The organism is Brevibacillus halotolerans (assembly GCF_026891775.1).
Taxonomy (GTDB): Bacteria; Bacillota; Bacilli; order Brevibacillales; family Brevibacillaceae; genus Brevibacillus_B; species Brevibacillus_B halotolerans.
This window is the reverse complement of record NZ_JAPTNK010000019.1, coordinates 1-57671: the sequence shown is the minus strand read 5'-3', so window position 1 is coordinate 57671 and position 57671 is coordinate 1. Positions and strand designations below refer to the sequence as shown.

General features: G+C 41.8%; 49 protein-coding genes, 3 tRNA genes and 1 riboswitch (1 of these 53 running past the window's edge). Of the genes, 14 read left to right on the top strand and 38 right to left on the bottom strand.

Going from position 1 to position 57671, the window contains the following annotated elements; genetic code table 11:
• The 3 genes from O0550_RS19855 to lepB all read right to left on the bottom strand — a co-directional run.
• Positions 1–74 carry the 5' portion of a PaaI family thioesterase gene (locus O0550_RS19855; protein ID WP_022585972.1) on the bottom strand. It extends 409 nt beyond the left edge of the window, so 74 of the gene's 483 nt are visible here — the first part of the coding sequence; it begins with the start codon at positions 72–74; its stop codon lies beyond the left edge, outside the window.
• A gap of 225 nt (positions 75–299) precedes the next feature.
• Entirely contained in the window at positions 300–1253 is a 954-nt protein-coding gene (locus tag O0550_RS19850; RefSeq protein WP_003342449.1) for a DMT family transporter, read from the bottom strand.
• Positions 1254–1557: 304 nt separating this feature from the next.
• Complete coding sequence (lepB, locus tag O0550_RS19845) at positions 1558–2076, bottom strand: signal peptidase I (protein ID WP_003342447.1); 519 nt, start codon at positions 2074–2076, stop codon at positions 1558–1560.
• Positions 2077–2303: 227 nt separating this feature from the next.
• Between lepB and ilvD the strand changes: the two genes are divergently transcribed.
• The 3 genes from ilvD to O0550_RS19830 all read left to right on the top strand — a co-directional run bounded on the left by ilvD (position 2304) and on the right by O0550_RS19830 (position 5594).
• Positions 2304–3977 carry a dihydroxy-acid dehydratase gene (ilvD, locus tag O0550_RS19840; protein WP_258427124.1) on the top strand — a complete coding sequence of 558 codons (1674 nt, stop codon included), beginning with the start codon at positions 2304–2306 and terminating at the stop codon, positions 3975–3977.
• 150 nt (positions 3978–4127) lie between these two features.
• Complete coding sequence (gene trmB / locus O0550_RS19835) at positions 4128–4784, top strand: tRNA (guanosine(46)-N7)-methyltransferase TrmB (RefSeq protein WP_003342443.1); 657 nt, start codon at positions 4128–4130, stop codon at positions 4782–4784.
• Between the two features lie 477 nt (positions 4785–5261).
• Positions 5262–5594 (top strand): hypothetical protein, encoded by a 333-nt coding sequence (locus O0550_RS19830; RefSeq protein WP_258427123.1) that lies wholly within the window; start codon positions 5262–5264, stop codon positions 5592–5594.
• Positions 5595–5776: 182 nt separating this feature from the next.
• Here the strand turns inward: O0550_RS19830 and O0550_RS19825 are convergent, their stop codons facing one another.
• The 7 genes from O0550_RS19825 to O0550_RS19795 all read right to left on the bottom strand — a co-directional run bounded on the left by O0550_RS19825 (position 5777) and on the right by O0550_RS19795 (position 13815).
• Positions 5777–6124 (bottom strand): hypothetical protein, encoded by a 348-nt coding sequence (locus tag O0550_RS19825; RefSeq protein WP_003334785.1) that lies wholly within the window; start codon positions 6122–6124, stop codon positions 5777–5779.
• Between the two features lie 254 nt (positions 6125–6378).
• On the bottom strand, positions 6379–8934 hold the full coding sequence (locus O0550_RS19820; protein WP_258427122.1) for a transglycosylase domain-containing protein: 2556 nt from the start codon (positions 8932–8934) through the stop codon (positions 6379–6381).
• 89 nt (positions 8935–9023) lie between these two features.
• Positions 9024–9620 carry a DUF4269 domain-containing protein gene (locus O0550_RS19815; protein WP_068793548.1) on the bottom strand — a complete coding sequence of 199 codons (597 nt, stop codon included), beginning with the start codon at positions 9618–9620 and terminating at the stop codon, positions 9024–9026.
• 166 nt (positions 9621–9786) lie between these two features.
• A complete protein-coding gene (locus O0550_RS19810) occupies positions 9787–10683 on the bottom strand; it encodes an EamA family transporter (protein WP_101669089.1) in 897 nt (298 codons plus the stop codon).
• Between the two features lie 330 nt (positions 10684–11013).
• Complete coding sequence (tkt, locus tag O0550_RS19805) at positions 11014–13020, bottom strand: transketolase (RefSeq protein ID WP_003342433.1); 2007 nt, start codon at positions 13018–13020, stop codon at positions 11014–11016.
• A gap of 189 nt (positions 13021–13209) precedes the next feature.
• Positions 13210–13419: a YqgQ family protein gene (locus tag O0550_RS19800; protein WP_003334778.1), complete on the bottom strand. Its 210-nt coding sequence runs from the start codon at positions 13417–13419 to the stop codon at positions 13210–13212.
• Positions 13420–13815, bottom strand: a complete 396-nt coding sequence (locus tag O0550_RS19795) for a hypothetical protein (RefSeq protein ID WP_096887629.1) — start codon at positions 13813–13815, stop codon at positions 13420–13422. It abuts the gene before it with no gap.
• A gap of 154 nt (positions 13816–13969) precedes the next feature.
• Between O0550_RS19795 and O0550_RS19790 the strand changes: the two genes are divergently transcribed.
• Positions 13970–15166 carry an MFS transporter gene (locus O0550_RS19790; RefSeq protein WP_003334776.1) on the top strand — a complete coding sequence of 399 codons (1197 nt, stop codon included), beginning with the start codon at positions 13970–13972 and terminating at the stop codon, positions 15164–15166.
• Positions 15167–15339: 173 nt separating this feature from the next.
• Positions 15340–16371 carry a DUF418 domain-containing protein gene (locus tag O0550_RS19785; RefSeq protein ID WP_258427121.1) on the top strand — a complete coding sequence of 344 codons (1032 nt, stop codon included), beginning with the start codon at positions 15340–15342 and terminating at the stop codon, positions 16369–16371.
• A 63-nt stretch (positions 16372–16434) separates the two neighbouring features.
• Here O0550_RS19785 and O0550_RS19780 read toward each other — a convergent pair whose 3' ends face one another.
• The gene (locus O0550_RS19780) at positions 16435–17256 is read right to left on the bottom strand and encodes a stalk domain-containing protein (protein ID WP_181748943.1); all 822 of its coding nucleotides are present in this window, start codon (positions 17254–17256) and stop codon (positions 16435–16437) included.
• A gap of 304 nt (positions 17257–17560) precedes the next feature.
• On the opposite strand from O0550_RS19780, the gene O0550_RS19775 reads away from it, so the two are divergent.
• A complete protein-coding gene (locus O0550_RS19775) occupies positions 17561–18322 on the top strand; it encodes a DUF3050 domain-containing protein (protein WP_003334773.1) in 762 nt (253 codons plus the stop codon).
• A gap of 136 nt (positions 18323–18458) precedes the next feature.
• Here the strand turns inward: O0550_RS19775 and O0550_RS19770 are convergent, their stop codons facing one another.
• The 4 genes from O0550_RS19770 to O0550_RS19755 all read right to left on the bottom strand — a co-directional run bounded on the left by O0550_RS19770 (position 18459) and on the right by O0550_RS19755 (position 21883).
• On the bottom strand, positions 18459–19325 hold the full coding sequence (locus O0550_RS19770; RefSeq protein WP_003334772.1) for an ABC transporter ATP-binding protein: 867 nt from the start codon (positions 19323–19325) through the stop codon (positions 18459–18461).
• Between the two features lie 172 nt (positions 19326–19497).
• Positions 19498–20124 (bottom strand): YitT family protein, encoded by a 627-nt coding sequence (locus tag O0550_RS19765; RefSeq protein WP_258427120.1) that lies wholly within the window; start codon positions 20122–20124, stop codon positions 19498–19500.
• A gap of 318 nt (positions 20125–20442) precedes the next feature.
• A complete protein-coding gene (locus tag O0550_RS19760; protein ID WP_258427119.1) occupies positions 20443–21399 on the bottom strand; it encodes an AEC family transporter in 957 nt (318 codons plus the stop codon).
• Positions 21400–21460: 61 nt separating this feature from the next.
• The gene (locus O0550_RS19755) at positions 21461–21883 is read right to left on the bottom strand and encodes a hypothetical protein (RefSeq protein ID WP_258427118.1); all 423 of its coding nucleotides are present in this window, start codon (positions 21881–21883) and stop codon (positions 21461–21463) included.
• Between the two features lie 354 nt (positions 21884–22237).
• Here O0550_RS19755 and O0550_RS19750 point away from each other — a divergent pair, with 354 nt between their 5' ends.
• Positions 22238–23353 carry an FUSC family protein gene (locus O0550_RS19750; RefSeq protein WP_096887633.1) on the top strand — a complete coding sequence of 372 codons (1116 nt, stop codon included), beginning with the start codon at positions 22238–22240 and terminating at the stop codon, positions 23351–23353.
• A 297-nt stretch (positions 23354–23650) separates the two neighbouring features.
• Here the strand turns inward: O0550_RS19750 and O0550_RS19745 are convergent, their stop codons facing one another.
• Positions 23651–24517 (bottom strand): inositol monophosphatase family protein, encoded by an 867-nt coding sequence (locus O0550_RS19745; protein ID WP_003342415.1) that lies wholly within the window; start codon positions 24515–24517, stop codon positions 23651–23653.
• A 145-nt stretch (positions 24518–24662) separates the two neighbouring features.
• Here O0550_RS19745 and O0550_RS19740 point away from each other — a divergent pair, with 145 nt between their 5' ends.
• Positions 24663–24956: a hypothetical protein gene (locus O0550_RS19740; RefSeq protein WP_258427117.1), complete on the top strand. Its 294-nt coding sequence runs from the start codon at positions 24663–24665 to the stop codon at positions 24954–24956.
• A 45-nt stretch (positions 24957–25001) separates the two neighbouring features.
• On the opposite strand, the gene O0550_RS19735 is transcribed toward O0550_RS19740, so the two are convergent.
• The 3 genes from O0550_RS19735 to hppD form a co-directional block, all read right to left on the bottom strand.
• On the bottom strand, positions 25002–25214 hold the full coding sequence (locus O0550_RS19735) for a CstA-like transporter-associated (seleno)protein (protein ID WP_003342413.1): 213 nt from the start codon (positions 25212–25214) through the stop codon (positions 25002–25004).
• 385 nt (positions 25215–25599) lie between these two features.
• A complete protein-coding gene (locus O0550_RS19730) occupies positions 25600–27684 on the bottom strand; it encodes a carbon starvation CstA family protein (RefSeq protein ID WP_258427116.1) in 2085 nt (694 codons plus the stop codon).
• A gap of 231 nt (positions 27685–27915) precedes the next feature.
• Positions 27916–29007, bottom strand: coding sequence for a 4-hydroxyphenylpyruvate dioxygenase (gene hppD / locus O0550_RS19725; protein WP_258427115.1), 1092 nt, complete (start codon positions 29005–29007; stop codon positions 27916–27918).
• Between the two features lie 186 nt (positions 29008–29193).
• Here hppD and O0550_RS19720 point away from each other — a divergent pair, with 186 nt between their 5' ends.
• A complete protein-coding gene (locus O0550_RS19720; RefSeq protein ID WP_258427114.1) occupies positions 29194–29892 on the top strand; it encodes a class I SAM-dependent methyltransferase in 699 nt (232 codons plus the stop codon).
• A gap of 31 nt (positions 29893–29923) precedes the next feature.
• Positions 29924–30703, top strand: a complete 780-nt coding sequence (locus tag O0550_RS19715) for an AIR synthase related protein (RefSeq protein WP_003334756.1) — start codon at positions 29924–29926, stop codon at positions 30701–30703.
• 202 nt (positions 30704–30905) lie between these two features.
• Here O0550_RS19715 and O0550_RS19710 read toward each other — a convergent pair whose 3' ends face one another.
• The 9 genes from O0550_RS19710 to O0550_RS19670 all read right to left on the bottom strand — a co-directional run bounded on the left by O0550_RS19710 (position 30906) and on the right by O0550_RS19670 (position 40442).
• Entirely contained in the window at positions 30906–32531 is a 1626-nt protein-coding gene (locus tag O0550_RS19710) for a DHA2 family efflux MFS transporter permease subunit (protein WP_258427113.1), read from the bottom strand.
• A 12-nt stretch (positions 32532–32543) separates the two neighbouring features.
• On the bottom strand, positions 32544–33764 hold the full coding sequence (locus O0550_RS19705) for an efflux RND transporter periplasmic adaptor subunit (RefSeq protein WP_035318653.1): 1221 nt from the start codon (positions 33762–33764) through the stop codon (positions 32544–32546).
• A 10-nt stretch (positions 33765–33774) separates the two neighbouring features.
• The gene (locus tag O0550_RS19700; protein ID WP_003334752.1) at positions 33775–34434 is read right to left on the bottom strand and encodes an HlyD family secretion protein; all 660 of its coding nucleotides are present in this window, start codon (positions 34432–34434) and stop codon (positions 33775–33777) included.
• Complete coding sequence (locus O0550_RS19695; protein WP_003334751.1) at positions 34431–34868, bottom strand: MarR family winged helix-turn-helix transcriptional regulator; 438 nt, start codon at positions 34866–34868, stop codon at positions 34431–34433. The genes O0550_RS19700 and O0550_RS19695 overlap by 4 nt, the downstream gene beginning before the upstream one ends.
• 188 nt (positions 34869–35056) lie before the next feature.
• On the bottom strand, positions 35057–35815 hold the full coding sequence (locus tag O0550_RS19690; protein ID WP_003334750.1) for a hypothetical protein: 759 nt from the start codon (positions 35813–35815) through the stop codon (positions 35057–35059).
• Between the two features lie 147 nt (positions 35816–35962).
• Entirely contained in the window at positions 35963–37423 is a 1461-nt protein-coding gene (locus O0550_RS19685) for a DEAD/DEAH box helicase (RefSeq protein ID WP_258427112.1), read from the bottom strand.
• Between the two features lie 153 nt (positions 37424–37576).
• Positions 37577–39028: a dipeptidase PepV gene (pepV, locus tag O0550_RS19680; protein ID WP_258427111.1), complete on the bottom strand. Its 1452-nt coding sequence runs from the start codon at positions 39026–39028 to the stop codon at positions 37577–37579.
• On the bottom strand, positions 39015–39764 hold the full coding sequence (locus O0550_RS19675) for a GTP pyrophosphokinase (protein ID WP_258427110.1): 750 nt from the start codon (positions 39762–39764) through the stop codon (positions 39015–39017). The genes pepV and O0550_RS19675 overlap by 14 nt, the downstream gene beginning before the upstream one ends.
• A gap of 189 nt (positions 39765–39953) precedes the next feature.
• Positions 39954–40442, bottom strand: coding sequence for an N-acetyltransferase (locus O0550_RS19670; RefSeq protein ID WP_003334746.1), 489 nt, complete (start codon positions 40440–40442; stop codon positions 39954–39956).
• Between the two features lie 168 nt (positions 40443–40610).
• Between O0550_RS19670 and O0550_RS19665 the strand changes: the two genes are divergently transcribed.
• The 4 genes from O0550_RS19665 (at position 40611) to O0550_RS19650 (ending at position 46687) form a co-directional block, all read left to right on the top strand.
• Positions 40611–41216, top strand: a complete 606-nt coding sequence (locus tag O0550_RS19665; RefSeq protein ID WP_003334745.1) for a TetR/AcrR family transcriptional regulator — start codon at positions 40611–40613, stop codon at positions 41214–41216.
• A 205-nt stretch (positions 41217–41421) separates the two neighbouring features.
• A riboswitch (purine riboswitch) is annotated at positions 41422–41523 on the top strand.
• A 155-nt stretch (positions 41524–41678) separates the two neighbouring features.
• Positions 41679–43439, top strand: coding sequence for an adenine deaminase (gene ade, locus O0550_RS19660; RefSeq protein ID WP_258427109.1), 1761 nt, complete (start codon positions 41679–41681; stop codon positions 43437–43439).
• 492 nt (positions 43440–43931) lie between these two features.
• Positions 43932–46424, top strand: a complete 2493-nt coding sequence (locus O0550_RS19655) for a U32 family peptidase (RefSeq protein ID WP_096887639.1) — start codon at positions 43932–43934, stop codon at positions 46422–46424.
• 32 nt (positions 46425–46456) lie between these two features.
• A complete protein-coding gene (locus tag O0550_RS19650) occupies positions 46457–46687 on the top strand; it encodes a DUF1128 domain-containing protein (protein ID WP_003334740.1) in 231 nt (76 codons plus the stop codon).
• Between the two features lie 84 nt (positions 46688–46771).
• On the opposite strand, the gene O0550_RS19645 is transcribed toward O0550_RS19650, so the two are convergent.
• From O0550_RS19645 to O0550_RS19600, 10 genes are all read right to left on the bottom strand, one after another.
• A complete protein-coding gene (locus O0550_RS19645; protein ID WP_258427108.1) occupies positions 46772–48895 on the bottom strand; it encodes a S9 family peptidase in 2124 nt (707 codons plus the stop codon).
• A gap of 115 nt (positions 48896–49010) precedes the next feature.
• Entirely contained in the window at positions 49011–50633 is a 1623-nt protein-coding gene (cimA, locus tag O0550_RS19640; protein WP_258427107.1) for a citramalate synthase, read from the bottom strand.
• Positions 50634–50867: 234 nt separating this feature from the next.
• Complete coding sequence (locus tag O0550_RS19635; protein ID WP_258427106.1) at positions 50868–51707, bottom strand: alpha/beta hydrolase; 840 nt, start codon at positions 51705–51707, stop codon at positions 50868–50870.
• 55 nt (positions 51708–51762) lie between these two features.
• Positions 51763–52962, bottom strand: coding sequence for a M20 metallopeptidase family protein (locus tag O0550_RS19630; protein WP_003342378.1), 1200 nt, complete (start codon positions 52960–52962; stop codon positions 51763–51765).
• Between the two features lie 130 nt (positions 52963–53092).
• On the bottom strand, positions 53093–53296 hold the full coding sequence (locus O0550_RS19625) for a cold shock domain-containing protein (protein ID WP_003334734.1): 204 nt from the start codon (positions 53294–53296) through the stop codon (positions 53093–53095).
• Positions 53297–53466: 170 nt separating this feature from the next.
• Complete coding sequence (locus O0550_RS19620; RefSeq protein WP_258427105.1) at positions 53467–55449, bottom strand: dynamin family protein; 1983 nt, start codon at positions 55447–55449, stop codon at positions 53467–53469.
• Between the two features lie 11 nt (positions 55450–55460).
• Positions 55461–57122, bottom strand: a complete 1662-nt coding sequence (locus O0550_RS19615; protein WP_258427104.1) for a dynamin family protein — start codon at positions 57120–57122, stop codon at positions 55461–55463.
• A 162-nt stretch (positions 57123–57284) separates the two neighbouring features.
• Positions 57285–57367 (bottom strand) — tRNA-Leu (locus tag O0550_RS19610).
• Between the two features lie 9 nt (positions 57368–57376).
• Positions 57377–57453, bottom strand: a tRNA-Pro gene (locus tag O0550_RS19605).
• A 9-nt stretch (positions 57454–57462) separates the two neighbouring features.
• Positions 57463–57539: transfer RNA gene (locus O0550_RS19600), tRNA-Arg, on the bottom strand.
• Between the last annotated feature and the right edge of the window lie 132 nt (positions 57540–57671).

Here is a 57671-nt window from a genome sequence, read left to right as displayed (position 1 = left end):
TGTAGGGCTAAACGAAGAATTTCACGTTCCTCATCGGTTCCCTCCATCATAATTTGTTGCCACTCCTCTTGCATCTAATAAAGCCCCCTTTACTATCCTGACATATTGGTATAGGCAATGACCTTCTACGATCATACATAAAAAGCAGTAGAAACAAAAGCAGGCATGTCCAAATGTGGCATTCCTATCCCTGAATAGAAAAACAGGCAATCTCTGTTCCGAAAATGCCTCGGATCAAGACCGCCTATCTGAGATAGCTAGAGTATAGTTTGTAATGTAATTCCGAAATTCATACAAGGTTATAATTTTAACTCCTGCACCTGCGGATTCGTGCTTGAAATCGAGGCAAGACTTTTTTTCGGACGCGAGGACCAATAGACACCTAATAGCACGAGCACACCGCCTATTATTTGAGACAAAAGCAATTCCTCTCTTAAAAACAATACAGCAAATAAGGTAGCAAAAACCGGCACTACATTCATAAACGGTGAAGCTTTTGTTGGTCCTAAAAAGTGGACTGACTTCGTCCAACAAAAGAATGCAATTACCGACGAGAAGATACCTAAGTAAGCAATTGACCATAGATTTTCCCAGAGGAATAACTGCACAGGGCGATAGCTTAGCTCTAGCATCATCAACGGCACTGTAGTAATTACACCTGCAAAGACAATCAAAGTAAAGCCGATTAACCCCGGTAGCTTGTCCGCTGTTTTACGAAGCATAACAGAATAAATGGCCATCAGGACATTACTTAGAATCAACACGATATCGCCATTATTTAACCGAATGTCAGCAAAGGTTCCAAGGTGTCCTTTGCTGACGATCCACAAAACGCCTAGCAACGATAAAAGAATACCAATTACTTGGTTGCTAGTAATTCTCTCATGCAGCATAAAGTAAGCGACGACAGTGATAAAGATTGGCGATAAGGATGAAAGTAAAGATGCATTGACTGTGTTGGTATGCTCCATCCCCCAATACACCAATCCCGTAAATAATGCAATTCCCAAGAAGCCCATCACTACTACTTCTTTCCAAAACCTCAGATAAAATTCCCAATTTTCACGCAATAACTTCCATGTAAAAGGTAACAGTACAAGAAGAGCAAAAGACCAACGTAAAAAACTAAGAGTAAATGGTGGGACGTGATGTAAAATATTTTTGCCAATCAAGAAATTACTTCCCCATAACAAAGTTGCTAACAGGGGAATCAAATAGACAATCCGATTAGCTTTTTTACCTTGAGTACCCAATCTGATCCCCTTCCATCAAATATGTAGAACTTGTTACAATCAGATTTGTTTCGTTGTTATTGTATCACCTAGAAACACTGTTTTTAGTGTATCTGAATTTTTTAAAAATTACGCGTTTATTCATTGCTTTCATACACAAAAGCGTTTATGTATTGGGATATTACAACGTTTATGCAGATATCAAATAAAAATAAACTGAATATAATATACGTATTAATGAATAATTATACCAAAACACCCAAAATAAAAGCCCGCGAAACCAGTTACTGTTTCACGAGCTTTCTCTTCTGTTTCACATGTTTTTTTACATGATTCGCATATGATTAAACGGATAGTATAAAAAGATACCTTTACCTACCACCGCTTTTTTTTCAACAAATGGCGTTGGCCATAAATGTGAATCAAAACTACCGTTCCGATTATCTCCCAAAAAAAAGTAGTTGTCTGGCGGTACATGGACAGGAGCGAAATCATAATTCATCGCTTCTTTTAAGTATGGTTCCTCTATCTTTACACCGTTACGATACAAGAAACCTTGTTTTATCTCGATGGTATCTCCTCCTTTTCCAACCAAGCGTTTAATAAACAAGTCCTTATTTCCCTGAATTGGTGGGGAAAACACAACAATATCACCATATTGAAAGTTTTCTGGATTGGATATTTTCTCAATGAAAAGACGGTCATTCACTTGCAGGGTTGGAACCATAGACGTAGATGGTACATAAACAGCTTGAACCACAAACGTACGGATTGTAAAGCTCAGCACAAGAGCAATAGCTATTATGGGTAGCCACTCTCTAACTATTTTTGGTAACTTCTTCATTATAAAGATCCCTCCTCTTAAGTATACGAGCAACAGGCTGAGTCAATTTCACTCTTTGTCAATTTTTTCTCGTCCGAAATGAACAAATGTTCAGATCATTTTGCTTGTTTCATACTTTCGTATAGTGCTACAATAGTGAAAATACTTTGGATAGGGTGTTGTCGTACGGCTTCATTCCCAATGAAATAACTCTTACGATATCTGAACCATACTGGAGGATAGGCGACATGAGACAAAGAAGCGATATGATCAAAAAAGGCTTTGACCGAGCTCCTCATCGGAGTTTACTACGAGCGGCAGGTGTACGGGACGAGGATTTCGATAAACCGTTTATTGCCATCTGCAACTCTTATATAGATATTATTCCTGGCCACGTCCATTTGCAAGAGTTTGGTAAGATCGTAAAAGAAGCCGTTCGTGAAGCAGGCGGTGTTCCTTTTGAGTTTAACACAATTGGAGTAGATGACGGAATTGCCATGGGGCATATCGGGATGAGGTATTCTTTACCAAGCCGAGAATTGATTGCTGATAGTTTAGAAACAGTAGTTTCGGCTCATTGGTTTGATGGCCTCATCTGTATTCCGAATTGTGACAAAATTACGCCAGGCATGATTATGGGTGCTTTACGTGTTAATATTCCAACCATTTTTGTCACAGGTGGTCCAATGAAAGCGGGAAAAACTAGCGATGGACGCTCAATCTCCCTCTCTTCCGTTTTTGAAGGCGTAGGAGCCCATCAGGCAGGTCTGATTGATGATGATAAGCTGTTGGAATTAGAACAATATGGCTGTCCAAGCTGCGGTTCCTGTTCAGGTATGTTTACAGCTAATTCAATGAACTGCTTGGCTGAAGCATTGGGAATTGCCCTCCCAGGAAACGGCACAATTTTAGCTACCTCTCCCAAACGTCGTGAACTTGTTACATCTACTGCAAGTGCCCTAATGCACTTAATTAAACATGATATCAAAATGCGCGATATTGTTACTAAGGATGCACTAGATGACGCCTTTGCTTTGGATATGGCGATGGGCGGGTCTACAAATACTGTTCTGCATACATTAGCGCTCGCCCATGAAGCCGGCTTTGAATATCCGATAGAAAGAATCAATCAGGTAGCTGAACGCGCACCACACCTATGCAAATTAGCTCCTGCCTCCGATTATCATATCGAGGATTGCCACAATGCTGGCGGCGTATCGGCCATTTTACGGGAGCTCATGAAACGTGAAGGAATCCTACATCCTGATCGCGTTACTGTAACTGGTAAGACACTGCGTGAGAATGTAGCTGAAGCAGCGATTTTAGATGAAGCTGTGATACATCCTCTTGATAAACCTTACAGTGAACGCGGGGGACTTGCTGTTCTGTTTGGAAATTTAGCTCCAGAAGGCTCCATCATTAAAACGGGAGCCGTGGACCCTTCCATAAAAAAACATGTGGGGCCAGCTATTTGCTTCGACTCTCAAGAGGAAGCTTTAGAAGGCATCGCAAACGGAAAAATTAAAGAAGGACATGTTGTGGTTATTCGTTATGAAGGACCAAAAGGCGGACCAGGTATGCCGGAGATGCTTGCACCCACTTCTCAGATTGTCGGGATGGGGCTTGGTACTAAGGTAGCTCTCGTAACAGACGGACGTTTCTCCGGCGCTTCCCGAGGAATTAGTATTGGTCACGTTTCCCCCGAAGCAGCGGAAGCCGGACCGATTGCATTTGTCCATGATGGGGATATCATCAGCATAGATATGGAAGCACGTACTATACAGCTAGAAATTTCTGACGAGGAAATGGCAAAACGCAAAGAAAGCTGGGCAGGATTCGAACCAAAAGTAAAAACAGGCTATCTTGCTCGTTATTCTAAGCTAGTCACTAATGCATCAACTGGCGGCGTATTAAAAATTTAACGTTGAAATCCAGACTCCCCTATGAAGAGGGAGTCTTTTTCATCCGGAACAAAAAGAATGGCAACAAAATTAACTTGAAACCAGCGTCCATGCATAATAAAGTAGAAGAGTTAGACCCGATGAATTGCAAATGCTCGCAAGGAGGTTTTTATGCGTTTACGCAATATCCCTGGTGCAGAAGATATGCTGCGCCAATTTCCAACCTATGTAGATAATCCTAGTCAATATAAGGGAAAATGGTCAGACTGCTTTGGCAATAACAATCCGATTCATGTTGAGATTGGCAGTGGTAAAGGACGTTTTATTAATACATTGGCAGCTCGCTTTCCCTCCATCAACTTTATCGCAATCGAGTTAAAAGCAGAAGTGCTGTATCGCACAGCCCAACGTACGGAACAAAAGGAAATTCCTAATTTAAAATTGGTTCAATTTGATGCTTTCAAAATTACAGAACTGTTTGAGCAAGAGGAATTAGATCGTATTTACTTAAACTTTAGTGATCCATGGCCGAAAAAACGTCACAGCAAACGCCGCCTGACGCATTTCTCCTTTTTGCGTCAATATCGAGCTGTGCTAAAACAAGATGGAGAAATTCATGTAAAAACAGATAATCAACATCTGTTTGAATTCTCTCTCAATCAATTCGCTAACGAACTGTTTCAATTACGCCATATCACATTTGATCTTCATTCATCCGAACAGGCTGCAACGAATGTGATGACTGAATATGAAGAACGTTTTTCCAATCGCGGACAACGCATCTTCCGCACAGAGGCTCTTTGTAAGCCAATAGCACCCACCAATTAATCATTATTCTTATTTACCGTATAACGTCTTGAGCGAAGCAATCATTCTTTTGGAATGGTTGCTTTTTTTGTATATATTCACCATAATGCCAAAAATATTTCAAATATAAAGATATATCAATTATATTTATCTGAAAAATAAAACAACTAATAAATTGGGAATAGTTACTTACACTTTCTTGCACGCAAGCTGTTTCATTTTCTCAAAATTAGTGTAAAATTTCCTAAGTAAGCACTAAAAACCCAAGTATTAATGTGTTAACTAGTTTTAACCAGTATATATTTTCCATTAATTGCTTATAATATATGATGAATTGTATATTTTACAAAATTTTAAAATTTATTGAACAGCACTTTTTCAGCAGATAACTACTTTACAAATCAAATAAAAGGAGTAAAATAATAATTGCTGAAGGATTTTTGTGCTGACTGGTCAATACAAAAAATATATGTACTTTTGGAAGGATAGGTGGACTCTATGAAAAAACAATTAATTTTAGGCATGACTGTACTAGCCTGTGTATTCTCTGCGTCTTCTGCATTTGCTGCTGAGGAGAACGCAACAAAAAGCGAAACAATGGCACCACAAACATTCTTTAACGTTCAGGTAGCACCACAAACAGTTGCACCTGCATCTGTTGTTGTACCAACTGAATTTACTAGTGACATTACAAAAGGTGAAGTAGTAAATTTCTCTATCTTTACTCCAGTATCTGCTCCTACTCAAGTAACAGATACTACAACACCAGCAGCTGGTATCCAATCTGCAACAAAAGGTGAAGTTTTTAAAAGCACAGTAATTTTCGGATAATTACTTGCTGTAAAAATTCTCTCTTTTTTACCCTCTTTTTAAAAAACTGGTCATTAGCCTCCACTTGTTGGGGGCTCTTTTTTCTATATAAGTACTGTATAGGTACAGTCTTACAAAAATAAAAAAACGCGTAACATCATCGCTACGCGTTTTTTCTATATGCCTCTGTAAAGCTGTATCAGCTATTCTTCTAGCTGGCTTACCTCTTCAACTTCTCTTTCCTCTTCGGGATGCCAATGATCCAATACTTTACCTTGAAGCACACGCCCTTCAATAAACTCGATCTGATTGGCAGAAAAACAGGTTTTCCATTCTACATGAAGTTCTTCCGCCATCTTCACTACCGTGAGTAGCTCTGACCAAGCTACATATCGCTTATACCAAAAAAATTGCGGCTGTTCATTCATATATGGATATAAATCATCAAACTCTGTATGTTTACAGTCAAGAGCCCGTTCAAAGTGAACTTTCGCGTGTTCCAGTTTCTCCTGGAAGTAAGATTGCAAATCCTTTTGAGAAAAGGTAGACACATGAATCCCTCCAGTTTTCCATTTACAGTTTCGTTGTATGAACCATTCCGAGTTATTCCGAGTTATCAACAAAACTTATATCACCATTCTAACACGCACTGCAGTCTGTGAAAATAGTCATAATCTTGTCAATCTAACTATATGAAATGGAACAGGACACCTTGGTTATGAAGAAAGGCAACCGTCCTATGCTACGGTTGCCTTTTTCAATCTTTGTTCGTTAGTTTCTTCTATTCATCTTACTATAGTCTCTATTAATTACCTGCTCCTTGCTGGGAGGGATCAGTTGATTGAGTAGGGTCTGGGATGTCGGCTGGTCTTTGACTGGCATTGGGATCAGCACCGTTGCCTGAAGAGCCATTTCCCTGTCCATGTCCCTGTCCGTTGTTCTGATTATTTCCTCCGTTATTGCCGTTTGGTAAACCCTGAGGTGTCGAATTGCTATTGCCACTGTTATCAGTGTTTCCATGGCCTTCTTGCTCAGAAGATCCATTTGAACCGTTATTCGGGGATTGATCACCCTCGGTTGAGTTTTGGCTATCTCCGCTATTGTTCTCCTCATGCTGATTTTCACCATTTTGCAGAAGCTCTTCTAATTGTTTGGTATTTACTTCTCCAATATTAGATGGGCTTCCAGGGTTACCATTTTCATCATAAGGTACAACAAAGTATTTGTATAAGACGCCTTCCTTAACCTGATCAACAAAGGTTTTACCACTTTGCTTGGATGATATCTTTTCAGCCGACTCAGGATTATTCAAATAACGCATTACATCATAACCCGTCGTTTTTTCGTTAGCATCATCCCACATTAATAAGGCTACTGGCTGAGAACCTTCAATGGTAAGTCGAACAGACAGAGCAGGTGGTGTGGTTGCTACTTCCTGATTCTCTTCTACCTCGTGACGTTCGCTTACTCCATTTGGTCGTTCAAAATCCATTGGTTTTTCATTCTTTAACGCTTCCTGCATCACGATGCTAAACATACGCGCCGTCTTACCGCTACCATCATACATAATGTGGCCCTTATCCTCTTTTGGGAAACCCATCCAGATGGAGCCGATATACCTAGGGTTATATCCAACAAACCAAGCATCCTTGTTTGCCTTGGAGCTTAGGGCTGATTGCGTGGTTCCCGTTTTACCTGCTACCGGCCAATTTTTCATTTTCGCACTGGTACCCGTACCGCTTTGAACAGCATTACGCAGCAATTCGTGCATTTCCCAAGCGGCATTAGGTGAAATAACTTGTGTTTCTTTTACAGGTCTAATCTCTTCTTTCCCTGTTCTGAGGTCTTTAATTTTATCAATGGCATGTGCTTCTTTTACTACACCGCCATTTGTAAATGCTGTATACGCTTGTGCCATTCGCAGTGGTGATGTTCCTTTATGCAAACCACCCAATGCAATGGATAAATTACGATCGGTCGGATCAAGCGAAATACCAAAATCCTTGATGTACTTCAAGGAATTATCAATTCCAATTTCGTTTAACAACCAGACCGTAGGAACATTGAGTGACATCTGAACAGCTTTATCCATACGTATGGATTCGCTGTATTGGTTATTCCAGTTCCTTGGCTCATAGCCATTAAAGCTTTGACGTTTGTTACTTAACTGAGAGCCTGCATGCCATTTCCCTGTATCTAATGCTGGTGCAAAAACAGCTAATGGTTTAAAGGATGAACCCGGCTGATGCAGACTCAGCGCATTATTCCAGCCCTTGTGCACATAGTTCCGGCCACCTACAATGCCGGCAATACCACCGGTTTTAGCATCGAGAACTACCATTCCGGCATCAACCTGATTGGTGCTTCCATCCTTCGGGAAATTCTTGGCATTCTCAAAGTTCTTCACCATTGCATCCTGTACATCGGTATTTAGCGTCGTATAGATTTGATATCCTCCGCTATATAGCTCATTCTCAGCAATGCCATAGCGTTCTTCGGCCTCGTCAACTACGTAATCAAGGAATGCCTGATATGAATTGCCCTCGGTGACTTTTTTAGTAGGAAGCGCTTCTTGTTGAGCAGACTCTTTTTCCTGCACCGTAATGATTCCTTGTTCGGCCATTAAGCGAATGATCGTATCACGGCGTTCTTTAGATTTAGCCGGATTGTTAAATGGAGAATAGATAGACGGTCCCTTTGGAATCGCCGCTAACTGAGCAATTTCAGCAGTCGTTAGAGTGTCCAGGTGTTCCGCCTTTTCTTTACCGAAATAATAATTAGCGGCTGCCTTAATTCCATAAGCACCATGACCTAAATAAATTTTATTTAGATACATCTCCATAATCTGATCTTTCGTGAATCTGTTCTCTAGGTTAATGGCAATACTAACCTCTTTCGTTTTTCGCCAGAACGTTTTTTCATGAGAGAGAAACACATTTTTCGCTAGCTGTTGGGTTATTGTACTTGCTCCTTCAACTGCACTGCCTGCTCGAATATCCTTCCAAATCGCTCCACCGATCCGGATCATATCTACACCATTGTGCTCAAAAAAGCGTTTATCTTCTACAGCCACAAATGCTTGCACCAACTTTTTAGGCACTTTATCGATTGTGACGTATTCACGATCCTCTAGGACATATAATTTGGATAGCTCTTTACCGTTCACATCCATTATTTTGGTTGCTTCCAGTTTAATGTCTCTTAATTTATTTTCATCCATCTCCACCATTTTACCGCCCGCATATAAGAGAGCGAAGTAACCTCCGATGACGGATAAAATTAAAAAGACGGCAAATCCAATAATAAGCATTATCCATTTATTTACTTGTTTTTTCTTTTTTTTCTTCTTGGCTTGAGCCATATATTACCTCCAGATTTCTTTCCTCTCTCCACCTTTTTAGACGATTAAGTCAAAAAAAAGTTTCTGATCCGAAACAATGCAGCATCTAATTAGTAACTGCCCTCGGTTCTTTTTGATGGGTGTATGAGCTTAAGCAGTTGGCTGTCTGTGCAACCGTAAAGCTCTAGCATACGCTCATAGGGATCATCCCCACCCAGTTGAAAATAGTGAACAAAAGCAGGCTCCGTCTTATATCCCTGTTCCTTCAAAATTTGAATATCAGCACGTGCCGAGTCCTTTGCCAAATGCAGCAGCCGTTCTTCAACAATCATATGTCGATATGCATTCTGTTGTCGTACAGGTATCGATTGACCAAAAATTTCAATGGGCCACTCTTGATAAGAGAACGATAGAACAAGGGCTCTTCCTCCTCGTAGTTCATCGACAAACTCCAATTGAAAATTTGTACAATCTCCATACGCCTTTACAACCTGCTGTGTAAACTGATCCAGATCGGAATCATTCACCTGACAAATAATGTCGAGATCACTTGTCGCTATCTCAATTCCAAGTGGAATCGTTCCTGTCAGTATCGGATCGTAGGAAGACAGCTGTTTAAACAAATCAAGCTCCTGTAACACAATAAATGCTTGCCTTTGCCGTTTCGTGCCTGTTTGTAAATAATCTGGCTTGTCTAGATGTATCATGTATATTCACCTGCTTTCCAAAATTGAACCACAGATACAAAACAGCCACTCTACCATGATAGTATAAAGTGGCTGCTTTGTACCAAACAATTCCTGCCAAAAGAATTTCGTTTAGAGGTTCGTTTAGCTGAAGATAAAAGCTATAGAATATATAATGTACTTCCTTTTAATGAATAGCAGCTTTTGCCTGCCGTGTCTGTTTCTTATTTAGCATCAAAGGAGGTATAGCGATTCCCAATAAAATCAGCAGAATACCACTCCATTGGAGCGTGCTTACATGTTCTCCTAATACGGTTACAGAGGCAATCACTGCGGCTGGAAGTTCTGCTGCACCAAGAATCGTCCCCAATCCAGAACCAACCTTTGGTACTCCTATCGAGAAAAAGACAACGGGAATAATTATACCTAAGGAAGACAGCGCCAAGCCATACATCCACAGACCCTGCCCCAAAGCTCCATCCACTAAGAAGGATGGGGAAAACACCGTAAATACAACAATCACAGCCGTTGTAACCATAGTTAAGCTTTTTGTAAACACGGGAACATCCAAGCCCAATCGACCACTAGCAAAAATATAGAGCGCAAATGTCACCGCCGATAATAAACCATATAGGATACCAGCTAACGAAAGTGATTCAAATCCACGCTCTAGTAATCCTCCTGCAAGAGCTGTTCCCATAAGCAATACAATGATGGAAAATATCTTTTCCTTGCTGGGTTTTTTCCGATCCACGATAGCTTCTAAGAGGACGCCAATCCACGTAAACTGAAATAAGAGGACTACTGCAATCGACGCAGGTAATTCGGCTACAGACAAATTATAAAAGATGGTGGTGCCACTTAATGCAAATCCGCCTGCTATCAATTGCAAAATAGAGCGTACAGGCACACGCTTTCTATTAAACAGCAATGTCAGAAGGATTAACAGTAACCATCCAATAAAAAATTGACTTCCTACTAGCTGACTTACCTGAAAGCCTTCCTTCATACCTAGCTTAATAATGGTCGACAAGCCTCCATAGCTACAAGCCCCTAAAAAAACCAACAGAGCATACTTAAGCATTTTTGTTGCCTTCCTTTCTCCTTACATCGATTTTTGCAAACACAAAACCCCCCATCCAACGGATAGGGGGCGAACGAAAAAAAGAAATGCATATCTGATCATCTCTTTTGAAAATTTCGCCACTTACATGTAGTCATACAAGCAAGTTTCTCATCATTGTAATTAAAAAGTTTCTCACTTATTTTAAGAAGAGCAGAATTAAAAGTCAATGAGAAAAGGTGCGAAAAATCGGATAAAAGCGATCACAGCTTTTATGTCTATAGGGGAAAAATCATGTCTAAAGCCTCCTCTACTTAAAAGAGAGGAGGCTTTAGTAAACGTGGTAACTTCTTATTTTACTAAGCTTTGTGCTGTTTTCACGACATTTTCAACAGTAAAGCCGTATTCTTTCATGATAATCTCGCCAGGAGCAGAAGCACCGAATTGGTTAATAGCAATAATTGCTCCATGGTCACCTGTGTAGCGCTCCCAACCTAGTGGAGAACCCATCTCTACGCCAACGCGTGCTTTAACATGCGGAGGAATCACAGAGTCACGGTACTCTTTAGATTGACGATCAAATAGATTAAAGCTAGGCATGCTTACGACACGTGTTGGAATGCCGTCTGCTTCTAGTTTTTCACGAGCTTCCATGCACAGAGATACCTCGGAGCCGGTAGCAATCAATACAACCTGAGGCTCACCATTAGATGCCTCTTTTAGCACATAAGCACCTTTTGCTAAACCTTCGCGAGCCAAGTCTTTGGTCTCTTGGTAGATAGGCAGGTTTTGACGAGTTAAAGCTAGTACAATAGGCTCGTCTTTGCTCATAGCCGCATAACGCCAAGCTTCGTTTGTTTCATGCGCATCAGCAGGACGCAAAACAGTAAGATTCGGCATAGCGCGGAAGGCAGCTAGATGCTCAATCGGTTCATGAGTTGGTCCATCTTCCCCAACTGCAATAGAGTCATGAGTAAATACATATGTGGTAGGTAGCTTCATAAGAGCAGATAGACGCACTGCCGGACGAACATAGTCGGAGAATACGAAGAATGTACCGCCGAAAGCTTTTACTCCACCATGCAGCATCATTCCATTTAGAGCCGCTCCCATAGCGAATTCACGAACACCAAACCAAAGATTGCGACCCTCATAAGAACCCGGCAAGAAGTCTTTAGCACCTTTAATTAGAGTGTTGTTAGAGTGTGCCAAGTCAGCGGATCCACCAATTAAGTTAGGCATGCGTTTTGCCAATCCATTGATTGCATTACCGGAAGCCGCGCGAGTCGCTAGCTTACTGCCAATTTCATAAGTCGGTAGATCAGCATCAAAATCTTTGGATACCTCTCCATTACTTACTTGTTTAAATTGTGCAGCTAGTTCCGGATAAGCTTTTTCATAAGCTGCTAGCAGCTCATTCCATTTTGCTTCCTTCTTTTGACCTGCCTCTACTAGAGTAGCGTAGTACTCTTTTACCTCTTGTGGCACGTGGAATGCTTCATGCTCCCATGCATAGGTTTGTTTTGTTAAAACAACCTCGTCTGTACCAAGTGGGGCACCGTGGCTGGCACTGCTACCGCCTTTATTTGGAGAACCGAAACCAATTGTTGTTTTCACTTCAATCAGTGTTGGACGCTCCAAATCTGTACGTGCTTCAGCCAAAGCCTTTTCGATAGCATCCACATTGTTTCCATCTTCTACACGGATATATTGCCAGCCGTACGCTTTGTAACGTGCAGCTACATCTTCTGTGAAGGATTGGCTTAGATCACCATCTAGACAAATATCATTAGAATCATAAAGAACAATCATTTTACCTAGTTTAAGATGAGCAGCTAGAGAAGAAGCTTCAGAAGAAACGCCTTCCATCAAGTCTCCATCTCCACAGATAACATATGTAAAATGATTAATTAGTTCATAGTTATCTTTGTTGTATGTTGCGGCCAAATGTCTCTCAGCCATCGCCATACCAACAGCCATCGCAATTCCTTGTCCCAATGGGCCTGTTGTTGCATCTACACCAGGAGTGTGGCCGAATTCAGGGTGACCAGGCGTTTTGCTTCCCCATTGGCGGAAGTTACGCAAGTCATCCATGCTTACGCCATAATCCATGAGATGTAGCATAGAGTACAACAGCATAGAACCGTGACCAGCAGATAATACAAAGCGATCACGATCAATCCATGATGGATTTTTCGGGCTTACTTTCATAAAACGGCTCCACAACACGTGTGCCATAGGCGCCGATCCCATTGGCATTCCTGGATGTCCAGAATTCGCCTTTTCAATAGCATCGATTGATAGTGTACGAATAGTATTGATTGCCAATTGATCTACATTCATTTGTTGAGTAGTCATTACGGTTAATTCCCCCCTACAAGTAACTGCAGTGTGATTATAACATAGGAAAAGCGAATAGAGTAAAAGCGCTTTACAAAAACAGAGTATTTTCTATGAAACGTAACAATTCCCTATCATTACATGCTAGGTTAGTGTGTTGCATAACTAGCTTTTTTATGAGAGAAAACCAAGCGCTATATCTTACTTTCACTGAGTTTCATCAGCATACATTCTTTTACGCTTATCAATTTCTTTCATCGCAAGAGAAAACTCTTCTTTATCAATGACCTTAGATGTCAGTAGATCGCGGATCTCATCTTCAATCATCAACCAATCACCCAGCGGATCTCCGGTATAAATCATGATTTGAAAACGACGTAAAAACTCAGGAAGATGAAACGTATTTCTATCGCTCATTTATTTCCCTCCCAAATCTGCTTCCATTTCTCGGCATACGGCTTCAAAGTCAAACTCAACAAGGAAACCAGTAATGACAACAATTTTCGCCTCTGGATAATTATTTCTCCACTGTTCCTCTTCTCCCTCTTTTATGCCTACTAGGTAAAGAGGCTGCTTTTGCACATATTCAAGCTCTTGACATTCTTCCAGTAAAGTAGGTAGACGGTCTTCCAATCCAGAAACATTGATCACAAGTACAGACTGAGTAATTTCGCCTGCCTTCAACTGCTCTTCTATCATTTGAAGCGACTTCTTGGTAGGTACCGTTGCATTCATAATAGGAAAATAATCTAACAGCTCATCCAACCAATGATCCTCTTCTGCTGCGAGATAATATAACATCTTACTGGCCATTTCCTTCATTCTCCTTTTGCCTTACTTCCAAGTGCTTTCATTATAACATGTCAACTGCATCAGACCCCAGTTCTCGCCTTGACTTCTTTCCGTCCATTTCGTATGGTGGAGAGTAGCTTGAACTTTTTTATTGTATAGAAAAGAGGTTTTTCCTGTGGAAAAGAAACATCTCTTCCTTCTCTTTAGCATTATCTTTTTAATGATGCTTGGCTTTGGAATTATTATCCCTATATTGCCTTTTTTCGTTACGGAAATCGGGGCGACCACAACGCAATTGGGGATATTATCTGCCAGCTATAATATCATGCAATTTATATTTGCTCCCATCTGGGGACGCTTATCGGATCGCTATGGACGAAAGCCGTTTATCCTTTTAGCCCTATTTGGATTTTCTGCCAGCTTTATTCTATTTGGATTTTCAAGTAGCTATTACGAAATGCTGTTTTACCGTGTACTTGCTGGGATTACTTCCGCTGCGGGTATCCCAACCATCACAGCAATGGTAGCTGATATTTTTCCGCCAAAGGAACGGGCAAAAGGAATGGGGATTGTAGGAGCAGGTGTAGGTCTTAGCTTCGTATTCGGTCCCGCGCTCGGCGGTATCCTAGGAGACGTTAGCTTGTCACTGCCATTCTTCGTTTCAGGAGGTCTAGCTTTTATTACATTCGTTTTTACATGGGTTTTACTTCCAGAGAGCTTGCCCAAGGAAAAGCGCGGTAAATACCTTAAGAAAAAGCCTATCAGTTCATTGGGAGCCATTTTTAGTAACTTAGGATTATTGTATCAGATCATGCTGGTTACATCCCTTGCTTTTGCAGCGATGGAGACGGTCTTTGCTTTATACATATCATATGAATTCAATCTGACCTCCAAGGACATGGGCTATATGTTTCTTATCATGGGCTTAATCTCTGCTAGTTTACAGGGCGGGATTGGCAAATTAGTAAAACGATTTGGTGAATCAAAATTGCTGGCTACAGGAATATTCTTTTATGTTCTAGGATTCTTCTGTGTTTTACTCGCTTCTACTTTCCTAGAATTTGCACTCACCCTTTGCTTATTTGGTCTAGGTCAAGGTATGATGCGAACTACCAACACCGCCATGATTTCGCAACGTACGCCCGATGGACAGGGGGCTACATCCGGGAACATGAGCGCCATGGATACCATGGGGAGAATTGCAGGTCCCATTTTAGCTGGGTGGCTCTTTACCTTCTCACATAGCTTGCCATTTATAATCAGTGGCATACTGTGCTTCGGTCTTTTAGCGATCTATGTAGGCAGAGTGCATCACCTGCCAGAACCAGAGCCAGAATCTGAGTCGGACGCGTATTCTCCCGCCTCTCAGTAACCATTTCATTTTCTGTATACATAAAAAAGGAACGAGCTGGGATACACCAGTTGGTTCCTTTTTTATGCTTACAAACCTGTAAGCTTAGGGTAATCTGGATCGATGTTACGAAACACTGCATTTCCTTATAGTAAATTAGAGATGAGATGACATCACAAAAGAAGGAGTAAGTAATGAACGATTTCACACAAAAAGATCGGATCGATACCCTTGATTATCTTCGTGGTTTTGCTCTGATGGGTATTCTTCTTGTTAATATCTTGGCTTTAATGAAAGTACAATCAGTCCCTGTTAGCAGTGCAAATGCTTTTATTGAGCACATGCTTAACTTCACCGTAGAATCTCGGTTTTTTGCTATTTTCTCATTTTTATTTGGAGTAGGATTTTATATTTTTAAAAGCCGCTCTCAAGCAAAAGGGCACAAAAGTACATTGCTATTTATTCGCCGGTTGCTAGTCCTATTCGCGATTGGATATCTTCATCAGCTATTGCAGCCGGGAGAAGCATTATTCATCTATGCTATTTTTGGCTTTGTATTACTGCCTTTTTATCGTTTATCGGCCAAAAAAAATCTACTGCTTTCATTATTTCTGCTTATTCCTACCTCTATTTTGGGAGGAAAGATTCTTGTTGTTTTCCCATTATTTTTGTTAGGGCTTGCTATCGGACAATACGGAGTCTTCCGAAATATTCCAGGCTTTATGCCCAAGATAAAGCAATGGCAAATGGTTTCTTTCATTCTCATGATAATCGGGCTTTTTGTTCAATATGTGCTCTTGACAAAAACAGCTTCAACTGACTTCGATGACTCCTATATTCATGCCTTACACAATTACGGCCTGTGCATTGTCTTTGTTGGACTCGTGATGGCTGTATTTTATGTAACTAGCATTATCCGCCTGCTACAGCAAACAACTGTGCAGAAATGGTTAGCTCCCTTAAAATATTACGGTCGCATGGCTTTAACGAACTATATCGGGCAAACTCTGATCATTATCGCGTTGCGTGATTTATGTAATCTTTCAGGCAAGCTGGGCCATTTGCAAACTACGCTAATCTGTCTTGGTATTTATGCACTACAAATGCTAGCCAGCTACCTATGGTTGTCGATTTTTACCATGGGTCCACTAGAATGGGGCTGGCGTGTATTGACGTATGGAACACTTACACCGCTGATAAAACGTAACAGCGAAAACGCATCCTGAGTAGTCGGATGCGTTTTCGATTATTATAAAGTTTCTCTCAAAGTTCTCCTCAGGCAATACACCTTACTTCCCTTTCTGAGGTGTGTTCTTATCCCCTTCAAATAGCACGTTGCCCGTATCTACATCATAGAAGGTGACCGTTGTATAAGGTGGCGTACTGATCTTACCCGCGACATAAGGGTAGCTAATGACCATCGGATACATTTTATTTGCCTCTGGCTTGGTCTGTTTTACATATACTTTTAGCATTTCCCAGCTTTGTTCCGTATGATCCACAACTAAGCCATACCCAGGATTAGGAGCTTCTCCATAGGCAATCACATATAAATCACCCTGTTGATGAACCCCGCGTTCCCCTTTAACGCTTTCGATAAAAGCTTTCTCCTCCGCGCTTAATTGCTCTTCTGTCAGTGTTTGGAAGGTAGAAGCAGGCTTTTCTCCCTGAACCACGGGTAGATTTGTAACCTGAATTTCATCCGCTTTACCATCCCACTTTACTTGTGCGGATAAGGATTCCATTGTCCAGCGCAGGGGCACATACACCTTGCCCTGATAAAGCACAGCTCCCTGCTCTACCTTTTGTTCTTTTCCATTCACCGTTACAGTAGATTTACCTGTCTGAAATATCAGAGATTTCTGCTGAACCTTCAATTGATAGGTTCCTGCTTTTTCTGTGAGCTGACCACCTGTTATATTACCTAATTCCTGTAGGTTAATCATTGTCCGTTGGTTAACACTAATCAATGGTGAGTGTTTGATTACCTTCTGTTGATTTATCATAAGAGAAGTGGACACCGGTTTTACTGTTGCTTGAGCCATGCCTGGTATAGCTGAGCCTACAAGTGTAAGCCCCATTACGGCTACTGCTGTCGTTTTTCGTAACATTTGTACTCAATCCCTTCGCTTTTTTCGTCAGGTTCCGCTATTGTTACTTTGTTCATTTTTCTTATGCTACTTGTTTGACTTAAAGATTCCCCATAATGTTTCATTTTCTTACCTACATCTTATTATCTTTTTTTCGCTTCATGCTGATATTACTATTTACCCATAATTTTTACCAATTGGCTACATAAATAAGGCAAATGAGTGACAATTGTCACACTGCTATTTTGCCTATTTTTATTTATGCGATAATTATAGGTACGAAGAAGATTTTACCAACTAAGCTCGATAACAAAGGAGTTTTCAAATGACAACACTTATGTCCATGCCAAAGGTTGACGTGGTTCGCCAACAACTGATTTCTCATCCAATTTCGATTGCTATGCAGACACCGGAAAGCGTTCGTACCTTTATGGAGCACCATGTGTTCGCTGTATGGGATTTTATGAGTTTATTAAAACGTTTACAATTAGATGTAACTTGCACAAGTGTACCTTGGCTTCCTGCTCCTCATGCTGCATATGCTCGTTTCATTAATGAAATTGTACTCGGAGAAGAAACTGATGAAGATGGCAATGGCGGCTTTACCAGTCACTTTGAGCTGTACTTGCAGGCTATGAAGGAAGTAGGGGCTGATACATCTAAGATCGAGCATTTTCTGGGGCTGCTAGAAAAGGGTACTTCTCCTGATGAAGCTCTAGCATTATGCAACGCTCCTGACAGTGTACAGCGTTTTGTAAAACAAACTCTTCACTTGGCTAAAGAGGGGGGAACCCACGAGGTTTGTGCTGCCTTTTTCTTTGGTCGTGAAGATATTATACCAGACATGTTTCAGGTACTTGTACAGGAATTGACCTCCAAAGGAGAAGCTCCTGCTTGCCTGTTGTATTATCTAAATCGTCACATTGAGCTAGATGGAGATGAACATGGACCTTTAGCTGAAAAACTTCTTGCTTCTCTTTGTAAAGAAGATGCCCAAAAATGGAAAGAAGCAGAAGCAACAGCTATTCAATCCCTTACCAGCCGCATTTCCTTATGGGATGGTGTTCTAGCAGATATTCAAAAATAATTCTTCTGGGGGGACTCACACTCTCCTGTAACGGGGTTATGTAGGAAATCCTTTACAAAAAAAGAGCTTGTCACCTCTTCATTTTTTCGAGGAAACAAGCTCTTTGCTTTTGAGATTCTTCTGGTGATCTGTGGTGCTAACGCGCTACAGCCAAGGTCGCGTTCTCTTCATTTGAATCTAAAATGACACTATCTTTCTTTGGTTTACCAGAAACACTTCCTGAAGCCAATCCGTATGGAATGCATAGAGGAACACCACTGCGAGGGTCTGGAATAATGTCAGCCTCAATGCCAAATACATCCCACAGCATTTGATGCGTCATGACCTCAGCAGGGGTCCCTTGAGCCATTACTTTCCCTTTTTTAATAGCGATAACATGATCGGCATAACGAGTAGCATGGTTTAGATCGTGAACAACCATAACAATCGTACGCTTCTCTTCTGTATTTAACTTAGCTAGGAGCTGTAACACTTCTAATTGGTGAGCCATGTCAAGGAACGTCGTTGGTTCGTCCAAGAACAAAATATCCGTCTGCTGGGCTAACGCCATTGCAATCCATGCACGTTGACGCTGACCACCTGACAATTGGTCGACTCCTCTTGTAGCAAACTCATTGATACCGGTAACTTCCAGTGCCCATTGTACAATGTTTTTATCCTCTGGCGTCATGCTCCCCATACCCTTTTGATGAGGGAAGCGTCCATAAGAAACCAATTCTTCTACAGTAAGTCCATCTGGAGCTACTGGATTTTGCGGCAGAATAGCTAAATCCTTGGCTACTTTGCGAGTATCCTGTTGGTGAATGGATTTACCATCCAAGAAGACTCCACCTTTTTTCGGTTTCAAAAGACGTGCCATCGTTTTTAGAATGGTAGACTTACCTGATCCATTTGCTCCGACCAGAGCAATGATTTTTCCATCAGGTAATGATATGTTTAAGTCTTCCACAATGAGATTATCATTATAGCCAATGTTTAACTGTTGTGTATGTAAGCGAACCATGATCATCTTCCTTTCGATGTCACGCAATAATATCCTGAATGATAGTACCTTCCCTTAAAATGATATTGGTTCTCATTATCATTGTCAAACATTTTCTATAAAAAAACCAATTAACAAGGGCATTGTTAGCTGCCAAGCAGACTAACATTCACCTTATTAACTGGTTTTTTCGTTACGCCGCACTGTGTGCCAGCTTCGTTTGTTTTTCTTTTGTACCATATTCGTAGGTCCATGTAACCACTTTACCAGCGATTGAAACTGCTAGAAGCGTGTACAAGACTTGAGGTATTGGCAAGAAAAATAACGAAAGCAATAACACAAGGACGTCAAATATTAATAAAACGGTACCTACTGACATACCCGTCAACTTACTTATGAATAGAGACAAAATATCGTCTCCACCTGTTGCCCCACCGAATCTAAGAACCAATCCTAGACCGAAGCCTGTGCTGATTCCAGATAATAAAACAGCGAGCAACATGGCATTGCTAAAGTCAAATACTAGCGGCGAAAAACGCTCACATAGTTCATAGAAAAAGGAAAACGATGTCGCTGCTACAATGGTATTAATCAAAAACTTACGTCCCTTGATCATCATTGCAACTAAAATGACTGGAATGTCTAATGCTAGCATCGTAATAGACGGTGACCAATCAAAAGCGTATTTTCCAAGTAATGATAACCCCACAAATCCACCTTCACTTAAATTATTCTGAAAGTTGATGTGGTAATAGCTAAAGGCCAATAAAAAAGTTCCCAGTAAAATCATGAAGGTTTGTTGGTATGGTTTTGTCCTCATCGAGGCTTCCTCTTTTCGTAGTTAGTTAGTCACTTTCTCCACTAACTACGAAGCAGGTCCTGACAGGATCGCTTGCTTGTATCATAAAGCATCTCTCTTTCGTAGTTAGTGTTCACAGATCAAGAGTGGAACGCTCTAACTACTACGCTACGTATCTGAGAGATCAAACCGTTTCCAGATTGTCCTTCGCGGTAACATCACTATCCGATCCTTTCATTGTAAAGTTACATTTTCATTATAACATAAAAATCGCTTCATGAATCAAACAAGTGGTAATATAGGCTCTTTTTTTATATTTTTTCTACATGATTACGCACTTTAAAAAAGTGATACAGACAAGATAAATTGACCTAACATAACAACTAAAGGAATGGTAACGAAGCTGATAATTGTGGAACTAACGGTCGCCATCGCTCCTAAATCTTCATCAGCCGCGTATTTGGCGAATAACATGGAGGCTAGCGTCATTGTAGGCATTGCTGCCATCACTAAAGTAACTTGGCTAATCTCTGTCGCTAAGTGAAAGCTCCAAAGCAAACCAGCAACAATGACTGGATACAAGAAAATCTTAACAAGCATAGACAAACTTAAAATGGGGAGTGCTTGTGCTGTTTGTTGTTTACGTACCAACAGATCGGGAATTAATAAACCGATGTACAGCATGGCTAAGGGAGCAGCTATAGAAGATAAAATGGCAGTAAGTGATTTAACCATCTCTGGCGGTTGCCATTCCATTAATGCCAAAACCATCCCAACTACAATAGCCAGCATTGGAATATTTACGATGCTCCTCATATTCTTCCATGTACATCCTTTTTTTTCCTTCAAAACCATAACACCGATTGTCCAGAGCACCAGATCAAGCCCAGCATCGTAGACTGCCGCAAGCAGTCCCCCTGTCGGTCCGAACAGCCCGACACACAAAGGAAGCCCGATAAATCCGGTATTGCCCAGTCCAGCAATAAAGGAAAATTCTTTTCGCTTATTGATCGGCACCTTACATAGGACTGCAAATAAAAAAGCAAGAAGCATTCCAAGACAGCTTAGACCAACAGCAATAAAAAAGATGAGAAAAATATGATGCAAGAGTTGCTGGTTCATCTGTGTGTGAAAAATTCCGTTGAGAATGATGCATGGAACGGCTACATTGAGAACAATGGTAATTAACAATTGGCGAGCATCAGCAGTGACTGGTTTCATTCGACCAATCATTGCCCCTATTCCAATAATGACAGCCATCATACCCACAGATGAGAACAATGGTGCAAGGGTCAAGCGAATTTCCCTCCTGTTACACTAATAGTATGGCGAAATTCAAAGATTATGTCTGATGCTCCTAAGACATTTGCCCAGGTTCTGTCTCCAGTAATAACCATTGCAAATCTACGTTCTCTTTTTGCTCGCAGGTTTGCAACAAATCCCCAAGTAAAGGAATGGCCTTTTCAAGTGAAATAGCCCAATCTGCTGGTACTGACAACCCTTCTCCTTCTACGGTGATGATTCTTCCCGCCACTTCCGCATCACCCTGCTTCGTGGTTAGTACATAATGACTGATGTCACGTGCATACTCTTTCCATTGAATTAAGACGTATCCTTCATCACCGCCCGACACAACCAAATCAACATGGTCGCCATAGGCAGCATGTACCAACGTTCTCATTTTCCCATCCAAGCTCGCAATTTCTCGCAGCACCTCGTGCCAAGACACATGTTTTCTTTCTTCTTTGCGTTCATCTGTGTACATGCGCCAATCGTTCAATCGCCTCGCCCCTTTATTAATTATGTTCAACCTTATAAAAGTAATATTGTTCAAAATAATCCAACATCAGTAACAGATATTATCTTCGACTCCGCTTTTTTCATTTTAGCTGATTGTCAAAAGATATCCTTTATTTTAGCATATCGAAGCAAGCTCTCCTGTACAAAAATGCGAAGAATGCACATGTTTGTAAATGTATTCGCTTTCATTCATGAATAAACGCTTATAATTGTGAAAAGAAGAACTTTATCGAAAATCTGTCAAAATTATAAGCATTTGTATCAACATTTTTGGTTTACCATGATGGTTGTAACAAACACTAAAACAGCTTAGAAAAACAAGGAGGTGAGTTCCATGGTGCAGCGCAGTATGAATTGGTGCGCTCGCTTTGGTCTCACGTTTCATGTGTGTAAAACCGTCTTAGCATCCGGCTTGTCATTGTTGATCGCCTCATTATTGTTCGGCAATCATTTTGCCTACTTTGCTCCGCTTGCTGCGGTATTAACCATGCAACTTACCATTGCAGACACTCTGGAAAAGGGAATTTATCGTGTAATTGGTGTCATTGGCGGAGTTGTCTCTAGTATTATTATTCTTCCTTATTTTGAAAATGGAATATTAGGTCTCGTCCTTGTTCTGTTGGTAGGTATGGGTACCGCTACCGCTTTGCGCTTAAATCCACAAATTATTTCACAAATCGGTGTTAGTTCTGTGATGGTAATGACCTTTCAACAAATGCAAGGTTATTCGACTGGCAGGATTTTAGAAACCATTATCGGAGCAATCGTGGCTGTTTTCATTCAAATGGTCATTCGACCAGAGAACTATGTTCCTACTGTTCAAAAAAAACATGCCGAATCTTGTAAGCAATTAGCACAGACATTAACAATTATGGCCACTGCATTAAATAATCACTCTGATGGTGCAACTACTCCGACTGTCGATCCTGCCTCCCTTTTAAAATGGAATAATGAGCTAGAGGCTTCGTTAAAGCATGCAAAGAAAAGCCTAAAATATAATGTATTTTACCGAAAAGACCTTAATACGCTCTATTATCTGGAACAACAAATTGATTCTGTTCAAAAGATGTTGATCTCTATATGTAGTATCCTATATACTGCTCAGGAATTAAAATATCTCCCCACTCTTCGGCATACTCTTGATCAGCCTTTGCTTGATGCTAGTGCCGCCATTTCAACATATGGCGCCTTTGTTGCAAATCCGTCCGCAGAGGCCCATCAGGAGCTACTGAATCTGTTATACAGGGTACAACAGCAACAATCTCAGCAGTTCATCACATCAATAGAAACTGCCGGTATCTCTTCTTTACGAGAGGTTGGCTGCCTGTACGCAGAGATAAATCGTATGATTGTTGAGATGGAATATTCTGCTCACGTATGGGAGTTATCCACAGCTTCTAAAGACTGCACTGACGAGCGGGTGTCAACGAATTACGCATACAGAGCATAGTAGAAAAAGAGCCTTACCCCAAAAAGGGAAAGGCTCTTTTATTTCTGCAAACTACGTATGATTAATCATCACAGAAACACACCAATATTACAATAATAATGATAATCCATAAAAAGCCGCCACCGAATATACCACCTCTTCTACCGCATCCCATGATCCTTCCTCCTTCTCACGGTCTAGTAGCGGAGAATGCATGGACTCACATACTCCTGCTAGTACCCTATGAATTTCGGTCATGTGATGCTTGGATAAGCGCGTATAAAAGTGAAAAAAAGGCAGATTGCTATGGAAAAATACCTATGTATGATCTTTTGCATCTTGCGCGGAACGAATCAGGTTCATGTTACTACGAATAAACTGTTGTAGCTCCTCATAAAACGTCGGATTACATCCCATTACACTGCTTTTAGCATCGTATGGAAGTTCCTTGCCTTCCATTGTGGTAGCAGTACCGCCCGCTTCCTGAATAATAAGCTTGCCTGCTCCAAAATCCCATGGGTTTAATTGCAAGCTGACGTAACCATCCAGTCGTCCTGCTGCTACGTAAGATAGCTCCAAGGCCGCGCTTCCTAACAAGCGCATACCGCGAACTTTCCCCGCTAACTCTTTGAAAATAACATCGATGCCTATCTGCTCAGCGCGTTTATGCCAAAACACACTTGTACAAAGTAAGGCTTCCTCTAATTTTACTTGACGGTGAATACGTAGCTGTCGATCGTTTAAATAAGCTCCTCCACCTTTAGTTGCATAAAACAGCTCATCACGTGATGGGTCATAGACAACGCCAACAATTGCTTCCCCTTTGTGATACACGGCGATTGAAACCGAAAAATTAATTTGCTGATGAACAAAATTAGTTGTTCCATCAATAGGGTCAATGATCCACAGGGTATCATATTCAGAAGGGGCCATACCCTGAAACCGATTTTCCTCACCCAAAATGCCATGCTCAGGATATTGCTTAAGAATCATATCAATAACCATCTGCTCTACTTCTTCATCTACAGCTGTGACTAAGTCAGAAGCAGAGGTTTTATAGTTGACTGTATAGGGCTGATTCATTTTCTCCAAACTTAGCTTACCGGCTGTTTTGGCGCATGTGATCGCCAATTCTTTCCACTGTTCCAGTTCATTCGGTTGCAAAGATATCGCCACCCAACCCATCCAATTTTCTTTAGTGTATCATATTTCCCCTTCTCCTACACCTTACATTCCTAAACAACGGCGATGAATAGTTTATCTATTATAAATGCTACACTAGTAATACTATCTCCATTTCGCGACATATTTAGAACGGAAGTGATTATACTTGACCTTTTTTGTATTGATAGTCGTACTATTTAGTAGCCTGAAAATAATGGACATGATAGGTACTTATCGATATCACATGGTTTACGAGGGACCTGAATGGGAAGCATTTGAATTATATACGTTTTTACAACAGCAGGGCATCCGCTGTCGCATTCGTAATTCTGTAACTACTACTTTGTTTGAAGATTACCATCTTTTTACGAACAAAAGGCTCTCCTATGTAGAAGTCTTGCACAAGGATGAGACTCAGGCACATATCTTCCTGCGTTCTTTTTGGCATAAAAATAAATAGGACTAGTGTAGTAGCCCCCTTTTTTCTACATAGCCCTATTTCCCATCAACAGCAGCGATTCATTTCACCGCTTTCATATTTGTTTTTTAATGCGAAAAGATAAAATTCCTTCTCTGTCATCGGAAATATTCCAGGAGCTCCGTGTGTCGTATACCAATGCTCCAGATAACGATCATAATCGGGCATACCAAAAATTGTTTTAATGATGGAACGCACCTTTTTGAGTCGCCGTTTCCAGTATCTTATTTTCTTTCGCATTCTCACACACCTCACTTTTCCAACATAATATCCATAACTGACTATATTATTTTTAATACCACTATAACTTTATTAAACATTTCCACTACTAAAAAAATATGATTTTTTACTATATTTTTTGAAATTTCTTTGGGTAAACATATAGATTTCTTTATTGAGACTGTTTTATGATATAGATGGAGCATTTTCTTAGTTTTGTTGTCAGTCCGCTCTCTGTTCCTAAAATGTAGAACTTTATCCCAAACCGCGTTAAAACGCACCCCTATAGTTCTCCTTCACAGCATTTTTTGAACAGTTCTGAAAGCGGACTGGCAACAAGCCTTTGAAGCTAAAGGTAAGCGAAAAACCAGCACATGAGCGGTTTTTCGCTTTTTTATTGGTCTAGTTAAGCAATTAGATTCCCCTTATGATCACGTTTGGTTAGCACAAAAGGTTCCTCTTTCAGCTCGTATCTCTTTCCATTCGCAATAGAGAGCCATAGACGTATTCCATCAACAATAATGGCTATTGTAATTAGTAAAAAGATCGCACAGACAATGGTATCTACCATATCATTAAAAATCATTTTCTCGGCTGCTTCGACGGATGTTACTCCTTTTGGCAACAGTCCTGCCGCTAAAGTCTCCTTGAAGTAGTTGGCATGCGCCCAAAATCCAATCGTAATATCATTAGAAAAAATCTTTTGCCAAGCCGCATACAAGGTGGCCGATGAAAGCCATGCCATTGGAACGAGCGTAACCCAAGCGTAGCGAGCCTTGCCCATTTTAATAATGAGCGTGGTACCAACTACAAAAGCAATTGCCGCTAGCATTTGGTTCGCAATACCGAATAATGGCCAAAGTGTTTTAATCCCGCCCAATGGATCAATAACCCCTTGATACAAAAAGTAGCCCCATCCCACTGTCACAGCAGCAGACCCGATTAGATTGCCCGGTAGATAGTCCATGCGTTTTAATTTTGGGAACACGTTGCCCAGCATGTCCTGTACCATGAAACGGCCAACGCGTGTTCCAGCATCAATGGTAGTTAAGATAAACACGGCCTCAAACAGGATTGCAAAATGATACCAAAAGGCCATAAAGACTTTTCCGCCGATAAAACCTGAAAAAATATGTGCCATTCCCAACGCGAAGGAAGGCGCCCCTCCTGTTCGGGATAAAATACTTGTCTCTCCTACATCCTTGGCTGTTTCCGTTAATAGCTCCGGAGTGATTGGGAAGCCATAATGGTTGGTAATCGTAGCTGCCGCTGTGACTGCATCAGTTCCGATTGCTGATGCTGGTGCATTTACTGCAAAATACAAGCCAGGTGTTAATACGCAGGCCGCAATCATCGCCATGATAGCAACCATAGACTCAGTCAACATTGCCCCATAGCCAATTAAAGGAGCATCGCTTTCCTTGATAATCATTTTTGGCGTTGTGCCTGAAGCGACTAGAGCATGGAAGCCAGAGATGGCTCCGCAAGCGATCGTAATAAAGAGGAAGGGAAAAAGGTTACCGGTAAATACTGGCCCAGTACCATCAATGAACTTTGTTAAAGCCGGCATTTGTAGATTAGGTAATGTGAAAACGATGCCAATGGCTAGAAAAGCGATTGTACCAATTTTTAGAAAGGAACTGAGATAATCGCGTGGGGCTAATAAAAACCATACCGGTAAAACAGAGGCGATAAAACCATAAATGATAATCATAATAGCAAGCTGCGTACCTTCATAATCAAACAACGGGGCCCAGGTAGGCGATTCTGCCACTGCTTGGCCAAAATAAAGAGAGGCAAACAACAGCACAATTCCGATAACAGAGGCCTCCAGCACTCTTCCCGGTCGGAAATAGCGCATGTACAACCCCATCAAAATAGCAATTGGTAGCGTCATGGCAATCGTAAAGGTTGCCCATGGAGAATGAGTAAGAGAATTAACAACAACAAGCGCCAATACAGCAATAAGAATAACCATGATAGCTAGTATTCCAATCATCGCAAGGACGCCCCCAATAGGTCCGATCTCCTCCTTGGCAATCTGACCTAAGGATTTTCCATTGCGTCTCATCGAGCCAAATAGAATAATGAAATCCTGCACTGCTCCTCCCAATACAACCCCTACAATAATCCAAATTGCACCGGGTAAATATCCCATTTGAGCTGCCAATGTAGGTCCTACTAATGGCCCTGCACCTGCAATGGCCGCAAAGTGATGTCCGTATAAAACCCACTTATTGGTTGGCACAAAATCCTTGCCATCGTTATGTATTTCGGCGGGAGTAGCTCGTCTGTCATCCAAGCCCATTATTTTACGGGCAATAAAACGGCTATAAAATCGATAACCTACTGCATATGTACATAAAGCAGCCGTTAATAACCAAAAAGAGCTTACCTGTTCTCCCTTGGATAAAGCCAACGCTCCAAATCCAATGCCTCCTAATGCAGAAATAACTGTCCAAATGATTATGGAAAGTAACTTTCGCTTCATAAAAAGTGCTCCTCCTTTCAGAATGTAAGACACATAACAATAATCTAAATTATCTGATTTTTAACAAAATAACCAGAATCTTTTTTTATGATACCTTACTTGTAGATAAGCTGAAAAGCTTTTTTTAGAAAAATATACATTTTTTTCAAGAAATAGCTGATTATAAAAAAGGAAGCCACTTTTCATACCGACATAAAAAGTGGCTTTCCTGCTTATTTCGTTATGGGATTGTTATAGATTTCCACGCAACTCCTGCTCCCGCTCCAGTGCTTCAAATAACGCTTTAAAGTTACCATTCCCAAAACCACGGCTGCCTTTACGCTGGATAATCTCAAAGAATAATGTCGGACGATCTACTACTGGCCTACTAAACAATTGCAATAAGTAGCCTTCATCATCGCGATCCACTAAAATTTTTAGCTCTTTTAAATTCTCGATGTCCTCTTCAATTGCCCCTACACGCTCCGCTAAATTTTCGTAATAGGTATCCGGTACACCTAAGAAATCAACCCCATTTGCCGTTAATTGTGAAACGGTTGTCAAAATATCATTAGTCAATACAGCAATATGTTGAACCCCTGGCCCTTTGTTAAATTCCAGATATTCTTGGATTTGCGATTTGCGTTTGCCTTCCGCAGGCTCATTGATTGGAAATTTAATTCGCCCCGTACCGTTTTGCATAACCTTGGACATGAGCGCGGAGTATTCAGTAGAAATGTCATCGTCGCTGAAGTTTTGGGAAGATGTAAAGCCCATAACTTTCTCATAGAATCCAACCCATTCGTCCATAACCTCAACGTTCCCTACGATATGATCGATACCAATTAGACCTGTAGGCTGACAGGCAAACGGAGCTTGATAAGGTTGGAAGCCTGGATAAAACACCCCTTTATAATCCTTCCGTTCAATAAAGGAATGGACTGTTTCTCCATAAGTAGCAATCGTTGCTTTTTTTATGGTTCCATGCTCATCACTAAATTCCGTAGGCTCCATGATAGATGTAGCGCCACGGGAAATCGCTTCCTGGTAAGCCTTTTCACAATTTTCAACGCGAAGAGCAATGTCCTTAACTCCTTCGCCGTGTAGCTTAATGAAATCAGTAATCGGATGATCAGGCTCTAATGCTCCTGTCAACACCAAACGAATGTGATTCTGCTTTAACGCATAAGAGACCTGAGTGCGACTCCCTGTTTCCAAACCACGATAAGCATACGGCTCAAATCCAAATGCCTTTGCGTAATAGTACAGTGCCTGTTTCGCATTTCCGACATACAACTCAACATAGTCCCAATCTTGAATAGGGAAAAAGTCTTTTACGCTCACACCGCTCAACCTCCGACTATTCTGAATTTTTAAACCTATTTATTTGAGATTACATGGTCTGTTTTTTTCATGCAAGAATATGGAGTAACGCTTAAACGCTTTCATGCAATATCAATAATAGTCTTCTGTCTATCTGCTCCAATCAGTTATGATAGGTAAAAGGATAGTTGAAGGGAGCGAAGTGCGATGCAGGAGTGGAATACATTTGTTTCAGAGCAATGGAATCAAATGGCAGGTGATTGGCATGAGCGAAGCAAGGGAATGTGGGAACAGGGCAGTCGGAAAACGATCCTCCCTTTATTTACAGAGCTTCTTTCTGCCAGCAAGGGTCGAATACTGGATGCTGGCTGTGGAGATGGATATGCTAGCTTCAAGCTAGCCTCTGTAGGGTATGATGTAACAGGCTTGGATATTTCCTCAGAAATGATAGCCTATGCCACCAAGCAGGCCAACCTGCTTACCGATTCTCCTTCTCTACAATTTATGGAGGGAGATATTTCTGCTACGCCATATCCAGACCAATCCTTTGCAGGTATCTTATCCATTAACGCGATGGAGTTTACTTCCTCTCCCCTAGTTGTCCTTCAAGAATTTCGACGCATCCTGCAACCAGATGGATTGCTGCTACTGGGGGTCTTGGGACCCACAGCAGGCCCGCGGGCACATAGCTATCCACGTTTGTATGGGAAAGCCACTATCCAGAACACGATCATGCCCTGGGAAGCAAAACAGCTAGCACAGGAGAATGGATTTTTTCTGCAAAAGGAATCACATGTGTATAAAGATGATTTTCCTCCTGTCCTGGCTCATTCTCTGAGCTTGGAATTACGTGAAGCAGTCAGTTTTGTAACCTTGTTTGCCTTACGTAAGCACCCAGATCTCTAAACAAATCATTCATTTTGTAAAGGAGCCAGCTATGCAAGTACCCTATCTCACAAATCCATTACACCATTTGCAAAAGGTACGTGATCTGACGCTACTTCGGATCAATGAAGCACAAAGCATCGTTATCGCCTGCGATTCAGATGGCGGCATCGGCACCAAACCACAGGATATCGTCCAAATAGCACCCGATCTGTTAGGACGGTTTGCTGTTCGTGTACCGCTTTTTGAATTGATTGCTTGTGGAGCCACTCCGTTTATGATATGCGATACGCTAGCGGTAGAGCTTGAGGGCTACGGGGAAGAAATTCTCCGTGGTATTAAGGAATATGCGCAAGAAGCAGGCGTCACTGAGGATATACAGTTTACAGGAAGTACAGAGGAAAACATTCCAACCACGCAGACAGGGATTGGTATAACCGTACTTGGGCTGGTACAGCAAGCTCAGTTTTCCCCAGGAACAGCCCAGCCTCAAGAAGCTATCATGTGTGCAGGTATTCCAAAAAGCGGACCCAAGCATGAGGTTCGATTAGACGATCCCGAGATGCTTTCCCTAGCTGACTTAATCCAACTACGTGCTCATCCTGGTGTTCATGATCTGTTGCCCGTTGGCTCAAAAGGAATAGCTTATGAAATGGAGCAGTTAGCTGCAAGTGCCTCGCTTACATATCGTCTCACTACTCCTCTTCCTCTTGATCTGAAGCAATCTGGCGGCCCTTCTACTTGTGTGATCTTTTCAGCGGCAGTTGAGCTACTTGAAGAATTTCGAAATCAATTACGTTGTCCTGTACATGTTTTAGCTATTCTTGAATAAAGTAAAAGGGACAGCGTGAAGGGCATTGCCTACTAAGTAAGAAAACAGCTTGTCCAACAAGTGCAGAGCAGTGGACTGTATCCATCGCAAGAGAGAGAACAGCTACCTTCTACCTTTAGAAGAAGCTGTTCTCTCTTTCTGTTCCCACTCAAAAAAAAGACCTCAGTTAGCGAAAACAAACTGAGGTAGCCTGTATTTACATTTATCCCTCCATAGGAGAGGTAGTACCTGAGGTTTGAGGTGTTGCCCCTGCTGGTTTTTCAACAGGAACTCTTTCTGCTGCTACGAAATCATCTGGTGCTTTTCGTTTTTTTAGGAAAAACAGCACCAATGGAATGCATAAAAGAATTGGCAACGCCGATACCATAAAAGTGTCGGCAATCCCTCTCGTGAAGGCTTCTTTCTGAATCAAACCTGCTAGTATGGCAGAGGCGCCTCCCATTGAAGTAGCGGAGTCTACCCCACTTTGTGCATATACCCCTGATAGCATGCTCAGCATTTGATTTGCTGTATCGTTTGTCACTTGCATATTTTCACTGATCCGCACGGCATGGAAGGTTTGCCGATTACTCATCAGTGCTGTCAAAATCGCAATAGCAAAGGAGCCCATCACTTGGCGAATCAGATTAGATAACGAAGAAGCACGACCAACCATAGATTTCTCGATGGCGTTCATCCCCACTGTTGAAAGTGGTGTCATACAGATCCCCATTCCCAAGCCCCTAATGGTTAATAACACATCAATCCAACGATGGGGAGTGTCCTGAGCTAAATTTTGAAGCTCGAAGGTGGTTATCCCCGCGAGAGTCAATCCAATCAATCCTAATGGAACAACACCGAATTTATCAAATAATTTACCGCCTAACGGCATCATTAACGCCATCGCAATTGACTGGGGCATCAATAGAATACCTGTCTGCATGGCAGATAAACCTTGGATATTCTGCATATACAACGGCATCATAAAAATACCACCGAACATTCCCATAGTAAGAAAACTAACAATCAATAAACTAAGTGAGAATGTTCCATTCTTTAAAATACGGAGCTCAATCAATGGCTGCTCCGTATTTAGCTCTACATAGACCAATAACGATAAGCTAGACACAGCCACAAATAATAGGCTAACGATGTACAATGATGTCCAACCCTCTGATTGTCCCTTTGATAAGGCTAGCAATAACGAAGCAAAACCAATGATAGATAAGATGGCCCCGGGAAAATCAAATTTCAAATCCTTTTTTAGTGGTGTTTCTTTTAAAATCATGCTACTCATAATTACCGCTATAACCCCTACTGGCACACCCATGAAGAAGAGAAACCGCCAGTTGAAATATTCAATGACGTATCCGCTTAACGTAGGACCGACAGCAGGAGCTACCATGGCTGAAATCCCCCATAAGCCAAGCGCTGTCCCGATTTGTTCCCGTGGCATAATCGTGTAGATGATAGACATCCCGATCGGCATAATGAAACCACCGCTTAACCCTTGCACCACTCTGAAAAAAATCATACTGCTATCATTCCATGAAAATCCACAAAACGTTGAGCTGATTGTAAAAAAAGCAAGTGAGGTTACGAATACCCGCTTATAACCAAACTTATCTCCAAGCGCCCCGCTCATGGGAATCACAACCGCGGAAGCAAGCATATACCCTGTCAGCACCCATTGAATAGTATCAGTGGTGGAACCAAATACAGCTACCAGCTTAGGCAGGGCAATGTTGATTAAGCTATTATTTAAGACGGCCACGAAAGTCCCCATTACAATAGCAGCCAACGCCAACCATTTATAAGAAGCGTTCTCCTTGTTGTTAGAAGCAGACAAATTGATCGCCTCCTAGTTTATTTGGACCTGACTACCATCATGTAGATCTTTAGCTGGTTGTGTAACAATCTGATCGTTAGCAGTCACACCTGATTTTGCATATAACCAATCAGAATTTTTCTCTGTTACTTCAACAGGAGTCATGTGAACGGTATTTCCATCTACTTTATAAACAAATTTTTTACCATCCTGATCGATGACAGAGCTTTTCGGAATCTCTACTCCTGTAGCTACTTGAGCATCTGTGCCAAAATAGACCTCAGCAATCATTCCAGCTAATAACGAACCGTCATTTTTCACTCTGATTTTAACAGGGAAAGTCGTACTGTTTGCATCAGATACAGGGCTGATAAAATCAATGGTTCCTACCATTTTCTTATCCTTATTTACTACAACCTGTACCGTCTGTCCCTTTTTCAAAGGATTTACTTGTTCTTGAGGAACACTCGCTTTTATCACTACTGTATCCATGTTGACGATGGTCATTAGCGGGATACTAGGCGCCGCCATTTCCCCCGGCTCGATATTGCGAATCGCAATCATTCCATCGATTGGCGATGTGATCGTTGCGTTAGATAATGTTGTCTTCGCTAAATCCAAACCTGCTTTTTGACGCGTTACATCCGCTTGCAGAGCTGTTATAGAATTGGAGGTTGCACCTGCTTTGGCTAAATCAAGCTGTGCTTTGGTTTGCTCATATCCTGATTTAGCTTGTTCTAATGCAAGCGATGCTTTATCTAATTCAGCTTGAGGCACAGCCCCTGTATCAAATAAAGCCTTCATGCGATCATAGGTTTTTTGAGCGACATCCCATCCCACTTTTGCTTGCTGTAAGGCGCTGTTTAGCCGCTCCAAATCCTGTTGACGTGCACCTGCCTTGGTATCATTTAATTTTGCTTGAGAGGCTACAATGCCAGCTTCAGCTTGTCGTACTTGTTGTACTAGCTCAGCGTTTTCAAGAGTTGCTAACACCGTTCCCTTTTTGACACGATCGCCCTCTTTTACGTTGACATTTGCTACTCGACCGGACAATTTGGAAACCACCTGAACCTGTTGATCGGGTACAATTTTGCCTGATGCCATCAAGCCAGAAGAATTCGTAGTAGATACAACTTTCATCGTTTGTACAATGGGAGCATTTGTTGTTTCATTGTCGCTATTGTTGCTACAGCCACCGAGCAACAAAGCCATTATGGCAAAAGTACCTGCTATCCCTTTTTGTCTTTTATTCATACTCTTCACCCTAATTCCCTTTCAAATGAATTTTAATCACAGCACTCATACCTGGTAAAATGCGGCTGTTTTGTTTATCGTTAATAGAAATTTTAATTGGTATTCGCTGTGTTACTTTTGTGAAGTTACCACTTGTGCTAGTTGCAGGCAACAAAGAGAACGTAGAGGCTGTCGCTGTTCCCAATTCGGAAACCTGTCCTCTAAATGTCTGACCTTTAAATGAATCTAAGGTGAATTCAACAGATTGCCCTACATGAATCCGACCTAAGTCTGTCTCTTCAATGTTAGCTGACACGTAGAGCTTGTTCATATCCACAATCGTTGCAACGGACTGACCAGGAGCTACCACTTCTCCACTTTTAGCCGTTACCTTTAACACTGTACCGGTAATCGGAGCACGCAAAGTAGCATTATCTAACATGTTGCCAGCGATATTTGTTGTATCCTGTTGACCCACAATTTGCTCTGCTATAACGCTTTGACCATCTGACAGGTCTAGCGAAGTTAATTTGCCAGATATCCGTGGCATTACACGATACGTATCACCCGCAACACGAGCATCTTCCGTAGTTATGTAATGGGTACCTTGGTACCAATAGTAATAACCGATTCCTCCACCTGCTACAACCATAAGCAGTAGTATGGTGGATAGAATAAATTTCTTTTTCATGTTCTCTCCTCAATCCTCTTCTCAAATTGTCTAATGAGCAGTTGTAGGGCATCGACGATTTTGTCTATCTCTTCTTCCGATAGGTCTTTTATGAGTTCTGTAAAATATTCCTTTTGCATCACCGGGATGGAATTAGCCATCTCCTCGAATTTGTTTGTGATGTGAATCCAGACTACGCGCCGATCAGCAGTATCCCGCACACGTTCGATGTACCCCTCCCTCTCTAAGCGATCGACTATCCCGGAAACTGTACTGCAAGAGAGATAGAGGTCCTTACTTAATTGGCCAATCGTCATAGGTCCATCCTTAATCTTGCGCATCACACTAATCTGAGGCATCGTAATTCCTACTTCGCTAAGCTCCTGTGTAATCATCATTCCAATGATTTTATTAAGTTGTCTTACCCCATCACGTATGATCAGCCCTTTAGGCACCTCATATCACCTCTTACATATATTCGCGATCGCTACTATTATTTCGCACTCAAAAATTTCGTACACGAAATAATATAGGGGAGAGAAAAAATTTATGCAAGAAATTTTTTAATAAAAATGCACTTTTCCTATCTGCAAAATAAAAAGACCCGAAAAATGGACCGTATGTTCATGGCCCATTCTTCGGGTTATAGCACTCTTTCTCTTGCTAGATATTTACGTGATTCTGAAATACCGGGGTGCTGTTTTACAATGATTAAAATATTTTCGATGAATAGATAATGCCCTTCCAGAAACTCCAAATCTCTTCGTTGGAACGAATCAACTTGTAAATACTGTTGCATCTCAAGCGTGTATTTTTCGAGCTTGTGTGCAAATTGATTGGCATTAAGCATCTGTTCTACTTCTGGGAATTCCGTTTTGAGCCTACGTATCTCTTCATATAATTTCGTGGCTTCACTGATTAGTTGATAGGCAGTTCGTTCTAAAGCAGCTACCGATGTTTGTTCTTCCTCACGCCGTGCTTGAAGCAAAGCAGACAGGTACGTAATAAAATGATAGATTGTTAAAAATAGAGGACCTAAAAAAAGAATGATCCCTGCTTTATATACATGCTGATTGGTTATATTGGTTACTAGTACAAACAAATGGTACAAAATAGCTCCCAACCACACATAGATAATCACTTGATGGTTAACCCCACCAGCTTCACCTTGTTTTGAAAAAACAAAGGTTAAGCCCAGCAGATAAAAAGCAAGTAATGTAAAGCTGGCGCTAAACAAAATCATTTCCATTTCTAACAGCCACGTTGCTTCAGCAGGTATGGTAACAAAAAATTCAACGGTTAAGACTATTAAGCTAAAGATGAAGCCCATAATCCAAAATCGGCTCACATCTCGATCAGCTCGGCGGCGCATTCGATGTCTTTCTGATCGGGAGTTTTTCATGCTTTTCACCTCACTCTACACCCGATACATTTCGCCATATTTCGTCAAAATCCTTTTCTGTAACAGAAAGAAGCCCTAGTCCCGTTACATAAATAGGAAAAGAGCTTCTCCGTTGCGTTATTTTACTTTGTCCAAGCGAAAAGACGCTTATTTGCCAAAGCGTTTACCAGGTCTGCTTGGTGCTTGTCCCGGACGACCAGCCGCTGACTGTCCTCCTGAACGAGGTTTTGCTTTACCTTTATTTGCTTTAGCAGTTTTCTTTGCTTCTTCACGCTTTTGACTACGGTCGTATTGTGTTTTCCACTCTTCCATTTCTTGCTTCAGCTTACGCTTATAACCAGGCTTTACCTTTTTATTTTTCACAAGAGCATTTTTAAGTGGAGCTTCTTTTTCTGCTTTTGCAATTTGCTGCTGTTTCTTCTTCTCGGTTTTGAGCTCAGTATAATGCTGCTCACGCTCTGCTGCACGTGCTTTGCGCCCTGCATCCAAGTGACGAGTATGCGTAAGTAATTTTTCTTCGATATCCGCCTTTGTTGCAGAACCAAAGCGAGCCATGACGCTTTTTTGGCGTGGAGTCACAAAAGAAATAGAATTTCCAAGCTGATTAGCGCGTCCCGTACGTCCAACACGGTGAATATAGCTTTCTACATCGCTTGGGATATCGTAGTTAAATACATGAGTAACCCCTTCGACATCAAGTCCGCGAGCCGCAATATCGGTAGCTACAAGGAACTGGAATTTCATATTCCGAAAATCCTTCATCAAGGTTTCGCGTTTCTTTTGAGACAAATCACCGTATAACGCCTTGGCATCATAGCCAGCCTCTTGTAAACGTGTTGTTAAGATCTTTACACGCTGTTGTGTGTTAGCAAAAATAATACCTAGGAATGGCTTAGTGACCTCAATGAGATCAAGAAGCGCATCGATTTTATCTGTTTGATTGATTACATAGTATTCTTGTGTGATATTAGCAACCGTTTTTTGCTTTGATTCAATTTTAATATGCGGCGGTTGCTTCATAAAACGTTGTCCCAGCTTCTTTACCATATCAGGCATAGTCGCCGAGAATAGCAATACCTGTCGGCTGCTTGGTGTGGAAACAATAATCTTTTCCACATCCTCTAAAAAGCCCATCTCTAGCATCTTGTCAGCCTCATCCAATACCAATGTATGAATGCGGCCAAAATGTAGTGTTTCACGACGCATATGATCAAGTACGCGTCCTGGAGTTCCTACTACGATATGAACAGTCCCTTTTAGCTTATTCATTTGACGTTCAATATCTGTACCGCCATGCAAGGATAACACACTCACATTCAGGTGTTTCCCCAGCTTCTCAATTTCACTAGCAATCTGAATAGAAAGCTCACGGGTTGGAGTAAGGATCAATGTCTGAATATCCTTTTTTCCTTCCTGTAGCTTTTGGAGGATCGGCAATACAAACGCTGCTGTTTTCCCAGTACCCGTTTGCGCTTGTCCGATGACATCCTTACCTTCTAAAATCAATGGAATCGCTTCTTCTTGAATAGCTGTCGGCTCTTTATAAAACAGGTCGGAAATCCCCTGCATAATCTCCGGTCGCAAACCAAATTGTTCGAACTTAGCCATCTCTTCACTTCCTTCTTAACGAAAACCGTACTGTCTGATCCAGTCTGTTGCCATTCTCTTTTGGATCTACCAGCCTATTCGCTCATGTTTGTCCTAGAAGACACTTTCTCTATAGTAATATAAGTATTTCCTAAAAGACAAGAAAGATATGGCTTAGTCTTTGGCTAATTCAAAAATTGCCTGTGCGTAGATTGCTGTCGCCTTCAATAAATCTTCCACTAACAGGTATTCATCTCGTTGATGAGCTGTATCTTGTCTCCCAGGAAATAGTGGACCGAAAGCAACGCCAACATCTAGGGCACGCCCGTATGTTCCCCCACCGATTGCTAACAATTCAGCCTTTTCACCGGTCTGCTCCGTATAGACGCGCTGTAAAGTTGTTACTAAAGGATGAGCCGGGTCTACACGATGCGGTTTTTTATGAGTAATGATTTCCAACAGATAACCATGCCCAGCTGCGACTTGTTCAAGTCTTGGCTTCCATTGTTCAAACAAAATAGAATGCGGATAACGAATGTTCAGATCAAAACGTACGTCCTCATCCGCTATATAGTGAAAAATTCCAGGATTCAACGTGAGTGCTCCCATCTCCTGGTCTTCTGCTTTAATTCCAAATGCCTCGCCATCATGCTGCTGGAACAAATAACTGGCTATAAAATCAACGAATGCTCGTCCCCGTACGTCCAAATCACATTTTTGTAGAAAGTGTGCCAGATAAGCTCCTGCATTTACCCCTTTCGCTGGGTCCATTCCATGAACAGAAACTCCCTGTAAATGAAATGCTATCCCTTTCTCTGTTTGTGTGAAATGACCTCGACACTGTTCTTTTTCCAAATAAAGTTGGTAGGCTTCTATCCATGCCGCGGCTTGTTCAGGCGAGCAGGCTAGCTCCGCTTCCGCTGTCTCTGGCACCATGTTCACACGCATTCCGGCATGGAAGGAGAGAAGCTTCGCGGTTCCTTCCTGACTACTAGTCATCTGAGCCAAATTCGTCAATTGTGCAAAGCTTTTATTCGTTTGGCGTAAAACTAGATGAGTTAATCCTTTTTCAGCATAAATGAGCGGGAAGTCAGCATCAGGAGTAAAGCCCATTGTCGGCATTTCCTCAGATTCAAAATAACGTTTTACGCAATCCCAGCCCGATTCTTCATCCGTACCAAAAATCAGTCGAACCCGTTTTTGAAGAGGCAGCTCAAGCTCCTTAATTATTTTGGCAGCAAAAATAGCCGCCATAGCAGGTCCTTTATCATCCAAAGCTCCACGTGCGATTATTTTTCCCTCAATGATCTCTGCTGCAAACGGAGGAATCGTCCAGCCATCCCCTGGAGGGACTACGTCTACGTGGCTTAAAACGCCAATGCATTCGTCACCCTGTCCAAACTCAGCATGGCCAGCGTAGCCATCAATATTTTTGATAGTCATACCTGCATCCTCACATGTTTGCAAAGCGAATTGCAGCGCTGCCTGAACTCCCTTGCCAAATGGAGCCCCTTCCCCAGCCGTATCTGGGTCCAGCACGCTATCGATCTGCAAAAAACGCTGTGTCGCAGCAATTAACTCGTCTTGTCGTTTTTCCACTTCCAGCTGCCAATTAATTGTGTTCATTTTCTTCCTCCTTGTCCTCTTGTAGTTCGATTGGCTTCTCATCAAAATAGACCGATTCAGTGTCCACGTCTAAATCAAGCTCCACAATGCTTAGTAATGGGTCAATCGGGGACTCCTTTTTCCTAGTAAATTCAATCTGGGCCTCCTTAACCTCATCACGAATTTTATTCATCTCGTTATCTAGCGTATAGGAAGCTTTGGCTGATTCAACCAGACGCAGCTTGATATCCTCTGGAATAATTCCTTCGTATTTATACTGTAAGGAATGTTCAATTGTGGCCCAAAAATTCATGCCCAGCGTTCGAATTTGTATTTCAACAGGTATGGTTTTTTGTCCGTCTATGGTCATGATCGGATACTCCACTGCTAGATGATAGCCGCGGTATCCCGTCTCTTTAGGCTGTGTCACATAATCCTTTTCCAGAAAAATCTTCATATCCCTGCGCTCGCGTAGCATATCTACGACAAACGATATATCATCAATAAACTGACAAATAATTCTTAATCCGGCAATGTCTCGAATTTCCCATGCAATATTATCATTGATGGGAAAATATAGGCGAGTCGCTTTGTTATAAATGCTATTAATTGATTTGACTCGACCGGTAACAAATTCAATCGGCGAGTGAACTTTCCGTTTTTTAAATTCATTACGAATATTTTTTAATTTAACCTTTAGTTCCTCTACAGCTTGCTCATAAGGCATTAGATACAAGTCCCAATCCATTTTTTGCACGTTTTTCCCTCCGACTTGGATTCCTTGTCCTTATATTTATTCAACAGGTAATAAGGAATATCCTGCTTTTGAAAGCCCTTACACAATTATGTAAACACATTGCATTCTTCACGCATAAACTGAGAGTGAAAAAGCGAGAAAAAGCTGCCACCATTAGGTCTGGCACATTCTTCCCGCTTTGCTCCTCATTTATTCATATTCAGTTGGCTCTAATATGCGTACCATAGCAATTTCATCACACATCGGTAATTTGGAGCAATTGATGCAATCCTTCCATACCTTTTGCGGCAAGGCCTCTTTTTGAACAATCTGAAAGCCGCATTTGTGAAAAAACTCAACCTGATACGTAAGGGACAGGACTCGCCGAATTCCTAATTTTCTCGCTTCTTCTACCAAAGCCAGCACAAGCTTCTTCCCAATCCCCATTCCCTGCGCTCGTTCAGCCATCGCAAGCGAACGAATCTCCGCTAAATCCTCCCATAAAATATGCAGGCCACCCATACCCATTACACCTTTCCCATCATGTACGATGATATAAGATTGCAGATGCTCACAAATGGACAGCTTCGTACGGGGGAGCATTAAGCCTTTTGCGGCAAAATGATTAATAATTTCCAACATTTGATCTACATCGTTTATAGTTGCCTGGCGAATTACCAGTGTACCTGTCATACTCATGGTTATATTCCTCCACTCGTAACGTATAAAAATACATAATTTATAATAAATATACATTCAAACTCTGCCAACGTAAAGTGTTTTTTGTTGAAATAATCGCACAATTTTCTTGACGATTTCCTAGTGAGTCAGCAAGATTATGATATACTTCTACCAGGAGGTGTTAGCTTGATTACTCGCAGAGAGCGAAAAAAGCGTGAAACAAAGGAACGTATTTTTAATGCCGCTATTAAATTGTTTAAAGAATATGGTTTTGAAGCGACCACAATTGATATGATCTCCGAGGAAGCGGATGTGGCGCGAGGGACCATTTTTTTACATTTCACCTCAAAAGAAGCGATTCTTGCCAATTGGGGCTATGAACGCTTACAGGAAATTGAAGATAGGCGCGAAGAATGGGATTTTGGAGATAGTTGTAAACAACGCGTCCTACGCATTTATAAAATCCTAAACGAAGTAAATATACAGAACTATGATTTTCTAAAAGTATTGATTGAATCCTCTATGAAGCATCGTAAGGTTCTGGAATCAGAAAAGAAAAATATGTACTTTGAGCTAAGAGAATTATTTGCTGATTTGATTGAAGATGCCCAAGAAAAAGGGAGACTGAAAAGTAAAATTAATCCATTAATTGCGGCCAATATGCTGGAAAACATCTATTACAATGCCTTGTATGATTGGGTACGTAGCGATGGTGGCTGGCCTTTGGAAGAGATCATGGAGGAAAAGGTCTCGATTGTATTTGAAGGACTTGATGTATCTACCCAATCATAAGAATAGCGATTTCTAGTGAACCGGTTACCTGAAGCCTTTTGGTAGCCGGTTTGTTTATGTTATTGATTTCTGTATCAAATAGGAGTCCACCCCCTTCCAATAGCTCCCTTGCTTAACGAACCATAAATATATTGACTTATCTTTCTTGTGCTACTACAATACAAAACAATATCTATATTAAAAAGCCTCTCAAGAAATGCCTTTACAACATTAAACATGATAGCCACGTATAATCATAGGAATATGGCCTATAAGTCTCTACCGGGTTACCGTAAATAGCCTGACTACGCGGATGATACAATAAGACTGCGAATGATCTAGCGGTTTATTTTGTTATACCTATAACAAATTCCCTGCATCCTTCACGTCTTATCACGTGCTTCTGTGTTCATAGAGCCCCAGGTCGATTCCTGGGGTTTTTCTCGTTATGTAAAAACTTTAATTACTAGAGGAGCGATTCAAATGAACATTCAACCTTCTGCCTTACAAAAGCGTATCCAAGCAGCCTCCAAACACACGAAAGCTGATTTGGTTATTAAAAATGGCAAAATCATAAATGTCTTCACTGGAGAAATTGTCGAGGCAGATGTCGCCATTACAGATGGTATGATCATTGGAATCGGAGCCTATGAAGGTAAGGATGTCTGGGATGCTAAAGGTAAATATATCGCTCCAGGCTTCATAGACGGGCATGTTCACATTGAATCATCTATGGTAACACCTGCTCAATTTGCCGAAATTGTCCTCCCTCATGGAGTAACTACTGTAGTCTGCGATCCTCATGAGATTGCCAATGTATCAGGTGCCGCTGGTATTCAATACATGCTAGATTCATCAGAAGGGCTTGACCTTGATGTATATGTGATGCTCCCTTCATGTGTACCTGCTACTTCCTTTGAACACTCGGGTGCGAAGCTGTATGCCAAGGATCTTGCTTCCTTTTATCATCATCCCCGTGTGCTTGGCCTAGCTGAGGTCATGGACTATCCTGCTGTCATGAGCGGCAATGAAGATATGGTTCAAAAAATCGCTGATGCTAGACAACGTGGTAAAAAACTGGACGGACATCTCGCTGGACTTTCCAAAGATGCCATTAACGTATACATGACAGCGGGAATCCGCACAGATCATGAAGCGGTGTCCTTGCAAGATGCCAAGGAGCGTCTTCAATTAGGAATGTACCTACTCATTCGCGAGGGATCGGCTGCCAAAGACTTGAAGAATCTTATTTCGATCGTAAATGAACGTACAGCAGCACGTTGTCTGTTCTGTACTGACGATAAGCATTTAGATGATCTATTTAAAGAAGGCAGCATAGATTACAGCATACGTCTCGCTATTCAATGCGGTGTTGATCCAATTACGGCAATTCGCATGGCTACACTTACCGCTGCTGAATGCTACGGTCTTGCAGAAAAAGGCGCTGTTGCTCCCGGCTATATAGCCGATCTAGTTATCATGGACAATTTAGAACAAGTTCGTATCACCGATGTTTGGAAAAATGGTAAGCAGGTTGCTAAAAACGGTCGCTACGAAGGAAATATCACTTCTCCAGCAAATGTACCACCTACGATCACCAACAGCGTACGTATCAAACCGGTGACAAAACATGAGCTTCAACTACCTATTACTAGGAAGAAAGCACATATAATTGGTGTCATTCCTAATAGCATTGTAACCGAGCATCTGATTGAAGACGTAGACATTTCCAACGGATTTTTCCAGCCCTCCATCGACCGTGATCTGGCTAAAATGGCTGTAGTGGAGCGCCATCACCAAACAGGTCATATCGGAGTAGGAATTGTAAAGGGCTTTGGCTTACGCTCAGGTGCAATGGCTACTACGATTGCACATGATTCCCATAATATTATTACTGTCGGAACTAACGATGAGGACATGCTGATTGCAATTCAAACACTAGAAGAGATGCAGGGTGGGCTTGTCATTGTTGAAAACGGAAAGGTATTAGCTTCCCTCTCGCTAGAAATTGCTGGTCTAATGACAAGACGTCCAGCAGAACGTGTGATGGCAGAACTCCACCAGTTAGACCAAGCGCTACTTCGTATTGGAGCATCTCAGGAATTCTCTCAATTCCTGACGCTTTCCTTTCTAGCTCTCCCCGTCATCCCTGCATTGAAGCTGACTGACATGGGACTTTTTGATGTGAAGCAATTTTTACACATGAACGTATCTGCCGATGAACGTGAATTAGTGATGAAGTAAAAATAAGTAGGCTAAATAGATAAGGAACAATAGGTGTTTACGAACCGCCGTTGTTCCTTTTTTACTATCTACCATCAATACACTAAGTTTACCACAAATTACAAACAAAAAAGTGAATAAAATGTAAATTTATGTTATATTTTGCCGAATGAATGAGTAGAGATCATCATCACGCGCAGTAACAACGACCAATTTCTTCTTCAGCACATCTTTTTCTTGCGACTCATCCTATCTTCTCCTATGATGGAGGGTAGAGATTTTTTCTAGATTGCTAGATTTGTGCCTGTCTAAGCCTTATGAGAACATGGGAAAAATAAATCTAATCCCTATTGAAGAAACGATAATATCGCAGACTCAAAGACATTTGCCTTACGATCGAAAAGCAAATGTCTGTTTTTTACTACATGCTTTGTTTTGCTATTCTCAATTGCTCTTTTCGTATTTTTCATTCTATGAAAAAGAGCGTCATATTTGTTTGGAGGGTTACCATTCGTGAAGAATCAAATCAGACGAGAAGATATTGAATTGCTAGCACCGGCAGGTAATTGGGATTGCCTAAAAGCCGCTGTTGCCAACGGAGCAAATGCCATCTTTTTTGGTGTAGAGAAGTTTAATGCTCGCGCTCGTGCCGAAAACTTTCAAATGAAAGAACTGCCTGAGATTATGGCTTACCTGCATATGTACGGGGTGAAGGGCTTCCTTACCTTTAACATTCTTGTCTTTGAAAATGAATTAGAAGATGCAAAAGAGTTAATTGATGCCTGTATTGAAGCTGGTGTAGACGCAGTAATTGTACAGGATTTAGGCTTGGTCAAGCTAATCCGTGAAATCAGCCCCGACTTCCCTATTCACGGTTCTACCCAAATGACCATCACCTCTCCAGAAGCGGTCGAATTTACTAAACCATATAACATGGAACGAGTCGTATTAGGTCGTGAAAACTCATTAAAAGAAATCAGGAAAATCGGTGAAAAGGCAAAATTACCGATGGAAGTATTCGTTCATGGAGCCCTCTGTGTTTCCTATTCTGGTCAATGCCTTACCTCAGAAATGTGGGGCGGTCGCTCTGCCAACCGTGGTGAATGCGCACAGGCCTGTCGTCTGCCCTATGATTTAATGGTAGATGGAATCCAAAAAGAGATGGGTAATATCGCTTATTTACTCTCTCCAAAAGATTTGGCTGCGATTGATATCATGCCAGAATTAATTGAGGCAGGAGTCACTTCCTTTAAAATTGAAGGACGTTTAAAAACACCAGAATACGTAGCCAACGTAGTTAGCAAGTATCGAGCAGCTATTGATCGATATTTTGCTGGAGATAACGCTAAGCCAAGCAAGGAAGAAATTCGTGAGCTACAACAAAGCTTTTCCCGCGGATTTACTCATGGTTTTCTTGAGGGAACAAATAACCGCCTCTTATTAGACGGTAGCTTCCCGAAAAGCCGCGGTGTCTACCTTGGTACTGTAAAGAAGGTGCTAAAGCACGCTCTCTTAGTAGAAGTTACTTCTCCATTAAAACGTGGAGATGGTATCGTATTTGATGCAGGTGATCCGACTCAGAAAGAAGAAGGCGGTCGTGTTTACGATATTTTAGTGCATGGTGACAAAGTAGAAGGTCAGGTGCAGGAAGGTTTATATGAAATTGTCATGGGTCGAAACGATGTAAAGCTAGGTCGTATCCATGTAGGTGATCGTGTGTGGAAAACGAATGATCCTGAATTAAACAAGCAGCTGCGTAAAACCTTTGAAACCGAAAAGCCTTATACAACCTTCCCAGTAGCCCTGCATGTTTCTGGACGCGTAGGAGAGCCACTACAAACCGTGTGGATCGATGAGCAGGCTAATCATGCGGTAACGATTGCTTCTGCAATGCCTTTAGAGCAAGCGATGAAGCGACCAATGACCCATGCCTCCTTATATGATCAATTTAGCAGACTTGGAGGAACCTTGTTCCATCTGCCAGAGGATCGTCTCTCCTTAGACTTGGAGGGTGAGGTAATCATTCCTGTCAGTGAGTTGAATCGGATGCGTCGTGAAGCAAGCGAGCAACTGCTTTATCTTCGCCGTAAACCGCCTGTTTATCAAAAAAATCCAGTAGACGTGTATGCTAGTGTGGCCAAAAATAAACCAGTGGAAAATCCCCTACTAACTGTGCTTTGTCGTTCCTTGGAACAGATAGAAGCGGCTGCAAAAACCGATGTTGACTTTATTTATGCAGATTTCGAATTTGTAAAGCAATATCCGCAAGCAGTTAAACTAGCACATCAGTACGGAAAAAAAATTGGACTTGCTACTATGCGTATTCATATGCCGGATGAAAATGGCGTACTGGCTCTCATTGCAAAAAGTAAGCCGGATGCTATCCTAGTCCGTAACACAGGGGCATTGTACTACTATCTCTCACGCCGTGATGAAATAAAAATTCCGTTAATCGGTGACTTCTCTTTAAATATTGCTAATCATAAAGCTGTTGAATTATTCATGGGCTATGGTCTTGAGCGCGTCACACCATCCTATGACTTAAATATTCAACAGATGGTCGACATGCTTGAACATGCAGATGCCGCTCCGTTAGAATTAGTTATTCATCAGCATTTGCCAATGTTCCATACCGAGCATTGCATCTATTGTACATTCATGAGTGAAGGGACAGATCACACGAATTGTGGTACTCCTTGTGAAACATCACGTGCTTCCCTGCGAGATCGCGTAGGCTTCTCTCATCCAGTCCGTGTAGATACCGGTTGCCGTAATACGGTTTATAATGCGATTGACCAATCTGGTGCCGAATATTTGTCAGAATTTAAGCGATTAGGAGTAGGGGCATACCGCATAGAATTTTTAGAGGAAGAACCTTCTCGCGTACAAGAAGTGATTCACTTATATCGCAAAGCTCTACGCGGAGAGATTTCTGGCACAAAGGTTTGGAAGGCGTTAAAAGCAACCAATCAGCTTGGTGTAACACGCGGACAACTAACCAAATAGACAAAAAAGTTGAAAACAAAGGAGAGTAGATCATGGCCAATTTGCAAGAAGCAACGTTAGAAAACCTGACTGTTATTATCGAGGGAATTAAAAGCAAGCTAAACATGGCAAATACCCAAGTAATGCGCCCAGAGGATTTTAAAATGGATAGCTATGAGGACCTGTTATATCTATATAACATGGTGCAAAAGAAAACCAGCTTTAGCGTGAATGAAATGACCGCGATTGTTGAAGAGTTAGGTAGCATGCGTAAAACAGATTAGAATGCAGTAAACTAGTGCCGAAACGGCATGAGAACAAAAAGGACCACGTCCCCTAGAGATGTGGTCCTTTTCTGTTAGAAGCATTTAGACATATTCGTCAAACCATCCAGCAATCGCTTGTAGCCGGATAATTCTATGCCCAGGGTCACCGCTTCGCGACAATTCGTGTGTTGCATCTGGAAAACGCATAAGACGTACAGAAGCTTTATTATGCTGTTTAATAGCAGTAAAAAATTGTTCTGCCTGTTCAATGGGGCATCGATAATCACGTTCACCATGTAAAATGAGCAAGGGTGTTTCAACGTTTTGAGCGTAGCGTAACGGAGAATGCTGCCAGAGCCTATCTGGATCCGTAACCAAATCACCATGAATTTCCCATTTCGCAAAATAATAGCCTATGTCACTTACTCCAGCAAAGCTGATCCAGTTCGAAATAGAGCGCTGGGTCACCGCCGCTTTGAACCGTTTATTCTGTGTAACAATCCAATTCGTCATAAAACCACCGTAGCTCCCACCGGTTACTCCCATCCGCTGCTCATCTAAATAATCGTAATGGGTTACTACATAAGTAACCCCCTTCATCAGGTCTTGATAATCTTTTCCTCCATAGTCGCCACGAACTGCGTTGACAAACTTTTGACCGTATCCATGGCTCCCGCGTGGATTCGTGTACAAAATAGCATAACCCTTAGCCGCTAAAAAGTGCAGCTCGTGAAAAAATGTATAGCCGTACATTGTATGTGGTCCGCCATGAACTTGCAGGATCAGCGGATAGGTTTTACCTGTTTGATAAAAAGACGGCTTTAGTAGCCACCCCTGTAACTTCCATCCGTCTTCGGTTTGGTAGGTAATCATCTCAGGGCTGGATAGCTCCACTTCTTTTAACCATTGATTACTTGTTGTTAGCCGTTTGCTCTTTCCTTTTTTTATATCAATGAAAAACAAATCCCCAGGAGTCAATGGATCGCTTATTGCCACGACAGCCTTACCGCTCATAGGATGGAGAGTCCATCCATATACATGGTGCTCTCCACTTACAATCGGAATGTTCTCTCCCGTGACGGAGATATAATGAAAATTCACTCTACCTTGCTTTGAAACCGTGATATAGTTGCCCTGACCATCTGCACTCCAGACAGCACCTGGATGAACGTGCCTACTGCGCATATCTCCAACCATTGCATCTGAAAAATGTACATCCCACTTTTCTGTCAAACAGCACCGATTCCCTGTATCTACTTGAAAATGCCACACATGCATTAATTTTTCCTGTTCAAATTTCCGCTCGTAGCCTACACACGCGATCGTTTTGCCGTCTGGCGACCAGGTCGGATACATGAACGTTCCCGTTGAACCAGACAAATTACTCCAAGAGCCATCTTCTACTGAATGTAGCCATAAATCGCAGGTTGGATAAAATCGTTCACTTTTGCGCTCTATCACACAACATACTATCTGCTTGCCATCCGGTGACCAGGCGGCCATCGAATGGTCCTGCTCTTCAGTCGTGATTTGATGCAATTGACCACTGATTCGATCGCAAACTACAAGTTGACTGTACTTTCCATCCCAAAAACCAGCGTCATCAGATTTATAACGAATATAATCCACCTGTAAAACTGGCTTTCCATGTAACGCAGGTAACGGGCTGATTATGCAATCCTTCTGGTCAGGCTTGCTGTTGCTTTCTTTGTCTTTATCCGATGCCGATGATAAGACAGGTATATTTGTTGTTTTAGCATGCAAAGAGCTGCGTGGTGAATCCTCAGGAGCTGTCGTTTCCTGTTCCTGCGTTTCATGTAGCGTTTCATTTGGAGATAATCTTACTTGAACTAGCAGTTTTTCACTATTTGGTGACCAAACCGGCTTTGCTGCACCATGTCTGTTCGTTGTTAGCTGGCGAGCTTCTCCTCCCTTAACAGAAAGGAGCCAAACCTGTGTATCTCCAGAACGATCTGACTCAAATGCAAGCCAATTGCCATCTGGTGACCACCTGGGATGAGAATTCCGGTGGTTACCATACGTCCACTGCTGTTCCCAAGAGTCTACTAGAGAACGGATAAACAAGTTAGAAATATACTTTCCGCTAGAATCAATCGTTCTTTTTATGTATACGACTTTATTCCCATCAGGAGATATTTGCGGGTCCTCCAACCATTCAAAACGTAACAAATCTTCCGCAGTCATCTTTCGTTTTCTGGTCACCATAGTCATTCCCCCTCATGTCCATCTGTAGCTACACACCACACATGTACTTTCACGTATGTTACTAAAAAAAGACACGACTTACCTAAAAGCAATAGGTCGTGTCTTGGATGGATGTTTAATGATTAACAATGCCTACTCGTACCTCTTCCTGCTCTAGCTCCAGAGCCTCTGCCCCTTGTTTCCACAGTAGATATCGAATACTATCTGTAAGTGCCTCCCAGCTAGCCTCAATCACGTTCGTTGATACTCCCACTGTACTCCAGTTCTCCCCCTGATGAGTGGATTCAATTAGCACACGCACTTTAGCTGATGTCGCTTCACTCTCATCTAGTACACGTACCTTATAATCCTTTACATGCATGTGACTAAGAGTTGGGAAGTGCTGCTCTAATGCCTTTCGTAATGCATTGTCTAGCGCATTGACCGGCCCATTTCCTTCTGCTACCGTATGTACGGTTTGACCACTGATCTTACACTTCACCATCGCTTCAGAGACAATGGATTTATCCGGCTTTTTTTCCATAAATACTTTAAAGGATTCTAACTGGAATAGCTCAGATTCTTCCCCCGATTCCTGTAAGAGCATGAGGGTAAGAGAAGCTTCTGCGCCCTCGTATTGGTAACCAGCATACTCTTTATCCTTCAGACGCTGTACCACTTCTTTTGACACTGATTTTTCTCCATGAAAATGTAATTGTAATTCTTCTGCCTTTGCTACTAAATTACTCTGTCCGGATAGCTCCGAAACAAGAATTCGTCTGCGATTCCCGATAACTTCCGGTTCAATATGCTCATAAGTAGCTGTGTTTTTCATAACGGCACTCACATGGATGCCGCCTTTGTGAGCAAAAGCACTATTACCTACAAATGGTTGATTAACTGCCAACGTAATGTTAGCTATTTCAGCAACATAGCGAGAAAGACTGGTTAGCTGCTTTAAACGATCATCAGATACACAATGATAGCCTAATTTCACCTGTAGATTGGCAATAGCAGAAACTAAGTTTACATTTCCACATCGTTCACCAATCCCATTTATCGTTCCTTGAACCTGCTCTGCACCAGCTTGAACCGCTGCAATCACATTGGCCACAGCCAACTCACAATCGTTGTGAGGATGAATGCCAATCGGTTTCCTACAGGCTTCCTTTATCTGGATAACAATCTCTTTCATTTCGTGAGGAAGCGTACCGCCATTCGTATCACATAAAACGATCCAGTCTGCACCAGCTTTTTCTGCTGCTTGTAATACATCCAATGCATATAGAGGATTCGCTTTGTATCCATCAAAAAAATGCTCTGCTAAAAACATGACTTCAAGCCCATTTTCATGTAAATATTTTACGGAATCATAAATCATACGCCGATTTTCGGCTAGCGTAGTTTTTAGTGCGTCAGATACATGTAAATCCCAAGCTTTTCCGAAAATGGAAGCTACAGATACACCACTTTCCAGAATTGCGCGTAAATTATCATCCTGAGAAGCTTGAAGATTAGGTCGACAGGTGCTGCCAAAGGCTGTTAATCTCGAATGCTCTAGCCCTATCTCTTTCATTCTTTTGAAAAAAGCCATATCCTTAGGATTGCTCCCCGGCCAACCGCCTTCAATATAATCGACTCCAAACTGATCTAGACGTACAGCGATTTTAACCTTATCCTCCACAGATAGACTGATGCCCTCTCCCTGGGTACCGTCCCGTAAGGTTGTATCGTACAGATAGATTTTTTTTCCCTTCATTCTGATCCCTCTCCATCATCCGTCTTTTTATTTTGATTTTTTAGAAAAATCATTCTCCAATCCAAGCCCTCTATTTTGCCTATCAGTATATCATAAGCAAAAGAGCGAAAAAAAGGCATTTATCGGAAAAACAATCGACATTTGAATGAATCGAGCAAGATTTTTAAAAATGAAAGGGAATGGCAGGGGAAATCGAAAACAATACATGTAACGCTGACTTCCCCCACTACTTCATTACGGTTGAGTATTTTGTAGGACAAATTGGGCAGTAACTTCAATCGCCTCTTCCAATTCCGCACTCGTTCCCATAAACGGATGTCTTGTATTCATTACATGGTCCGCTTCGCCAATCCAGTGCAACATGGCTTGCGGATAGGCTTCTTTCAATCGTTTAGCGCCTTGTACCAGGCGGCCAAAATCCTTCTCACCTTGTACAATCAAGAGAGGTTTATCAAGCTGGGACACTTTTTTCACCAAATCATAAGCCTCTGCATTTTGATCGACATCCTCAATCACCTCAGGCGTAATTGGCATTTTTTGTCCAGTTCGCCCGTTTATCATATAAGCTATGCCGTTCTCCTTTACTTCTTGACGTACATTTTCATCAAATAAATTGACGTTGGCTATGCCGTTCCAGGTAATAATTCCCTTGATAGCTGGATGATCCGCTCCAAATAAAACAGAATCACCGCCGCCCTTGCTATGCCCCATTACAAAAATGTGTTCAGTATCAAAATGCTCTGCCAAAGGTAGCTCACGGTCTAATATCGCCCTCATGAGTACATGCAAATCAGCGAGCTCACGTGCATACGTATTGATTCCGAATTTTTCTAGCTCATCGAATTCAGTCAGGCTCGCCCCAACTCCATTTGCTGAAAAATTAAAGCGGATGACTGTCATATTTTTTGCGGCTAGGGTATCTGCTACATAAGGGAAGCTACCCCAATCCTTAAAGCCTTTAAATCCGTGGCAAAAAATCAGGACAGGCTGTTTCTCTCCTGGACCCGCTGTAGTATGCACATCTCCGCGTATCACAAAAGAATCTTCAAGAGGCAACACAAAAGCTTGTTGCATAATAAATTCCCCCCACCATTTTGTTATAGATCAATATTCTTTCATCCTAGCCCAATTATGCCTGATGATTATGTAAAAAAGCTAATGCTGCCCGCCCCAATACTTCAGCGGCAACTAGCATGGCTCTCTCATCAATATCAAAACGTGGATGATGGTGAGGATAACAAGCACCAATCTCTTCATTCCTTGCTCCAATAAAAACGAAAGCCCCTGGAGCCTTTTGTAAATAGTATGAAAAATCCTCTCCGCCCATGGTCGGCTTTAACGGGATAAGTCCCTCTTCCCCAACCGCTGATATAGCCGCTTGACGTACCATTTCTGCTTCCGCTACTGTGTTGATAACGGCAGGATAGCCTCTGTCATAATCTAAAACAGCGGTTCCTCCCATCATAGTAGCTGTACCTTCCACGATTTCTTTTAATCGCCGTTCACTCAAATCACGGATTTCTGGCAAGAACGTACGTAGAGTTCCAGTCATTTTGCAAGAGTCAGCGATCACATTAAAGTTATCTCCAGCGTTGAAGGTTCCAATCGTCACAACAACACTCTCCAATGGGTCCACATTACGGCTAGCAATCGTTTGAATGTTATTGACAATCTGTGAGCCGATTACTATAGAATCCACTGTTTGATGTGGAATGGCACCATGCCCACCCCTGCCCTGAATTTTAATAGTAAAATCATCAGCATTAGCCATTACTGGACCTGGTGCAATCCCTACACTGCCATATGGAAAATCAGCCCAGAGATGCGCTCCAAATACTGCATCTACTCCGTCCATAGCTCCATCCTGCACCATATAGGTTGCTCCACCTGGGTTCTCTTCCTCAGCAAATTGAAACAAGAATACGATAGTACCAGGAATCTCTTCACGATGCTGTGCTAAAACACTAGCAAGCCCTAATAAGCCTGCCGTATGACCATCATGCCCACATGCATGCATGACACCTGGAATCTTGGATTTATATTCGACATCTTTTTGATCCTGAATTGGCAATGCATCAAAATCAGCGCGAATCGCAACCGTTTTTCCTGGCTTTCCTCCAATCAGAGCTCCCACGACACCACGGCCGCCCACTTTTTCACGTACTTGGTCTAGGCCCATTTCTCGTAAGATGCTGGCAATCATCGCAGGTGTGTTCTCTTCCTTAAATGACAGCTCAGGGTATTGATGGAAGTGACGGCGCCACTCCACCATTTGAGTAAAGCATTCCTTCAAATATGCACCTAAGGGCATTCCAACTTGACTGGTCATAGCAATTACTCCTCTTTTGTCTCTTTTTTCTGATGATAACAAACCAATGAGCAATACGAAAGTCTTATCAAAAAGTAAAACGACCACTTAAGCCCCGAAAGGCAAAAGTAGTCGTGATTTATGTGTAACATTATGGATTCACTTTTTCAACGTTGGCTGCTTGTGGACCACGCTGCCCCTCCACAATATCAAATGTTACTTGTTCACCCTGCTCCAGATTACGGAGCCCTGTACCATTAATGCCGGTATAGTGAACGAAAATATCCGTACCGTCTTCCCTTTCAATAAACCCATACCCTTTTTCCTTGTTAAACCATTTTACTTTTCCTTGCATTCAAAAATGCCTCCCTTACCATCAATCAGTAAAGCAACAAATGCTTTCTTGGCATGTTATGCAGGGATCTTCCCAAATGCTTGCGGGAAAGTAGGAAAATTTCATCTGTCTTTCTAAGAAACAGTATTCTTTTTAGCTTGTTCTTATAAGCCTTTGTAAGAACAAGCCAACTAGCTTACAGACTCTGTTGAAATGCTAAGAAGCTCTGCCTGTACAGCTTGAAGCTTGGCTATATCAATATTACTATCTAGCGCTGCCAGCAAACCGTTCACGTATTCATCCACTTGCTCTTCCACTTTGGCCTGCTCCTTTTGCCACATATCCGCTACCGCTTTTGTGAACACGCCCTCTAAAATCTGGTTTCCCCAAGCAAGCTGCTGATCTATTGGTTCCTGCAATAATTTTTCTATGATTTCTCGCATTTTGGTTTTGCCTTCCCCTTCAAAGAAATCACGTGGGTTTTTAAAAGCTTGTAAGGCAGGTTGAAAGTATTGAGTGGATATTTCTTTCAGTTGCTCAGGTACTGCTGGTGTTTCAATCTGTTGTTGGGTATACGGAGCAAGTAACAAGCTGTGAAAGGTTTCCTTCACATCGTGCTGCCAAGCCTGTACGCGTTTATTTCCTTCCTTATGCAATACCTTTTCTAATCGTAGAGAGGTAGCTCGCATCTCTTGTGCTAAATCATACCCAATCGAACGCAGCAAATCATCCAAGCATGCTTGAGCCGTTTTCTTCAGATTACGACCATCGTCTTTTAAGACCGAGGGATTAAATGCTTGACTAAATAACTCCGACAACCGTAAAAATAGTCGTTGCTTCACATAATATAAAAGTTCAACTCGCTCCTGTTCCATAAAACGAGTAACTGAGCTTATTTGAGCTGCCTGCACGCGTTGGATTACAGTCGCTCTTTCCTCTTCAAGATGTGCGCGTCTCTCTTCTCTGACTGTCTCTCCTTGTTGCGACAGGTCTAGAAACTCTGCTAAGATCGTGCGAGCGCGGTTAATCTCACCCTCTGCTGCGGCTACAGCCATATGAGCTAGACCTTCTATTGTAAAGTGTAAGAAATCCTGTTCAAATTTATCCAAGCCTGATAATTTCAATCCTTCATGAAAATCAGGCAGTGGTTCACTTTCGTTAACGCTGACACGCTGTCGATAAATTTTCTCAGAAGAGGAGGTGAGCTTCCCGTTTTTATGCAGGTGTGCAAGCAATGCTGTCTGGCTCGATACCGGATAAATTCGCGGATGTCGAATGCCACAGGATAACAGGTTTTTCTCCACATGTGTAAGAACGTCTTGTAATTCATCATCATTTTGTGCTAAATCAGCCGCGTTGACAATAAAGAACATTTTATCCAACTCAAACGTATCCTTTACACGACCCATTTGTAGTAAAAATTCTCGATCAGCTTGGGCAAACGCATGATTATAATAAGTCACAAATAAAATTACATCTGCATTTTTTAAATATTCAAAAGCCACTCCTGTGTGTCTGGCATTGATAGAATCAGCTCCTGGTGTGTCTACTAATACCATTCCCTGCTCCGTCAGCGGACACGTGTAATACAGCTCAATATAATCGGCAAAGCATGCTTTTTCCTCTTTAGCAACAAACTTTTTAAACTCTTTTTCATCTACCAAAAGCTCCTGACCGAGATGCTTTTCAATCTCTGGCAGCCCTTTTATTACTGCCTTTAAAAAGGTGTAATGAGGCTTGGCATTTGGAGCGATGTCTGATATGTCAATGGAAGACACCGCCTCACATCCACTAGTCAAGTCATGCGCCTGCTTACCAAACACCTCTAACGAGCGTAGAACATCCTGCTCGATCGATTCATGTGATTTTAGTACAACACGTACAGTTCCATGTGGATATTCATCGGTTGGTGGCATTATTTTATTAATGGCTGCCGTAGTAGGGTTAGGAGAGACGGGCAGGACCATATCTCCCATTAATGCATTTGCAAAAGATGATTTTCCCGCACTAAACGCACCGAATAAAGCAACAGTAAATCGATTTTCCTCCATACGCTGCGCACGCTCTGTCATTGCTTGGGCTTGTTGCTTTAACCCAGTAATCTGATTGATTAACTCGCTTGCGTGACGTAGCTTGCCTGCACTTGTACGTAACATCTGTTTTACTTGATTCATAATGGTCTCCTTTATATGTCTCCTGCTAACAACGATGTTAGTTTTTGTTTTGTGTTCGTTTCCTGATCGAGATAAGTCTTCTGCTGCTTAAACGCTTGTTCTAATTTTCTTAATTCAACCAGACGTTCTTTTACCTTGTTTTCTTCAGTGATCGCTTGTTCAGCCAATTTTGAATTTAATTGATCTATGAATGATAGGCCTTGTTTTCGATACTTTGCTTTAATGCTATCAGAAATATCCTGACAATAATTCATGACATACTCACTAGTTCCTGCTCCTTCTTTGACTAGAGAAGCAAGCCACTCGGCGGTAAGCTCGATCTGATTAGCGTGAACAGCTTTATTGTAAGCCTCATCACGAATGTTATAACGATCAGCAAAGGCTAACAGTAGTTGTTTATAGTGGAAGTCGAGATTACCGGCTACTTTTTCTGTTACGTCATTCAGCAACGTTTGTAGCCTTGCTTGTCGCTCTTCTTCCGTCTTTTTAGCTGTAAACAAGAACCCTACCTTAAAGCCCGGCTTGCGCGTTTCTACGTAAGCTTCAGCGGCCTGATTTGTACTATAGTAGGTTAAGCGAGCGTTTTGCAATAAGCTTGTAAGCTCCTTTTCCATTTCGTTATAGGCTTGTTGGTTATTTTGCTGTAAGTGAGACCATTCTTTTTCAGTCAAAGCTAGTAATTGCATCAGGCTCTCTTCATTTGTTACATCGTATCCTTTTTCCTGTAGAGCTGATAAGCCATTATCTATTTGCTCCATTACTTCTTCAAGCTGGGTCTGGTTAGCACGGCGTAAAAAGCGAATATGCTCCTCAATCAAGGCAAGAGACGCATGTAGGATACTGTCTGCTAGCAATTCTGTACGGTGGTGATATAAGCTAATCAATTTTTCACGGAATTCCTCATATTGATTTTCTGGATGCTCTGGTTCAGCTAGAGTGGTATAGAAGATCCCGTTTGGTTTGATATTCCAAGTGGCAAATGCCTCTTCTACACTCTCCTTGTAATCATCAAAATCCAATTCAAAATCAACGTGCTTATCAATCATATTAATGACAAGATAGACAGGCTTCTTACGATCTGTAAGCATTTTGGTAAAATTAAAGTTTTCTTCTGCCTGCACATGGTTGTAATCCATCATATATATCACTGCATCTGCCAAGTGCAAAGCAGATTCTGTCGCTACTTTATGTGCGGCATCTGTGGAATCTATTCCCGGTGTATCCAATAAGCTTGATTTCTCATCAAGAAACAGTCCTGGATAGCATATTTCTACCCATTCTACTTGGTCACCATCTACAGCAAACTTTTTTAATTCCTCCAAGTTCGTTTGTGGATCGAAATGAAGAACTCCGCTCTGACGCGTATATACATTAGCAGCAGGCTGTCCACCACGAATCTTTACTACATTTGCACTTGTTGGAATTGGATTCGAAGGTAATAGCTCCTGTCCAAGTATGGTGTTAATCATTGTAGATTTTCCAGCAGAGAAGTGTCCACAAAAAGCAATGCTCATCTCTTCAGCATTTCCTTTTGTCACAAGCTGTTCTATTTTAAGTGCTTGCGACTCATCACCATGTTGGCGCATGAGCAGTGCCACATGACCTAGCTGCTCCACTCGTTGTTGTAGTGCTTTCTTATTTTTTTGTTTCATCTCTTCTGTATATCCAATCACGTGTAATCACTCCATCTTAATGACTCTACCATGACCGAATGTACCATACTACTACCTCAGGTTCAATCTATATGTGCGAATATTTTCATAAGTATACAGTTGGCATAAAAGGAAAAAACCCCGAGACAGATGATAACATCGTCTCGAGGCTTTGATTATGTATGGTGCCGGTAGAGGGACTTGAACCCCCACGGTTTCCCTCACGATTTTGAGTCGCGCGCGTCTGCCAATTCCGCCATACCGGCATATTTAAATGGTCGGGAAGACAGGATTCGAACCTGCGACACCTTGGTCCCAAACCAAGTACTCTACCAAGCTGAGCTACTTCCCGTTATAATGATGGCGTGCCCTGAGAGATTCGAACTCCCGACCTTTTGATTCGTAGTCAAACGCTCTATCCAGCTGAGCTAAGGGCACAAAAAGAAAGAATTGTTCTTTCAAAACTAGATAATGAAGTCAGCATAAAGGCAATGTGGATAAGTCCTCGACCGATTAGTATTCGTCAGCTCCATGCATTACTGCACTTCCACACCGAACCTATCAACCTCA

Excerpts from the sequence above, each read along its gene's own strand:
- lepB (WP_003342447.1), bottom strand. The coding sequence starts at position 2,076 with ATGAAGAAGTTACCAAAAATAGTTAGAGAGTGGCTACCCATAATAGCT.
- ilvD (WP_258427124.1), top strand. The coding sequence starts at position 2,304 with ATGAGACAAAGAAGCGATATGATCAAAAAAGGCTTTGACCGAGCTCCT.
- trmB (WP_003342443.1), top strand. The coding sequence starts at position 4,128 with ATGCGTTTACGCAATATCCCTGGTGCAGAAGATATGCTGCGCCAATTT.
- O0550_RS19830 (WP_258427123.1), top strand. The coding sequence starts at position 5,262 with ATGAAAAAACAATTAATTTTAGGCATGACTGTACTAGCCTGTGTATTC.
- O0550_RS19820 (WP_258427122.1), bottom strand. The coding sequence starts at position 8,934 with ATGGCTCAAGCCAAGAAGAAAAAAAAGAAAAAACAAGTAAATAAATGG.
- O0550_RS19815 (WP_068793548.1), bottom strand. The coding sequence starts at position 9,620 with ATGATACATCTAGACAAGCCAGATTATTTACAAACAGGCACGAAACGG.
- O0550_RS19810 (WP_101669089.1), bottom strand. The coding sequence starts at position 10,683 with ATGCTTAAGTATGCTCTGTTGGTTTTTTTAGGGGCTTGTAGCTATGGA.
- tkt (WP_003342433.1), bottom strand. The coding sequence starts at position 13,020 with ATGACTACTCAACAAATGAATGTAGATCAATTGGCAATCAATACTATT.
- O0550_RS19800 (WP_003334778.1), bottom strand. The coding sequence starts at position 13,419 with ATGAGCGATAGAAATACGTTTCATCTTCCTGAGTTTTTACGTCGTTTT.
- O0550_RS19795 (WP_096887629.1), bottom strand. The coding sequence starts at position 13,815 with ATGGCCAGTAAGATGTTATATTATCTCGCAGCAGAAGAGGATCATTGG.
- O0550_RS19785 (WP_258427121.1), top strand. The coding sequence starts at position 15,340 with ATGAACGATTTCACACAAAAAGATCGGATCGATACCCTTGATTATCTT.
- O0550_RS19780 (WP_181748943.1), bottom strand. The coding sequence starts at position 17,256 with ATGTTACGAAAAACGACAGCAGTAGCCGTAATGGGGCTTACACTTGTA.
- O0550_RS19775 (WP_003334773.1), top strand. The coding sequence starts at position 17,561 with ATGACAACACTTATGTCCATGCCAAAGGTTGACGTGGTTCGCCAACAA.
- O0550_RS19770 (WP_003334772.1), bottom strand. The coding sequence starts at position 19,325 with ATGGTTCGCTTACATACACAACAGTTAAACATTGGCTATAATGATAAT.
- O0550_RS19765 (WP_258427120.1), bottom strand. The coding sequence starts at position 20,124 with ATGAGGACAAAACCATACCAACAAACCTTCATGATTTTACTGGGAACT.
- O0550_RS19750 (WP_096887633.1), top strand. The coding sequence starts at position 22,238 with ATGGTGCAGCGCAGTATGAATTGGTGCGCTCGCTTTGGTCTCACGTTT.
- O0550_RS19745 (WP_003342415.1), bottom strand. The coding sequence starts at position 24,517 with ATGGGTTGGGTGGCGATATCTTTGCAACCGAATGAACTGGAACAGTGG.
- O0550_RS19735 (WP_003342413.1), bottom strand. The coding sequence starts at position 25,214 with ATGCGAAAGAAAATAAGATACTGGAAACGGCGACTCAAAAAGGTGCGT.
- O0550_RS19730 (WP_258427116.1), bottom strand. The coding sequence starts at position 27,684 with ATGAAGCGAAAGTTACTTTCCATAATCATTTGGACAGTTATTTCTGCA.
- O0550_RS19720 (WP_258427114.1), top strand. The coding sequence starts at position 29,194 with ATGCAGGAGTGGAATACATTTGTTTCAGAGCAATGGAATCAAATGGCA.
- O0550_RS19715 (WP_003334756.1), top strand. The coding sequence starts at position 29,924 with ATGCAAGTACCCTATCTCACAAATCCATTACACCATTTGCAAAAGGTA.
- O0550_RS19705 (WP_035318653.1), bottom strand. The coding sequence starts at position 33,764 with ATGAATAAAAGACAAAAAGGGATAGCAGGTACTTTTGCCATAATGGCT.
- O0550_RS19700 (WP_003334752.1), bottom strand. The coding sequence starts at position 34,434 with ATGAAAAAGAAATTTATTCTATCCACCATACTACTGCTTATGGTTGTA.
- O0550_RS19690 (WP_003334750.1), bottom strand. The coding sequence starts at position 35,815 with ATGAAAAACTCCCGATCAGAAAGACATCGAATGCGCCGCCGAGCTGAT.
- O0550_RS19685 (WP_258427112.1), bottom strand. The coding sequence starts at position 37,423 with ATGGCTAAGTTCGAACAATTTGGTTTGCGACCGGAGATTATGCAGGGG.
- pepV (WP_258427111.1), bottom strand. The coding sequence starts at position 39,028 with ATGAACACAATTAATTGGCAGCTGGAAGTGGAAAAACGACAAGACGAG.
- O0550_RS19670 (WP_003334746.1), bottom strand. The coding sequence starts at position 40,442 with ATGAGTATGACAGGTACACTGGTAATTCGCCAGGCAACTATAAACGAT.
- ade (WP_258427109.1), top strand. The coding sequence starts at position 41,679 with ATGAACATTCAACCTTCTGCCTTACAAAAGCGTATCCAAGCAGCCTCC.
- O0550_RS19650 (WP_003334740.1), top strand. The coding sequence starts at position 46,457 with ATGGCCAATTTGCAAGAAGCAACGTTAGAAAACCTGACTGTTATTATC.
- O0550_RS19645 (WP_258427108.1), bottom strand. The coding sequence starts at position 48,895 with ATGGTGACCAGAAAACGAAAGATGACTGCGGAAGATTTGTTACGTTTT.
- cimA (WP_258427107.1), bottom strand. The coding sequence starts at position 50,633 with ATGAAGGGAAAAAAAATCTATCTGTACGATACAACCTTACGGGACGGT.
- O0550_RS19635 (WP_258427106.1), bottom strand. The coding sequence starts at position 51,707 with ATGCAACAAGCTTTTGTGTTGCCTCTTGAAGATTCTTTTGTGATACGC.
- O0550_RS19630 (WP_003342378.1), bottom strand. The coding sequence starts at position 52,962 with ATGACCAGTCAAGTTGGAATGCCCTTAGGTGCATATTTGAAGGAATGC.
- O0550_RS19625 (WP_003334734.1), bottom strand. The coding sequence starts at position 53,296 with ATGCAAGGAAAAGTAAAATGGTTTAACAAGGAAAAAGGGTATGGGTTT.
- O0550_RS19620 (WP_258427105.1), bottom strand. The coding sequence starts at position 55,449 with ATGAATCAAGTAAAACAGATGTTACGTACAAGTGCAGGCAAGCTACGT.